This is a genomic window from Proteus sp. CA142267 (assembly GCF_003336825.1).
GTDB lineage: Bacteria > Pseudomonadota > Gammaproteobacteria > Enterobacterales > Enterobacteriaceae > Proteus > Proteus terrae.
The window spans coordinates 115,344-172,642 of the sequence record NZ_QPMG01000003.1 but is presented as its reverse complement, the minus strand read 5'-3'; the positions used below and the strand labels follow the sequence as shown (position 1 = coordinate 172,642).

The 57,299-nt window shown below is 40.1% G+C and carries 62 protein-coding genes and 1 other RNA gene (2 of these 63 cut by a window edge); 32 read left to right on the top strand and 31 right to left on the bottom strand.

The annotated features are described in order from the left end of the window. From tldD to C0T34_RS08135, 3 genes are all read left to right on the top strand, one after another. Positions 1–940 carry the 3' portion of a metalloprotease TldD gene (gene tldD / locus C0T34_RS08145; RefSeq protein ID WP_109849991.1) on the top strand. 506 nt of this gene lie to the left of the window's left edge, so the window shows 940 of its 1,446 coding nt (coding positions 507–1,446); its start codon lies beyond the left edge, outside the window; the stop codon is at positions 938–940. Positions 941–1,026: 86 nt separating this feature from the next. Next, positions 1,027–1,527: a ribonuclease domain-containing protein gene (locus tag C0T34_RS08140; RefSeq protein WP_098941214.1), complete on the top strand. Its 501-nt coding sequence runs from the start codon at positions 1,027–1,029 to the stop codon at positions 1,525–1,527. Next, positions 1,527–1,808, top strand: a complete 282-nt coding sequence (locus tag C0T34_RS08135; protein ID WP_098941213.1) for a barstar family protein — start codon at positions 1,527–1,529, stop codon at positions 1,806–1,808. The genes C0T34_RS08140 and C0T34_RS08135 overlap by 1 nt, the downstream gene beginning before the upstream one ends. A 73-nt stretch (positions 1,809–1,881) precedes the next feature. Here the strand turns inward: C0T34_RS08135 and yjgA are convergent, their stop codons facing one another. Further along, positions 1,882–2,442, bottom strand: a complete 561-nt coding sequence (gene yjgA, locus C0T34_RS08130; RefSeq protein WP_088495963.1) for a ribosome biogenesis factor YjgA — start codon at positions 2,440–2,442, stop codon at positions 1,882–1,884. Between the two features lie 187 nt (positions 2,443–2,629). Here yjgA and pmbA point away from each other — a divergent pair, with 187 nt between their 5' ends. Continuing rightward, on the top strand, positions 2,630–3,958 hold the full coding sequence (pmbA, locus tag C0T34_RS08125; RefSeq protein WP_109849990.1) for a metalloprotease PmbA: 1,329 nt from the start codon (positions 2,630–2,632) through the stop codon (positions 3,956–3,958). A gap of 117 nt (positions 3,959–4,075) precedes the next feature. On the opposite strand, the gene rnk is transcribed toward pmbA, so the two are convergent. From rnk to C0T34_RS08065, 12 genes are all read right to left on the bottom strand, one after another. Continuing rightward, positions 4,076–4,486 carry a nucleoside diphosphate kinase regulator gene (rnk, locus tag C0T34_RS08120; RefSeq protein ID WP_075671465.1) on the bottom strand — a complete coding sequence of 137 codons (411 nt, stop codon included), beginning with the start codon at positions 4,484–4,486 and terminating at the stop codon, positions 4,076–4,078. Positions 4,487–4,661: 175 nt separating this feature from the next. Beyond that, positions 4,662–4,934 (bottom strand): PTS phosphocarrier protein NPr, encoded by a 273-nt coding sequence (gene npr / locus C0T34_RS08115; RefSeq protein ID WP_075671463.1) that lies wholly within the window; start codon positions 4,932–4,934, stop codon positions 4,662–4,664. Continuing rightward, positions 4,931–5,785 carry an RNase adapter RapZ gene (gene rapZ, locus C0T34_RS08110; protein ID WP_023582880.1) on the bottom strand — a complete coding sequence of 285 codons (855 nt, stop codon included), beginning with the start codon at positions 5,783–5,785 and terminating at the stop codon, positions 4,931–4,933. The genes npr and rapZ overlap by 4 nt, the downstream gene beginning before the upstream one ends. A gap of 79 nt (positions 5,786–5,864) precedes the next feature. Next, positions 5,865–6,332 carry a PTS IIA-like nitrogen regulatory protein PtsN gene (ptsN, locus tag C0T34_RS08105; RefSeq protein WP_023582879.1) on the bottom strand — a complete coding sequence of 156 codons (468 nt, stop codon included), beginning with the start codon at positions 6,330–6,332 and terminating at the stop codon, positions 5,865–5,867. A 149-nt stretch (positions 6,333–6,481) separates the two neighbouring features. Then, a complete protein-coding gene (hpf, locus tag C0T34_RS08100) occupies positions 6,482–6,769 on the bottom strand; it encodes a ribosome hibernation promoting factor (RefSeq protein WP_036913954.1) in 288 nt (95 codons plus the stop codon). A gap of 23 nt (positions 6,770–6,792) precedes the next feature. Beyond that, positions 6,793–8,274 carry an RNA polymerase factor sigma-54 gene (gene rpoN, locus C0T34_RS08095; RefSeq protein ID WP_098941211.1) on the bottom strand — a complete coding sequence of 494 codons (1,482 nt, stop codon included), beginning with the start codon at positions 8,272–8,274 and terminating at the stop codon, positions 6,793–6,795. A gap of 59 nt (positions 8,275–8,333) precedes the next feature. Then, complete coding sequence (gene lptB, locus C0T34_RS08090; RefSeq protein WP_006535352.1) at positions 8,334–9,059, bottom strand: LPS export ABC transporter ATP-binding protein; 726 nt, start codon at positions 9,057–9,059, stop codon at positions 8,334–8,336. Positions 9,060–9,065: 6 nt separating this feature from the next. After that, positions 9,066–9,599: a lipopolysaccharide ABC transporter substrate-binding protein LptA gene (lptA, locus tag C0T34_RS08085; protein WP_075671459.1), complete on the bottom strand. Its 534-nt coding sequence runs from the start codon at positions 9,597–9,599 to the stop codon at positions 9,066–9,068. After that, positions 9,580–10,158, bottom strand: a complete 579-nt coding sequence (gene lptC, locus C0T34_RS08080; protein ID WP_075671457.1) for an LPS export ABC transporter periplasmic protein LptC — start codon at positions 10,156–10,158, stop codon at positions 9,580–9,582. Before lptC ends, lptA begins: the two co-directional genes overlap by 20 nt. A gap of 16 nt (positions 10,159–10,174) precedes the next feature. Next, on the bottom strand, positions 10,175–10,732 hold the full coding sequence (kdsC, locus tag C0T34_RS08075) for a 3-deoxy-manno-octulosonate-8-phosphatase KdsC (protein WP_098941210.1): 558 nt from the start codon (positions 10,730–10,732) through the stop codon (positions 10,175–10,177). Between the two features lie 27 nt (positions 10,733–10,759). Then, entirely contained in the window at positions 10,760–11,734 is a 975-nt protein-coding gene (kdsD, locus tag C0T34_RS08070; protein ID WP_075671453.1) for an arabinose-5-phosphate isomerase KdsD, read from the bottom strand. Positions 11,735–11,752: 18 nt separating this feature from the next. After that, a complete protein-coding gene (locus C0T34_RS08065) occupies positions 11,753–12,733 on the bottom strand; it encodes a calcium/sodium antiporter (protein ID WP_098941209.1) in 981 nt (326 codons plus the stop codon). A 239-nt stretch (positions 12,734–12,972) separates the two neighbouring features. On the opposite strand from C0T34_RS08065, the gene mlaF reads away from it, so the two are divergent. The 9 genes from mlaF (at position 12,973) to C0T34_RS08020 (ending at position 19,361) form a co-directional block, all read left to right on the top strand. Next, positions 12,973–13,785 carry a phospholipid ABC transporter ATP-binding protein MlaF gene (gene mlaF, locus C0T34_RS08060; protein ID WP_098941208.1) on the top strand — a complete coding sequence of 271 codons (813 nt, stop codon included), beginning with the start codon at positions 12,973–12,975 and terminating at the stop codon, positions 13,783–13,785. Between the two features lie 3 nt (positions 13,786–13,788). Continuing rightward, complete coding sequence (mlaE, locus tag C0T34_RS08055) at positions 13,789–14,568, top strand: lipid asymmetry maintenance ABC transporter permease subunit MlaE (RefSeq protein ID WP_075671447.1); 780 nt, start codon at positions 13,789–13,791, stop codon at positions 14,566–14,568. A 3-nt stretch (positions 14,569–14,571) separates the two neighbouring features. Beyond that, on the top strand, positions 14,572–15,108 hold the full coding sequence (mlaD, locus tag C0T34_RS08050; protein WP_098941207.1) for an outer membrane lipid asymmetry maintenance protein MlaD: 537 nt from the start codon (positions 14,572–14,574) through the stop codon (positions 15,106–15,108). A gap of 86 nt (positions 15,109–15,194) precedes the next feature. Beyond that, positions 15,195–15,824 (top strand): phospholipid-binding protein MlaC, encoded by a 630-nt coding sequence (mlaC, locus tag C0T34_RS08045; RefSeq protein ID WP_098941206.1) that lies wholly within the window; start codon positions 15,195–15,197, stop codon positions 15,822–15,824. Between the two features lies 1 nt (position 15,825). Then, a complete protein-coding gene (gene mlaB, locus C0T34_RS08040) occupies positions 15,826–16,119 on the top strand; it encodes a lipid asymmetry maintenance protein MlaB (RefSeq protein WP_098941205.1) in 294 nt (97 codons plus the stop codon). A 140-nt stretch (positions 16,120–16,259) separates the two neighbouring features. Next, positions 16,260–16,514: a BolA family iron metabolism protein IbaG gene (gene ibaG, locus C0T34_RS08035; protein WP_006535338.1), complete on the top strand. Its 255-nt coding sequence runs from the start codon at positions 16,260–16,262 to the stop codon at positions 16,512–16,514. Positions 16,515–16,562: 48 nt separating this feature from the next. Continuing rightward, positions 16,563–17,825 (top strand): UDP-N-acetylglucosamine 1-carboxyvinyltransferase, encoded by a 1,263-nt coding sequence (gene murA / locus C0T34_RS08030; protein WP_098941204.1) that lies wholly within the window; start codon positions 16,563–16,565, stop codon positions 17,823–17,825. 195 nt (positions 17,826–18,020) lie between these two features. Continuing rightward, the gene (locus C0T34_RS08025; RefSeq protein WP_109849989.1) at positions 18,021–19,082 is read left to right on the top strand and encodes a DUF2157 domain-containing protein; all 1,062 of its coding nucleotides are present in this window, start codon (positions 18,021–18,023) and stop codon (positions 19,080–19,082) included. A 33-nt stretch (positions 19,083–19,115) separates the two neighbouring features. After that, positions 19,116–19,361 carry a CPCC family cysteine-rich protein gene (locus C0T34_RS08020; RefSeq protein ID WP_098941202.1) on the top strand — a complete coding sequence of 82 codons (246 nt, stop codon included), beginning with the start codon at positions 19,116–19,118 and terminating at the stop codon, positions 19,359–19,361. Positions 19,362–19,387: 26 nt separating this feature from the next. Here the strand turns inward: C0T34_RS08020 and degS are convergent, their stop codons facing one another. From degS to zapG, 3 genes are all read right to left on the bottom strand, one after another. Then, positions 19,388–20,458 (bottom strand): outer membrane-stress sensor serine endopeptidase DegS, encoded by a 1,071-nt coding sequence (gene degS / locus C0T34_RS08015; protein ID WP_098941201.1) that lies wholly within the window; start codon positions 20,456–20,458, stop codon positions 19,388–19,390. Between the two features lie 208 nt (positions 20,459–20,666). After that, the gene (gene degQ, locus C0T34_RS08010; RefSeq protein WP_098941200.1) at positions 20,667–22,058 is read right to left on the bottom strand and encodes a serine endoprotease DegQ; all 1,392 of its coding nucleotides are present in this window, start codon (positions 22,056–22,058) and stop codon (positions 20,667–20,669) included. Between the two features lie 230 nt (positions 22,059–22,288). Further along, positions 22,289–22,693: a Z-ring associated protein ZapG gene (gene zapG, locus C0T34_RS08005; protein WP_075671429.1), complete on the bottom strand. Its 405-nt coding sequence runs from the start codon at positions 22,691–22,693 to the stop codon at positions 22,289–22,291. Between the two features lie 203 nt (positions 22,694–22,896). Between zapG and zapE the strand changes: the two genes are divergently transcribed. The 5 genes from zapE (at position 22,897) to sspB (ending at position 27,099) form a co-directional block, all read left to right on the top strand. Then, a complete protein-coding gene (gene zapE, locus C0T34_RS08000) occupies positions 22,897–24,012 on the top strand; it encodes a cell division protein ZapE (protein ID WP_109849988.1) in 1,116 nt (371 codons plus the stop codon). Positions 24,013–24,447: 435 nt separating this feature from the next. Further along, positions 24,448–24,876 carry a 50S ribosomal protein L13 gene (gene rplM / locus C0T34_RS07995; RefSeq protein WP_006535327.1) on the top strand — a complete coding sequence of 143 codons (429 nt, stop codon included), beginning with the start codon at positions 24,448–24,450 and terminating at the stop codon, positions 24,874–24,876. A 15-nt stretch (positions 24,877–24,891) separates the two neighbouring features. Then, on the top strand, positions 24,892–25,284 hold the full coding sequence (gene rpsI / locus C0T34_RS07990; protein ID WP_004245284.1) for a 30S ribosomal protein S9: 393 nt from the start codon (positions 24,892–24,894) through the stop codon (positions 25,282–25,284). A 657-nt stretch (positions 25,285–25,941) separates the two neighbouring features. Beyond that, complete coding sequence (gene sspA, locus C0T34_RS07985; protein ID WP_023582862.1) at positions 25,942–26,583, top strand: stringent starvation protein SspA; 642 nt, start codon at positions 25,942–25,944, stop codon at positions 26,581–26,583. Between the two features lie 6 nt (positions 26,584–26,589). Then, positions 26,590–27,099 (top strand): ClpXP protease specificity-enhancing factor, encoded by a 510-nt coding sequence (sspB, locus tag C0T34_RS07980; RefSeq protein ID WP_098941198.1) that lies wholly within the window; start codon positions 26,590–26,592, stop codon positions 27,097–27,099. A gap of 119 nt (positions 27,100–27,218) precedes the next feature. Here sspB and C0T34_RS07975 read toward each other — a convergent pair whose 3' ends face one another. From C0T34_RS07975 to gltB, 4 genes are all read right to left on the bottom strand, one after another. Next, positions 27,219–28,487: an amidohydrolase gene (locus C0T34_RS07975; RefSeq protein ID WP_098941197.1), complete on the bottom strand. Its 1,269-nt coding sequence runs from the start codon at positions 28,485–28,487 to the stop codon at positions 27,219–27,221. A 14-nt stretch (positions 28,488–28,501) separates the two neighbouring features. After that, positions 28,502–29,776, bottom strand: a complete 1,275-nt coding sequence (dcuC, locus tag C0T34_RS07970; RefSeq protein ID WP_098941196.1) for a C4-dicarboxylate transporter DcuC — start codon at positions 29,774–29,776, stop codon at positions 28,502–28,504. Positions 29,777–30,298: 522 nt separating this feature from the next. Beyond that, positions 30,299–31,696 carry an FAD-dependent oxidoreductase gene (locus C0T34_RS07965; protein WP_109849987.1) on the bottom strand — a complete coding sequence of 466 codons (1,398 nt, stop codon included), beginning with the start codon at positions 31,694–31,696 and terminating at the stop codon, positions 30,299–30,301. 9 nt (positions 31,697–31,705) lie between these two features. Further along, the gene (gene gltB, locus C0T34_RS07960; RefSeq protein ID WP_109849986.1) at positions 31,706–36,166 is read right to left on the bottom strand and encodes a glutamate synthase large subunit; all 4,461 of its coding nucleotides are present in this window, start codon (positions 36,164–36,166) and stop codon (positions 31,706–31,708) included. A 673-nt stretch (positions 36,167–36,839) separates the two neighbouring features. On the opposite strand from gltB, the gene arcB reads away from it, so the two are divergent. From arcB to mtgA, 3 genes are all read left to right on the top strand, one after another. Continuing rightward, entirely contained in the window at positions 36,840–39,176 is a 2,337-nt protein-coding gene (gene arcB, locus C0T34_RS07955) for an aerobic respiration two-component sensor histidine kinase ArcB (RefSeq protein ID WP_098941193.1), read from the top strand. Positions 39,177–39,413: 237 nt separating this feature from the next. Next, positions 39,414–40,064, top strand: a complete 651-nt coding sequence (gene elbB / locus C0T34_RS07950; RefSeq protein WP_109849985.1) for an isoprenoid biosynthesis glyoxalase ElbB — start codon at positions 39,414–39,416, stop codon at positions 40,062–40,064. A gap of 20 nt (positions 40,065–40,084) precedes the next feature. Further along, positions 40,085–40,786 carry a monofunctional biosynthetic peptidoglycan transglycosylase gene (mtgA, locus tag C0T34_RS07945; RefSeq protein ID WP_109849984.1) on the top strand — a complete coding sequence of 234 codons (702 nt, stop codon included), beginning with the start codon at positions 40,085–40,087 and terminating at the stop codon, positions 40,784–40,786. An 11-nt stretch (positions 40,787–40,797) separates the two neighbouring features. Here the strand turns inward: mtgA and C0T34_RS07940 are convergent, their stop codons facing one another. Then, positions 40,798–41,679: an AraC family transcriptional regulator gene (locus C0T34_RS07940; RefSeq protein WP_098941190.1), complete on the bottom strand. Its 882-nt coding sequence runs from the start codon at positions 41,677–41,679 to the stop codon at positions 40,798–40,800. A gap of 494 nt (positions 41,680–42,173) precedes the next feature. Between C0T34_RS07940 and C0T34_RS07935 the strand changes: the two genes are divergently transcribed. The 7 genes from C0T34_RS07935 to ureG are packed head-to-tail and all read left to right on the top strand — an operon-like array spanning position 42,174 to position 47,206. After that, positions 42,174–43,010, top strand: coding sequence for an urease accessory protein UreD (locus tag C0T34_RS07935; RefSeq protein ID WP_098941189.1), 837 nt, complete (start codon positions 42,174–42,176; stop codon positions 43,008–43,010). 21 nt (positions 43,011–43,031) lie between these two features. Next, complete coding sequence (locus C0T34_RS07930; RefSeq protein ID WP_023582851.1) at positions 43,032–43,334, top strand: urease subunit gamma; 303 nt, start codon at positions 43,032–43,034, stop codon at positions 43,332–43,334. An 8-nt stretch (positions 43,335–43,342) separates the two neighbouring features. Continuing rightward, positions 43,343–43,669, top strand: a complete 327-nt coding sequence (locus C0T34_RS07925; RefSeq protein ID WP_088493790.1) for an urease subunit beta — start codon at positions 43,343–43,345, stop codon at positions 43,667–43,669. Further along, entirely contained in the window at positions 43,666–45,369 is a 1,704-nt protein-coding gene (ureC, locus tag C0T34_RS07920; RefSeq protein WP_098941188.1) for an urease subunit alpha, read from the top strand. The genes C0T34_RS07925 and ureC overlap by 4 nt, the downstream gene beginning before the upstream one ends. Before the next feature lie 25 nt (positions 45,370–45,394). Continuing rightward, entirely contained in the window at positions 45,395–45,889 is a 495-nt protein-coding gene (gene ureE, locus C0T34_RS07915; protein ID WP_109849983.1) for an urease accessory protein UreE, read from the top strand. A gap of 24 nt (positions 45,890–45,913) precedes the next feature. Beyond that, the gene (locus tag C0T34_RS07910; protein ID WP_162556819.1) at positions 45,914–46,579 is read left to right on the top strand and encodes an urease accessory protein UreF; all 666 of its coding nucleotides are present in this window, start codon (positions 45,914–45,916) and stop codon (positions 46,577–46,579) included. 9 nt (positions 46,580–46,588) lie between these two features. Beyond that, positions 46,589–47,206 (top strand): urease accessory protein UreG, encoded by a 618-nt coding sequence (gene ureG / locus C0T34_RS07905; protein WP_006535303.1) that lies wholly within the window; start codon positions 46,589–46,591, stop codon positions 47,204–47,206. A 112-nt stretch (positions 47,207–47,318) separates the two neighbouring features. On the opposite strand, the gene dolP is transcribed toward ureG, so the two are convergent. The 4 genes from dolP to C0T34_RS07885 form a co-directional block, all read right to left on the bottom strand. Then, positions 47,319–47,897: a division/outer membrane stress-associated lipid-binding lipoprotein gene (gene dolP / locus C0T34_RS07900; RefSeq protein WP_036933029.1), complete on the bottom strand. Its 579-nt coding sequence runs from the start codon at positions 47,895–47,897 to the stop codon at positions 47,319–47,321. A 9-nt stretch (positions 47,898–47,906) separates the two neighbouring features. After that, entirely contained in the window at positions 47,907–48,497 is a 591-nt protein-coding gene (diaA, locus tag C0T34_RS07895) for a DnaA initiator-associating protein DiaA (protein ID WP_004245257.1), read from the bottom strand. A 22-nt stretch (positions 48,498–48,519) separates the two neighbouring features. Beyond that, positions 48,520–48,897 (bottom strand): YraN family protein, encoded by a 378-nt coding sequence (locus tag C0T34_RS07890; RefSeq protein ID WP_098941185.1) that lies wholly within the window; start codon positions 48,895–48,897, stop codon positions 48,520–48,522. Positions 48,898–48,977: 80 nt separating this feature from the next. Continuing rightward, on the bottom strand, positions 48,978–50,732 hold the full coding sequence (locus C0T34_RS07885) for a penicillin-binding protein activator (RefSeq protein ID WP_098941184.1): 1,755 nt from the start codon (positions 50,730–50,732) through the stop codon (positions 48,978–48,980). A gap of 61 nt (positions 50,733–50,793) precedes the next feature. On the opposite strand from C0T34_RS07885, the gene rsmI reads away from it, so the two are divergent. Together rsmI and rnpB are read left to right on the top strand one after the other, a co-directional pair. After that, the gene (rsmI, locus tag C0T34_RS07880) at positions 50,794–51,672 is read left to right on the top strand and encodes a 16S rRNA (cytidine(1402)-2'-O)-methyltransferase (RefSeq protein ID WP_109849982.1); all 879 of its coding nucleotides are present in this window, start codon (positions 50,794–50,796) and stop codon (positions 51,670–51,672) included. A gap of 60 nt (positions 51,673–51,732) precedes the next feature. Next, an RNA gene (rnpB, locus tag C0T34_RS07875) (RNase P RNA component class A) lies at positions 51,733–52,108 on the top strand. A 67-nt stretch (positions 52,109–52,175) separates the two neighbouring features. Here rnpB and C0T34_RS07870 read toward each other — a convergent pair. Continuing rightward, positions 52,176–52,880, bottom strand: coding sequence for a pirin family protein (locus tag C0T34_RS07870; protein WP_109849981.1), 705 nt, complete (start codon positions 52,878–52,880; stop codon positions 52,176–52,178). 113 nt (positions 52,881–52,993) lie between these two features. Between C0T34_RS07870 and C0T34_RS07865 the strand changes: the two genes are divergently transcribed. Further along, positions 52,994–53,896 (top strand): LysR family transcriptional regulator, encoded by a 903-nt coding sequence (locus C0T34_RS07865; RefSeq protein WP_036933024.1) that lies wholly within the window; start codon positions 52,994–52,996, stop codon positions 53,894–53,896. 88 nt (positions 53,897–53,984) lie between these two features. Here the strand turns inward: C0T34_RS07865 and C0T34_RS07860 are convergent, their stop codons facing one another. The 5 genes from C0T34_RS07860 to C0T34_RS07840 form a co-directional block, all read right to left on the bottom strand. Then, entirely contained in the window at positions 53,985–54,377 is a 393-nt protein-coding gene (locus tag C0T34_RS07860; protein ID WP_075671385.1) for a DoxX family protein, read from the bottom strand. A 184-nt stretch (positions 54,378–54,561) separates the two neighbouring features. Continuing rightward, the gene (locus C0T34_RS07855; RefSeq protein WP_226892333.1) at positions 54,562–54,867 is read right to left on the bottom strand and encodes a YqjK-like family protein; all 306 of its coding nucleotides are present in this window, start codon (positions 54,865–54,867) and stop codon (positions 54,562–54,564) included. Next, positions 54,848–55,258: a phage holin family protein gene (locus C0T34_RS07850; protein WP_098941182.1), complete on the bottom strand. Its 411-nt coding sequence runs from the start codon at positions 55,256–55,258 to the stop codon at positions 54,848–54,850. Before C0T34_RS07850 ends, C0T34_RS07855 begins: the two co-directional genes overlap by 20 nt. A 6-nt stretch (positions 55,259–55,264) precedes the next feature. Continuing rightward, the gene (locus tag C0T34_RS07845; RefSeq protein ID WP_098941181.1) at positions 55,265–55,570 is read right to left on the bottom strand and encodes a YqjD family protein; all 306 of its coding nucleotides are present in this window, start codon (positions 55,568–55,570) and stop codon (positions 55,265–55,267) included. 263 nt (positions 55,571–55,833) lie between these two features. Then, positions 55,834–56,493: a DedA family protein gene (locus C0T34_RS07840; RefSeq protein ID WP_098941180.1), complete on the bottom strand. Its 660-nt coding sequence runs from the start codon at positions 56,491–56,493 to the stop codon at positions 55,834–55,836. A 735-nt stretch (positions 56,494–57,228) separates the two neighbouring features. Between C0T34_RS07840 and sstT the strand changes: the two genes are divergently transcribed. After that, positions 57,229–57,299: the beginning of a serine/threonine transporter SstT gene (gene sstT / locus C0T34_RS07835; protein ID WP_098941179.1), read on the top strand. The gene runs 1,183 nt beyond the window's last position; only the first 71 of its 1,254 coding nucleotides appear in the window; the start codon lies at positions 57,229–57,231; the stop codon falls past the right edge of the window.

The following is a 57,299-nucleotide window of genomic DNA, read 5'->3' as shown; positions in this document are numbered from 1 at the left end:
AGCAACCGATGGTACGTTAGCCGCTGATGTGCGTCCTTTAGTTCGCCTTTCTGTCAGCGTGCTGGTGGAAGAAGATGGCAAACGTGAGCGTGGCGCAAGTGGTGGCGGTGGTCGTTTTGGTTATGACTATTTTTTAACTAAAGTGGATGGTGAAAGCCATGCAGTCACTTATGCTCGTGAAGCAGTACGTATGGCATTAGTGAATTTATCAGCGATTGCAGCACCAGCAGGAACAATGCCTGTGGTATTAGGTGCAGGATGGCCAGGTGTATTATTGCATGAAGCTGTGGGTCATGGTTTAGAAGGTGATTTCAACCGCCGTGAAACCTCTGTATTTTCTGGTCGCCTTGGTGAGAAAGTCACTTCCGAGCTTTGTACGATTGTTGATGATGGCACTCTTGAAGGCCGTCGAGGCTCTGTTGCTATCGACGATGAAGGTGTTCCGGGTCAATACAATGTCTTAATCGAAAACGGCATCTTAAAAGGCTATATGCAAGATAAGATGAATGCACGTTTAATGGGTGTTTCACCAACAGGAAATGGTCGTCGTGAGTCTTATGCACATCTTCCTATGCCTCGTATGACAAACACTTATATGTTAGCAGGCAAATCTTCGCCTGAAGAAATTATTACTAGCGTTGATCGCGGTATTTACGCACCAAACTTTGGTGGCGGTCAGGTTGATATCACATCAGGTAAATTTGTTTTCTCAACCTCAGAAGCTTATTTAATCGAGAATGGAAAAATAACAAAACCAATTAAAGGGGCAACTCTGATTGGTTCAGGTATTGAAGCCATGCAACAGGTCTCTATGGTGGGAAATGATCTCGCTTTAGATAAAGGAGTGGGCGTTTGTGGTAAAGAAGGACAAAGCCTCCCTGTTGGTGTCGGTCAACCTACGTTGAAGCTTGATAAGATCACCGTAGGCGGTACTGCTTAATCTTTGTTATAGTTATTTATACGTATTAATTAAACTCCATCTTTTGATGGAGTTTTTTATCCTAGCGACAGTGAAGGTGCTAATTTATGGGTAAACGTTTATTACCAGTTATTATTGTTATTGCTGTTTTATTTGGTGTTCTCTATAAAGGTTTGCTTCCTGAAGCGAAAATATCATCCTCTTCATCGCCAGTTTCTGTTCCAACATCATCAAGCAATAGCAGCAATAAACCAGCACAACTCCCTCTTTCTATTGATGAAAAAACACAAGCCAATGCAGTGGCTAACTATTTACAACGTCATCAACAGCTACCGAGTTTTTATCTCACTAAAAAACAGGCAAGAGAACAAGGCTGGAATGCGAAAGAAGGTAACTTATGTGAAGTTTTGCCGGGAAGAGCAATTGGTGGCGATCGTTTTATGAACCGTGAAAAACAGCTACCAGAAGAAGCAGGACGCCAGTGGTATGAAGCTGATGTGAATTATCACTGTGGTCATCGTGGTAGCGACAGATTGCTCTATTCGAATGATGGATTGATTTATGTCACCACCGATCATTACCGTACAATGACAAAGGTTGCTCCTTAATGAAACAGGTTATCTTCGATTTTAAGATACTAGTAGATAGAGATGCTTTTTATCAGGATTTTGCACTGCAATTTCAGTTAGATGATAATTTTGGCGATAACCTAGATGCATTATGGGATGCATTGGTGGGAGGAATAGAATTGCCTGTCAGTATCGTTTTCAAGCATCTACCTCATCATTCCCGTGATTTTCAGCCTTTAGTGGAAGTGATGCAAGAAGCACAAAATGAGCTTGGTAAAGACGTATTGAGCTTTCATTGTGAGCATAAAGCACAAAAGTAATTAAGAGCAAAAAGTACGCCCTGAAAATCGCAGTGATACTGAGTTTACACTGCGTTTTCAGGATGATCAGGTTTTATGCTGATTCTGATAAATCTTTTAGATATTGAAATAGTAAGCGGAATGATTTTGGTGGCTTATTCGCTTCTTTTTCTTTTTTCGCATTACGGATAAGTGTGCGTAATTGTTGACGATCGGCCATTGGATAAAGCGCCACGACTTCTTCAATCACTTCATTGCCACCTTCGACAAGGCGAATTCGCAGATCTTCTAGTTTATGTAACACTAATATCTGTTGGTTGTGACGGTTTTTCAGTTTATCGAGCGCTTGGCGGATCGGATCTTCGTCCACATTGCGTAGTAGTTTTCCAATATATTGAATTTGGCGACGGCGTGCTTCACGCTGTACTTTTTGTGCTAATTGAATAGAGGCTAATAATTTCTCATCTAATGGCACACGTTCTAATTCTTGCGCACTTAATTCAACTAATTCAGTACCCAGTTTTTTGAGTGCTTCAGCATCACGTTTAATTTCGCTTTTGCTGACCCAGATGATTTCGTCCTCTTCTTCCTCTTCTGACGACGTATCGTCAAATTCAGGATTGAGGTAATGCCACTCTTCAGGCTGCTTTGCCATAATAAAAATTCCTGTTGCAGAGTAAGCCGGGAGTGTGATTTGGTGAATGACCAAAAGCCCGACGGGTGATAACATTCATATATCTTCTATTGTAACTGGGAAAATCGCTTGTTGACCACCTGCCAATTGATTTACTTTGCTAAAAATAAGTAAAAAGTGATGTTCTCCTTAGGAAAAATGGTTCTCAATGAATAATTCAGATCAGGTAAAACAGCTTGAAGACGCCGTCTCACTCGCATTAGAGCTAGCTGCAAAACAGTGTGATAGTGCCGAAGTCGCTATTAATAAATCGACGGGCATAAGTGTGAGTACGCGTTATGGTGAAGTTGAAAATGTTGAATTTAACAGTGATGGTGCTTTAGGCATTACGGTTTACCAACAACAACGTAAAGGTAGTGCATCTTCAACAGATTTAAGTCCTGATGCAATTAAGCGTGCTGTACAGGCCGCTGTGGATATTGCGCGCTACACTTCTGTTGATCCATATGCAGGACCTGCTGATCAAGAGCTATTAGCTTTTGATGCGCCTTTCCTTGATCTTTACCATCCTACCGAGGTAACGGCAGATAAAGCGATTGAATTAGCATCAAGAGCAGAAAAATCCGCTTTAGATAGCGATAGCCGTATTATTAATACCGAAGGAGGCAGCTTTAATAGCCACAGTGGAACCCGTGTATTTGGTAATAGCCTTGGCTTATTAAAAAGCTATTCATCTTCACGCTATTCTATGTCGAGTTGTGTTATTGCTCGTGATGGTGAAGATATGGAGCGTGATTATGCCTACACCATTAGTCGTCGTTTTGATGATCTAGAATCACCAGAATGGGTAGGTCAAGAATGTGCTCGCCGTACTTTATCTCGCCTTGCACCTCGTAAGCTCCCAACTATGAAAGCCCCCGTTATTTTTGCAGCCGATGTTGCGACAGGTATTTTTGGTCATTTGGTTGCGGCAATCAGTGGTAGCATGATTTATCGTGAGTCTTCTTGTTTGCTCGATAGCTTAGGTAAGCAAATTTTCCCTCAATGGCTAAATATTCAAGAGCGTCCTCACTTAATGAGAGGCTTGGCATCAACACCGTTTGATAGCGAAGGTGTGCGCACAACAGATGCCGAAATCATTAAAGATGGCATATTACAAGAGTGGCTATTAACCACTTATTCAGCAAGAAAACTGGGTTTAAAAAGTAATGGTCATGCTGGTGGGATACATAACTGGTATATCCCAGGGCAAGGTTTATCGTTTGATGCGTTGTTAAAAGAGATGGGAACAGGTCTTGTTGTCACTGAATTGATGGGACAAGGCGTCAGCACAGTAACGGGTGATTATTCTCGTGGCGCGAGCGGTTTTTGGGTTGAAAACGGTGAAATCCAGTACCCTGTAAGCGAAGTGACTATTGCGGGTAACTTAAAAGATATGTGGGCAAATATTGCCGCTATGGGTGATGATATCGAGATGCGCAGTAATGTTCAGTGTGGATCGCTGTTATTACCAGAAATGAGTATTGCAGGTGAGTAAATTTTAGAGAGTTATCGCGACCTTTAATCTCAGCCCGCAATGGGCTGAGATATCGCGTTTATCAGTGAGCTTTTCAATTTGAGAAGATAAAAATAAGACGCGAACCTTCAGCTCTGCTTAACGGTGTAATTCACCCGCAGCTTCAGGTTGGTATAGAATTTCTAATACTTTAACCTTGGTTTCAAGGCCATTTGGTAGCTTCCAACTGATCTCATCATCAATCGCTAAACCTAGTAGCGCAGCACCCATTGGTGCCATAACGGAAAGTTCAGTAGTGCTGTCTTTTAATGAAGCAGGATACACTAACGTACGAGTACGCTCTTCATTATTTTTTAAGTCCATAAAACGGACTTTGCTGTTCATTGTGACAATATTAGCAGGGATATCAGCTGGTGTAACAATGTCAGCACGATCTAACTCTTCATTCAATGCTTCAGCAATCGGGCTATCTGCAAATGCCGGTTGTTCAAGTAATGAATCTAAACGTTCTGCATCAAGTTCGTTGATGATAATTGTTGGCTTTGTCATACCACACTCCAATTTATTCCAATGCAAAACAACACCCCCACGGGTGAGGTGGGGGTGTTGTTAAACTCATATAAGAGATAATAGGCGGTTCTGTATAAAAAAGAAAGAGACAGTGATCACAGTCTCTTTCGGGTTATTTAGTTAAGAAATGCTAATCTATTGTTTTCTATTACGATTATTCTTCATCAAACCCCGATTCAAATAATGCGATAATAGCATTAATAGCTTCATTTTCATCACTACCAGTAACTTCTATATCAATTTGACTGCCTTGCTCTGAATCTAACATCAGCATAGCAATCACACTATCCGCTTGTGCTTCAACCCCTTCGTTGTTGCGTAAAATGACGGTTGATTGAAATGTTTTTACTAAATCAAACAATTTCATCGCAGGTCTTGCATGCATACCGAGTCGATTTTTAATCGCAACTTGTCGATATTGGGTCATTTGCGTTTTTCTAGTGTTCTGTGGCGTGATTGTACGTTTTTCCCTCTAGAACGGAAATAATCTGCGAGTTGCTCTGCAACATAAACAGAACGGTGTTTACCTCCCGTACAACCAATCGCAACCGTCAAATAACTACGGTTATTGGTTTCTAACATCGGCAACCAAAGTTCAAGGTAGCTTCTAGTTTGATAAATAAAGTTATGAACTTCGGTGTGTCTATCTAAGAATGCCGCGACAGGGCGATCAAGACCTGTCATTGGACGCAGTTTAGGATCCCAATGTGGATTTGGTAAGAAGCGCACATCAAAAACATAGTCTGCATCAATAGGAATACCATGCTTAAAGCCAAATGATTCAAAGACCATCGTCAGCTCACGTTCACGCTTACCTAATAAGCGAGTACGCAACATTTCTGCGAGCTCATGAACTGACATCTCAGAAGTATCAATGATGAGATCAGCGCGCGATCGCAATGGCTCAAGTAGATCACTTTCGGTATCAATTGCCATTTCTAATGAAAGGTTCTTGGTAGAAAGAGGGTGAAGACGTCGAGTATCACTATAACGACGAATTAAGGTATTTCTATCTGCATCTAAAAATAAGAGTTGTGGAGAATATTCAGCGGGTAAACTTTCCAGCGCTTTTTCGAAGATCTCCGGCGACTCTGGCATATTTCGGACATCAATACTGACTGCGGCAGCAGAAGCATCACGTTCAGCCAGTGTTTTTGCTAGCTCAGGTAAAAGATCAACAGGTAAGTTATCAACACAATAAAATCCCATGTCTTCAAGCGCACGCAAAGCGACTGACTTACCTGAACCAGAGCGTCCGCTGACTATCATCAGCACCATGAGGTAGCTCCCCTATAATTTCCCAGTGATGAATATCATTCCACTGTATGCTATTCGCGTCCTACTAAACCCGTAGGGGTTATTCTGTGATAATCTGATAAAGCTCTTCATCACTTTGTGCGGAGCGTAGTCGGCGACATAAGTTTTTGTCTGCCAACTGTTTTGCAATCAAAGACAGTGTGTGTAAATGTTCCTTACATTGTGTCGCAGGAACGAGTAATGCGAACAACAAGTCGACAGGTTGATTATCAATAGCGTCGAAGGCAATAGGTTCGCTTAGGTGAAGAAACACACCAACTACTTTTTCTGTTTCATCACTTTCAATACGTCCATGAGGGATAGCTAAACCACCCCCAATCCCTGTTGTACCGACTTTTTCGCGCGTCAATAAAGCTTCAAATATCAGTGTTTCCGGTAAATTAAGTGCTTTTGCTGCATTTTCACTGATAATTTCTAACGCGCGCTTTTTACTCGTGCAATGTACATCATTATGCGTACATGCCAGAGAAAGTACGTCGCTAATATTCATCTTTGTATCGTTGTTCATTGTCTTATTCACTTAGACCAGCAAACCAGATGCCACAAGGTGACATCTGGTTTTTTGTTACTGATATTGATTAGGCGTTGGCTTAAACCGAGTCATAAACAACGCAGTAACTTCGCCGATTGTATCCCCATTTTACAATGGGAAATGAATTAATGTTGTCTCAGTTTATCTTTGTGTTTGGTTAATTGACGAGCCAGTTTATCCATTAATCCATCAATTGCTGCGTACATATCTTCTGCTTCCGCAGAGGCATGCAATTCACCGCCATTAACTTGAATGGTCGCTTCCGCGATTTTATTAACTTTCTCGACTTTCAGGATCACCTGAACGTTATTAATTTTGTCAAAGAACTGAGGTAATTTCGCGCTTTTTGCTTTGACTGTATCACGCAGAGCATCGGTTAATTCAATATTATGACCAGTGATTTGAAGTTCCATAGTGTCTTCCTTCTCAATTATGCTCAAACCAACTCTTTGCGTTGATTTGAAGGCGGGATGGATAATGACTCTCTATACTTCGCAACAGTGCGTCGAGCAACTTGTATTCCAAGTTCTCCAAGCATATCAGCCAGTTTACTATCACTAAGTGGTTTCGCTGGATTTTCTGCTGCGATTAGTTTCTTCACTAAAGCCCTGATTGCTGTTGAAGAGGCTTCGCCTCCGCTATCAGTATTCACATGGCTAGAGAAAAAATACTTCAATTCGAAAATTCCTCTTGGGCAATGCAAAAATTTTTGCGTTGTCACTCGAGAAATGGTGGATTCGTGCATTTCAACCTGTTCAGCAATATCTGCTAACACAAGAGGTTTCATATGCTCTTCACCCAATTCGAAAAATGCCTGCTGTGTGTCAACAATGCAATGAGCGACTTTTAATAATGTCTCATTACGGCTTTCTAAACTTTTTATCAGCCATTTGGCTTCTTGTAAATTGTCACGAATAAATTTTCCATCGCTCTCATTTTGAGTCGATTGACTCAATGCCGCATAGGTCTCATTTATTCGTAGGCGAGGAATGCTATCTGTATTTAACTCAACTTGCCAGCGTTCACCTGATTTTTTTACCAGTATATCTGGAATAACATACTCTGACTCGCCTGTATCAATACTTAATCCGGGCTTAGGATCAAGAGACTGGATCATCTCAATAACAGATTTAAGGGTCTCTTCTCGCAACTTCGTTTGACGCATCAATTGGCGAAAGTCACGGTTACCTAGCAATTCTAAATATTGGCTAATCACTAACTGCGTTTCTTTAAGATAAGGTGTTTCTGTTGAAAAAGCGGATAGCTGAATCAAAAGACACTCTTTTAAATCACGCGCAGCAACACCTATAGGATCAAAGCGTTGGATACGTTTTAATACAGCCTCGACTTCATCAAGCTCTAACTCATCATCGCCCATTCCAGCAAGGATGTCATCTGTTGTGACAGTTAAATATCCTGTTTCATCAATAGCATCGATAATACTTATTGCAATAGCTCTGTCTGTTTCTGAAAATGGAGTGAGATCAGCCTGCCATGTTAGGTAATCTTGCAATGAAGCAGTTGTTTCGCCTTGATACAGTGGAAGTTCATCATCAGTATAGTCATTACTGGTGCCAGAAGGTGTGCCTGCGGTGTAGATCTCTTCCCATTGAGTATCTAAAGGGAGATCATCAGGCATCTCTTTTTGCTCTAAAGCATCCAGCGTATCGAACTCTTCAACTTCGTTTTCAGTTGTTGTTTCTGTTGTGGAGTCTGACTGATTTTCTGTATGAGAGGTATCATCTGAAACGGGATCTTGTTGATCATCGTCTTGTTCTAGAAGTGGATTAGACTCAAGCGCTTGCTGAATTTCTTGTTGTAATTCAAGCGTCGAAAGTTGCAACAAACGAATAGCCTGTTGTAGCTGTGGCGTCATGGCCAGTTGCTGACTAAGACGAAGTTGCAGACTTTGTTTCATAATAATGCGATGAGTCCTTTGCTGTTGTCATCCATGACAGAGTAAAAGTGAATCAAAGATTACAGGCGGAAGCCTTCACCTAAGTAAACACGTTTAACTTGCTCATTTTCAAGAATTTCTTCTGGTGAACCATGAGCAATAAGGTGACCTTGGCTGACGATATAAGCACGTTCACACACATCTAATGTTTCACGAACGTTATGGTCAGTAATTAGCACACCTAATCCATAATCACGTAGATGCTGGATAATTTTTTTAATATCTAATACTGAAATAGGGTCAACACCCGCAAAAGGTTCATCTAATAAAATGAATTTAGGGTTCGCTGCCAATGCCCGCGCGATTTCAACACGGCGACGTTCACCCCCTGATAATGATTGCCCTAAGCTGTTACGTAAGTGGCTGACATTAAACTCTTCTAGCAGCTCTTCTGCACGGTCTTTCCGTTCTTCAGGTGTTAGATCATGGCGGATTTCTAAGATCCCCATAATGTTGTCATAAACGCTTAAGCGTCTAAAAATAGACGCTTCTTGAGGAAGATAGCCAATGCCTTTACGTGCTCGTTCATGTAACGGTAACAGCGTAATGTCTTCATCATCAATTGTAATACTACCTGCATCACGAGCTACAATGCCAACAACCATATAAAATGTGGTTGTTTTACCTGCACCATTAGGTCCAAGTAAGCCGACAATCTCACCTGAATTAACGTTCAGGCTCACATCACCGACAACGGTGCGCCCTTTGTATGCTTTCGCTAAATTTTCAGCTTTTAACAGCGCCATAAAGTGTTACTTACCTTTGTTGTTAACACCAGGGCCTTTCTCTTGCAACTGGGAAGGCAGTAAAACAGTAGTTACTTGTTTACCTTTACCGCTAAAAGCTTCCATTTGCTGAGTTGGGACGAGATAAGTGATCTTATCACCGGTGATATTACTGTCTAATTGTTCAAGATAGGCTTTACCCGTTAAGGTCATTAGCTCTTTATCCATTTCATAGGTCATTTTCTCACCACGACCTTTGATAGGTTTGCCATCATCTTGTAACTGATAAAAAGTCACAGGGTTACCAAACGCTTCTATTACGATCCTTTTGGAGTCACCGCCTGGGCGTGTGACAACAACTTTATCAGCACGAATATCGATAGAACCTTGTTTGATCACAACATTTTGCGTAAAGGTTGTGACGTTTTTTTCTAGATCAAGCGACTGTTTCTCTGAGTTCACAACAATAGGTTGTTGTGTGTCATCTTTAAGCGCCATCGCAGGTACACTTATCGCTAAAAGTGTACCGATAATCAGTGTATTACGGATTTTTTGATTCATTAGGGATCTCATAATAGGTGTTTACCTTTTCAATCAGCTCTGCACGTTTCTCGCGCAGATTGCCTCGCATTTTTAAGCCGACTGATTTCAGTCCGACGCCGATAATAGTCACTTCATCATCAGAGGAAACATCCTGTGTATCCAAATTTGCAATAGCATTGTCTGTGCTTATTCTCTGTAGCTGAGAATCATCTGTTAAGCTATCAATTTGAACATCGCCATAAAGATAGAGCATTTTACTGTTTGTTAGCTTGGCTTTATTTGCGCGTACTGTCCATGTTGCATCCCCTGTCGGTGAATAGGTAGTTAAGACAGGGTTAGTAAACCATGTAAACTTTTGCTGAGCATAGTTTTTGACATCATCAGCAACAAGTTTATATCCGAGTATACCTGTTGGCTCGTAAACAAAAGATATCGATGATTTGGATTGATAGGTTGGCTGACCATCATCAACAATCTCACCATCACCGAATTCAGTGTTATTAGTATAGTTCCAGCCAATCAGCCCAAGGGCGATAATGGCAAGAATTAAGGTAAACCAGGATTTTAATTTATTCATTCTGTATCGTTATACGTTAAATCGAAAGACCTTTAGCTTCTTCAAGCCGACCTTGCGCTAAAAGGATTAAATCACACAATTCTCGTACTGCACCACGACCACCCGCAATGCGTGTCACGTAATTTGCACGAGGTGTAAGTAATGGATGTGCATCAGCTACGGCGACAGAAAGCCCCACTTTTTCCATTACAGGTAAATCAATCAGGTCGTCACCAATATAGGCTGTTTGTTCAGGTTTAAGGTTTAGTGTATCTAACAGTTGTTGATACGCCAAAAGCTTATTATGCTGACCTTGGTAAAGATATGTAATGCCAAGAGTTTTAGCACGATCTTCTAACAGTTTAGACTGACGACCTGTAATGATAGCAACCTCAATGCCGGATGTAAGCAAACAACGGATGCCATACCCATCACGGACATTAAAGGCTTTTAATTCTTCGCCATTATTGCCCATGTAAATGAGTCCGTCCGACATCACACCATCAACATCACAAATCAGCAATTGGATTTTTTCTGCTTTTTTGATGATTTGCTCACTTACTGCACCATAACAAGTTTCTATCATTGTATTCATTTTTATCCTTTGAACGTTATGAATAGCTTATACAACACCAGCCTGTAATAAATCATGCATATGTAAAACACCTAACAGGATATCACTATCTTGTTCTGTTACTAATAGTGAGGTGATATGTTTTGCTTGCATTAAATTTAGTGCTTCAACCGCCAAGCAATCGGGGCGAATACGAATACCGCCTCTTGTCATAACATCTGATATTTTGGCATTGTTAAGATCTATCCCTAAATCAAATATTCTTCGTAAATCACCGTCAGTAAAGATACCGTTGATCAGCATACTATCATCACAAATAACGGTCATACCTAATTTTTTACGGGTTATCTCGACAAGGGCTTCACGTAAAGTGGCGTCTTTAGTGACGCGTGGAATATCCGCCTCTTTATTCATTAAATCACTGACATGAAGGAGTAATTTACGGCCTAATGCACCACCTGGATGAGAAAGCGCAAAATCTTCAGCCGTAAAACCTCGGGCACGTAACAGTGCGATCGCGAGTGCATCTCCCATTACTAAGGTTGCCGTTGTACTGGTTGTTGGTGCAAGGCCTAAAGGACAGGCTTCTTTAGGTACTTTGATACAAAGATGAATATCAGACGCTTTCCCCATTGTACTTTGAGGAGTGCGTGTCATACAAATCAGTGTTATCTGTTTACGTTTAAGTACTGGGATCAGCGCGAGGATCTCGCTGGCTTCACCTGAGTTTGAAATTGCCAGAACGATATCTTTTTCTGTTACCATGCCTAAGTCACCATGGCTTGCTTCACCGGGATGAACAAAGAAAGAAGGTGTTCCTGTGCTGGCGAATGTAGCCGCAATTTTATGTCCAATATGGCCAGATTTACCCATACCCATAACAATGACTCTACCTTGGCAGTGGAAAATTTTTTCACAGGCAAGAGTGAAGTCATCATTGATGTATTGTTCTAGTTCAGCTAACCCATCACGCTCAATATGAAGGACTTTTTTACCCGCTTGCTGAAAATCAAACTCGGTCATTTTTTTGTACCATTTATTTTAGGTTAAGAGAGAATGTGCGACGCACAACACCGTAATATAAACAATAAAGCAAACTAACAAGAATATCCCTTTTCCTCGATTAAGGCGTCGTTTACGCCCTAATGAAAAGAGAGAAAACAGTAAACTGGCGACACCAAGCACTGCAAAGCTAAAATAAAATGTGTTGATATTAAATGTGCTTGGTGAAAGTAATGCTGGCATTCCTAACACAAAAGTTAGATTGAAAATATTAGCACCTATAATATTCCCTAATGCTAATTCATTCTCGCGTCTTAGTGCTGCCACAATAGTTGTGGCTAATTCAGGTAGGCTGGTTCCAATAGATAGCAAGGTTAAACCAACAAAAAAGCCACTAAGATGATACTGTTGCATTAAAATAAAGACATTATCCAATATCATTTGAGTAGCAACTGGAATAATAAGTAAAGCAATCACAACCCAAAAAAGTGCAACAGAATTACGGGGATTTGTCTGTAATTCGAAACGCGTTAAGGTTTCTAAAGGTAATACGTGACGCTCTTGTGTTAGTGTTTTATGCATCGTTTTTATCATTAGAAAGATGGATGCAAAACCAATAAAAAAGAGTAGCGTACCTTCTCTAAGCCCTAAGTTTCCGCTAGAAACGATAATGCCAACGAGCATGATGACTATAATCATCAAAGGAAGCTCTTTTTTGAGCACTGCGGATTGAATATTCATGGGATAAATCATCGCGCCAATACCTGCGATGAGAAGAAGATTGGTGAGTGTAGAGCCAATGGCTGTCCCGATAGCAATATCAGGTAAATTATGCACAGCGGCATCGGTTGAAACAAAAAGCTCAGGCAGTGAAGTACCTGTGCCTACAATTAAGATACCGATAACGGCTGGTGGGATTTTTAACGATTGCGCAAAAACGCTCGCACCATAAACTAATCGGTCTGATGCATAAACGAGTAGCATCAACCCAAAAATTAAAAGAGACAAAGTAATCAACATGCCATCAGTTTTCCAACAATGAGCGAATAAAGAAAAAACCAATAAGACAGGGCTGATAAAAAAACATATTGTCAAAAGGTTTTGCTAATTAACCATATTTTGACTAGCCAAGCACGAAAAGTAAAATTAACCGTGCAATAAATTGCTAAATAGTGGTGATTTCTTTGTAACATAGTGAATGACCTGCCAAAATAGCGTAAAAATTCGTTTATGCAGACAGGCTTGAGGATGTTTTATTCATGAACGCACAATCTGACAATCTAATTGAAGTGCGCAATATGAACTTCACTCGCGGTAGCAGAAAGATCTTCTCTGAGATTAATCTTGTTGTACCAAGAGGAAAAGTGACTGCGATTATGGGCCCTTCAGGGATTGGTAAAACAACCTTGTTACGCCTAATGGGAGGACAAATTCTCCCAGACAGTGGTGAAATTTGGTTTGATGGCGAAAATATTCCTGCGCTATCACGCTCTGCGTTGTATCAGGCAAGAAAGAAAATGAGTATGCTTTTTCAATCAGGTGCACTGTTTACAGACATGAATGTGTTTGAAAATGTGGCATTTCCACTAAGAGAGCATACAAATTTACCTGAAGCATTGATCCGTACAACGGTGATGATGAAACTTGAAGCTGTAGGTTTACGTGGTGCGGCAAGTTTAATGCCTTCTGAATTATCAGGAGGAATGGCGAGAAGGGCGGCATTAGCAAGGGCTATTGCGCTTGATCCTGAACTGATTATGTTTGATGAGCCATTTGTTGGGCAAGATCCAATCACCATGGGTGTGCTTGTTAAGTTAATTGATGAGTTAAATCATGCGCTTGGTGTGACTTGTGTTGTGGTTTCCCATGATGTACCTGAAGTGTTAAGTATCGCAGATTACGCTTATATTGTTGCAGAGCAGAAAGTCATTGCTCAAGGTAGCGCACAAGAATTACAGGACAATCCAAATAGGCAAGTAAGACAGTTTTTAGATGGTATTGCTGATGGCCCTGTACCATTCCGTTTTCCTGCGGGAGATTATCAGGACGACCTATTAGGACGAGGAAATTAGTACGTGGTAAATTTATTATCTCGCATTGGCGTTAGAGCGTTAGCGATTTTTGCAACCTTCGGTAGAGCTGGCATCATGCTCTTTCGAGCATTAGTCGGTAAGCCTGAATTTCGTAAACAGTGGCCTCTGTTACTGAAGCAGCTGTATAACGTAGGCGTTCAATCCTTATTAATTATCATGGTGTCTGGCTTATTTATTGGCATGGTGTTGGGATTACAAGGCTATCTTGTTTTAACAACCTTTAGTGCTGAAGCTAGTCTTGGCATGATGGTCGCACTTTCATTGTTAAGAGAATTAGGCCCAGTTGTTACGGCATTATTATTTGCGGGTCGTGCGGGCTCGGCTTTAACAGCTGAAATCGGCTTAATGAAAGCCACAGAACAAATTTCCAGTTTAGAAATGATGGCTGTCGATCCTTTAAGACGTGTCGTTGCGCCCCGTTTTTGGGCGGGTCTTATTAGTATGCCATTGCTTTCACTTATTTTTGTTGCCATCGGTATCTGGGGGGGAGCAATTGTAGGTGTGGATTGGAAAGGGATCGATGAAGGCTTTTTCTGGGCATCTATGCAAGGTGCCGTTGAATGGCGACTCGATTTAGTAAACTGCTTTATTAAAAGTGTCGTTTTTGCTATTACCGTCACTTGGATAGCGCTCTTTAACGGGTATGACGCAATCCCAACATCAGAAGGGATTAGCAGAGCAACAACACGTACCGTTGTTCATTCATCGTTAGCCGTATTGGGTTTAGATTTTGTGCTAACAGCACTGATGTTTGGGAACTAAGTCATGCAAAGTAAAAAAATTGAAGTTTGGGTTGGTCTATTTGTTTTGATTGCGTTAGCTGCCGTGATTTTCTTATGCCTTAAAGTGGCTGATATTAAAGAAATGGGTAATCAACCGACTTATCGCGTTTATGCCAGCTTCGGTAATATTGGTGGGTTAAAAGAACGTTCCCCAGTTAAGATTGGTGGTGTGGTGATTGGCCGTGTTTCTTCTATCACTTTAAAAGAAGAAGATGAAGGGAATTATCGCCCTGAAGTCGCGCTCGATATTCTGAGCATTTATGACCACATTCCAGAAAGTAGCTCACTGTCTATTCGTACATCGGGTTTATTAGGTGAACAATTCCTTGCATTGAATTTAGGCTTTTATGATGAAGCATTAGATTCTACTCTGCTCAAAGACGGAGGACGGATCACAAACACCAATTCAGCAATGGTATTAGAAGATCTGATTGGTCAATTCCTTTATAAAACGGGTGATGGTGATGGTTCAGCAAAATCTGAATCTGAACCGACTGAAGAACATCCAGCATTACCTTAATCATTAATTCCTATACGATGCACTTATACATTTAGCGTCATAAATGCATCGTATTATCGAAACCCTATTTGAGGAGAAGCGAACGTATGTTTAAACGCTTATTGATGGTCGCACTATTAGTGATAACACCTTTTGCAATGGCAGTCGATAAAACCAATCCTTACGCATTGATGGAAGATGCGGCGCAAAAGACTTTTAGTAAATTAAAAAATGAACAGCCTGAAATTCGTAAAAACCCTGAAGTTTTACGTCAAATTGTTCAGCAAGAATTATTGCCTTATGTACATATTAAATATGCGGGCGCATTAGTGTTAGGACCGCATTATCGTAATGCAACACCTGCACAACGTGAGGCTTATTTCACGGCATTTGAAGCGTATCTTGCTCAAGTATATGGTCAAGCATTAGCGATGTATGAAGGCCAAGAGTACCGTATTGAGCCTGCAAAACCTTTCGCAGATAAATCAACTTTAACTATTCGTGTCACTATCATTGATACAAATGGTCGCCCACCTGTTCGTCTTGATTTCCAATGGCGTAAAAATAGCAAAACAGGCGAATGGCAGGCGTATGATATGATTGCTGAAGGTGTCAGCATGATCACAACAAAACAGAATGAGTGGTCAGATATTTTAAATTCTAAAGGTGTTGATGGTTTAACAAAACAGTTAGAAATCAGTGCTAAAACACCAATTACACTGGATGAGAAAAAATAACATGTCAGCTTCGTTAAATTGGGAAAAAAAGGAGGGTGTCCTCTATTTCCAAGGAACGCTAGATCGTGAAACGTTATTGCCTGCTTGGCAGCAACGTAAAGCATTATTAGCTGATATTAATATCATCGATATTTCTGCCTTAGGACATATTGATTCAACAGGATTGGCGCTTTTTGTTCACTTAAAAGCAGAAATGGAAGAGCAAAATCGTCAATTTATTATTCAAGGCGTAAGTGAGCGTTTTCAGACCTTAATTACACTCTATGATCTTGATGAAATTATGAATATTGCCTAATACAGATTTTGAGTAAAGGTATTAAAAAGCCCCCTTCGTGATACTTTTATCATTAAGGGGGTTTTTGATGGTTTAAGAGTAGAGCGGATTCCATTAGGATAGACGACTGATTATTATTTTAACGTTGAGATTGAGCAATTATGGATACAAATGAAATCAAACAAGTATTAATGGACAGCCTGTCTTTAGATGAAGTCATCGTCAATGGTGATGGTAGTCACTTTCAAGTTGTCGTTGTTGGCGCAATGTTTGAGGGAATGAGCAGAGTAAAACAACAACAAACCATTTATGCCCCTTTGATGGAATATATCGCAGATAACCGTATTCACGCTTTGTCTATTAAAGCCTACACACCTGAAGAGTGGAAGAGAGATCGTAAACTTAACGGGCTTTGATTCAGTAGGTATACAGCGTACAGCAAAATAAAAAAGAGAGTTCTACAGATGGATAAATTTAGAGTACAAGGGCCAACCTGTTTATCAGGTGAGGTCACTATTTCAGGCGCAAAAAATGCCGCACTACCAATCCTGTTCGCTGCGATCCTTGCCGAAGAGCCAGTAGAATTAACGAATGTTCCTAAATTAAAAGATATCGATACCACGATTAAGTTACTTAATCGCTTAGGAACTAATGTTGAACGCAATGGCTCTGTTTTCGTTGATGCTCGTAACATTAATGAATTTTGCGCTCCTTACGAATTAGTAAAAACCATGCGTGCTTCTATCTGGGCTTTAGGCCCGCTGGTGGCGCGTTTTGGTCAAGGTCAGGTTTCTTTACCGGGTGGTTGTGCCATTGGTGCTCGTCCTGTTGATCTGCATATTACAGGTTTAGAGCAATTAGGTGCTGAGATCACACTGGATGAAGGTTATGTGAAAGCACGTGTTGATGGACGTTTAAAAGGCGCGCATATCGTCATGGATAAAGTGAGCGTGGGTGCCACTATCACTATTATGACTGCTGCAGTATTAGCTGAAGGCAAAACCATCATTGAGAATGCTGCAAGAGAGCCTGAAATTGAAGATACTGCAAACTTCCTCAATACATTGGGTGCCAAAATCAGCGGTGCAGGCACAGATAGCATTACTATTGAAGGCGTAGAGCGTCTTGGTGGTGGTACTTATCAAATCCTACCTGATCGTATTGAAACAGGTACTTTCTTAGTTGCTGCTGCGATTTCTCGTGGTCGTGTTGTTTGCCGTAATGCGAAACCTGACACATTAGATGCTGTGTTGGCTAAATTACGTGAAGCAGGCGCCGATATTGAAGTTGGTGAAGATTGGATAAGCCTTGATATGCATGGTAAACGCCCTAAAGCAGTGACATTGCGTACTGCGCCACATCCGGGTTTCCCAACTGATATGCAAGCACAATTTAGCCTTTTAAACTTAGTGGCTGAAGGTGCAGGAATGATCACTGAAACTATTTTTGAAAATCGTTTTATGCACATTCCTGAGTTAATCCGTATGGGTGCTCACGCTGAAATCGAAAGTAATACTGTGTTATGCCACGGTGTTGAAAAACTTTCAGGCGCGCAAGTAATGGCAACGGATTTACGAGCTTCTGCAAGTTTAGTACTTGCAGGTTGTATTGCTCAAGGCACAACCATTGTTGATCGTATTTATCATATCGATCGTGGTTATGAAAATATTGAAGCTAAATTACAAGGGTTAGGGGCAAAAATAGAACGTTTGCACTCTAATGACTAATTTATTTTAGTTATCCTTTTTTAGTCATTTAAAACCATAGCGCATTGTTGTGCTATGGTTTTTTTTGCGCATTATTTTAATAAGACTCTCAATAGAATAGGATAATTCATAAGGCATTTCTTTCGTAGCAAGATACAGTAAGAAAAACAGACCTGTGTTATAAAAATCATTATGTGCTAAAAGGAAGGAATATATATGCAGGTAACAAGGAAACAAGAGCGCCTAGTTCGTCAAGCACTGGATGAATGGCAACAATCTGGTGAGATTTCAGAACAAGAATATCAGCAATTAGGAAGTACATTGCACCGAATTCCCTTTGATTGGAAACGGTTGAGTCGCTATGCATTTTGGATAGCAATGGTGTGCTTGATTATTGCTGCTGGCAGTATCTTTAGTGATAGTGAATTAATTTATTATCTCGTTGAGATTTTTAGTGTTTCTGAAATTATGCGAGTAATATCTCCTGCACTGATTGCTTCAGCGCTCTATTTTTGGGGATTTAAACGTCAGCAAAAAGAAATACAGTGGCATTACAGTACCGAATTTATTCTCTTTTTAGGTGTGATGTTTACGGCTATTTTTCTTTGGCAACTGGGAGAATTACTGGATACAGGAAGTGGCCATATTGCGCCTCTCTTTTTAATTGGCTGTGCCATTTATGGTGCAATTGGATTTATTAGTCGCTCCTCATTGGTGTGGTTATTCTTCTTATTGATGTTAGGAAATTGGTTTGGTGCTGAAACGGGCTATGTCTCTGGTTGGGGCGCTTATTGGTTAGGGATGAATTATCCTATCCGTTTCGTCTTCTTTGGCGCGATATTATTAGCAGGCTGTTATTTCCTACAAAGTGTGTTGGTACACCGTCGTTTATTTACCATGACAAAAATAATGGGGCTGACCTATCTGTTTATTGCGTTATGGATAATGTCTATTTTTGGTAATTACGATCCTGATACTTGGTATCGTACTTCAAGTGTGAATTTGTTACCTTGGGCACTGTTATTTGCAGTCGTTTCAGTTATCTGTATTTATATTAGTCTTAAAACAGATGACGGTATGTTAAGAGGTTTTGGCCTAACATTCCTTGGTATAAACCTTTATACCCGCTTTTTTGAATATTTCTGGAATAGTTTACACAGTGCGATTTTCTTCTTTATTTTGGCAGTTTCACTGATTTTTATTGGAAGAAAAGCCGAAAAGATTTGGCATGCTGTTGAAAATAATTCAATGGCCAATAAAGAGAGTAAGAGCGAATAGTATACTTAATAATGTGATAGGAGAGCCCATCCTATGGAAAAGCGAAGTTGTCATCTTCCTTTAGAAGTGAGTTGTGTTGCGTGCCATTATTTTGTTTTCAAAGATAAAGATGAGGCATTTTTTGAGATCTGCCCCGTATGTGGTTGGCAAAATGATGGTACTAAAGAAGGGCAATATAGCGGTTGTAATCACAGCACATTAGAGGATTATCGCAATACTGAAAGCTTTAAAGAAAATTGCTTACAAAGTGCGACGTTTTATATGAAATCTCCCTACTAGCCAAGCATAGGGAGATTTTTTGTTAGTTATGATTCTGGTTGGTATTCAGAAATAGTGACATCAACATTAATCTCATTACCTTCCCGTAATAACGTGACAGGTAATGCCGTACCAGGGCGTGTTTCTGCAATGTAATCCATCATTTCCATCGCGGAGGTTGCTGGCGCATGATTAATACTAAGGATGATATCACCTGTTTTTATTCCGGCTTTATCTGCTGGGCCATTTGGGGTGATCCTAAAAATGCGTAACCCTTGAATTTGCTTAATATCGGTATTTGATGAGCGAATTCTTGGTAATTCTTTTGCTGTAATACCAATAAAGCCACGGATAACACGACCATCACGAATTAGCTTATTCATAATTTTAACTGCAAGTTCGGTCGGAATAGCGAAACCTAACCCTTCGGCTGTAGGGCGGTATCCATTATAGCTTCCTGAATCAAACGTCATGGTATTAATGCCTACAAGTTCACCTTCAGTATTAATTAGCGCACCACCAGAGTTACCTTCATTAATTGAGGCATCTGTTTGTAGGAAATTTTGGTAACGTGTTGGACTTAATCCAACACGCCCCGTAGCACTGATGATCCCTTGTGTAATAGTTTGCCCAATATTAAATGGGTTACCAATAGCCAGCACAACATCACCTACATGAGAAATTCGTTTAGTATTAATGGGAATTGTAGGGAGTTTATCGGCATCTATTTTTAATACCGCAAGATCAGTTAAAGGATCGGAACCGACAAGTAAGCCTTCATAAAGATCACCATTTTGGAGTGCGATAAGGATCTGATCAGCGTTATTGATAACATGTTGATTTGTCAGAATATAACCACGACCATCCATAATAACGCCAGCGCCTAGAGATGTTAGTTCACGGCCTTCTTGAGAAAAACTTCCCATCGTACTGCTATAAACATTAACAACCGCAGGGGCAGCTCGTCGTACCGCGGTGTTATAGCTAAAAGGCGCATTGAGAAAATCACCATTAAGTAGGCGTTCAATAAAAATAGGGCGAATTGAAGGGACTGCAATCAAAAGAATTGCTGCTGTGAGAAGACCAATTAGTGTTGATCGCAGTAACTTAGTTAACATAAAAATCCTGTATTTATGTCTGACTGTGAAATTATTCGCGTAGGAGCGGTGAGAATAGCATAGTTTAACTTATGAAAGCATCGCTCAGCGCATAAAATCCCCATTTTAAGCCAATGACTCTTATCAAAAATAGGTATAAAAAAAGCCCTATAATGGAAGTTATAGGGCCAAAGAAATCAATAAATTAGATAGGTGAAAAGCTTACTTCTTAGCGCGGTGTATTACGTAACAGCAGGTAAATTTCTTCATTACCACGCTGAATATTCAATGCAAGAACAGGCGGTTTAGCGTCAATTGCTTTGCGTAAATCGCCTAGTGAGGTGATTGGCGTATTATTGATACCAATAATAAGGTCGCCTTTTTGCAAACCTGATGCCGCAGCCGCGGAATCTTTCTCAACAGAATCAACAGCAACTGCTTTAATTTGTTTGTTTAAGTAGTTACTTAATGTGGCACCTTGTAGTGCAGGAGAGAAGTTATCTGCGCGAGTTGCATCTGCCGATTGTTTCTCTAATGTCACTTTAACATCCATTGGTTTACCTTGACGGATCAAGCCAATTAGGATCTCTTTACCCGGAGGTGTAGTCCCCACTTTAGCTCTTAATTCAGCAAAGCTATTGATACGTTTGCCATCAACTGAAATTAAAACGTCACCCGGTTTAATGCCTGCTTTTGCAGCGGATGAATCTGGCATGACTTCGCTAACAAAAGCACCGCGTTGTGCATCAATATTAAAGGATTTCGCCAGATCAGAATTCATTTCTGTACCACGAATACCTAAGATGCCACGTTTAACTTCACCATGAGAAATCAGTTGTTGGCTAAGATCTCGCGCCATATTACTTGGGATGGCGAAGCCGATACCGATGTTGCCACCACCCGGTGCTAAAATAGCAGTGTTAATTCCGATTAACTCACCATTTAAGTTAACGAGTGCACCACCAGAGTTACCACGGTTGATTGAAGCATCAGTCTGGATAAAGTTCTCTAAACCTTCAAGATTTAAACCGCTACGACCTAATGCAGAAATAATACCGGATGTTGCCGTTTGGCCTAAACCAAATGGGTTACCTACTGCAACAGCAAAGTCACCAACACGTAATTGGTCAGAGTCTGCCATTTTAATTGCGGTTAAGTTAGTTGGTTTTTCAATTTGCAGTAATGCGATATCTGTTTGTGGATCGCTACCAATTAATTTTGCACTAAATTCACGACCATCATTAATTTGTAGTTGAATTTTATCTGCACCATCAACAACGTGATTGTTTGTTAATACATAGCCTTTTTGTGCATCAATAATGACACCTGAGCCTAAGCCTTCAAAAGGGCGAATACTTTGTTGTTGTGATGGGAAGTTTGGACCAAAGAAGAATTTGAATTCTTCAGGCACTTGCTGGCTTTGTACTCGTGTTCCTGAAACGTGCACACTGACAACAGCAGGTAACACTTTTTCTAACATCGGTGCAAGGCTTGGCAGTTGTTCGCCTGATGGCATAACTGCAGGCAGTGCCGCCATACTGGTTGCTGGAATAGTAGAGAGTGAAAGTCCGACACTCATTGCTAACGCACTAAGTAATAATTTTCTTTTTTTAGTCAACATGAATTAGAGTCTCTTGATACAGTTATCAAAATAAAAGTTATTGCTCAAAATGAGCTCGATGTCACTAAGACCTGTACTGACAAAGGAAAGTTCATTAAGACATGATGTGCTCTGCTTCCTTTTACATGGATTTACAAGACAAAAGCTATCTTTAAAACCATAGCAAATAATTGTCATTTTATGATATTTAGTAGAAAGAAAAACGCCACAATAAATGTGGCGTTTTAATATTAACTGTCTTTTTTCTCTGTGGGTCTGAACAATCCAGATGCCCCTTCGGAGTAATCACGAGGTGGCATTTTTATTGGAGATTGATCATTAGCCGCTTCTGACTCACTTAATCGGTAATTAAATGGATTTTCTTGAGCAGGCATATCAGGCATGAGCTCATTAGAGCTTTTTGCCATATGTTGATAAAGCTGACGGTAATCTCTCGCCATGTTATCTAATAGTTCAGCACTTCTAGCAAAGTGGCTGACAAGTTCATTGCGATAAGTATCAAGTTCTTCTTTTTTCGTGTCTAACTCTGCTTTGATAGCATCTTGTTGGCGAAGGGTGCTGTTACCGTAACGCATTGCAAGTGCGCCGATAATAAGACCGACAACTAATCCAATCAGTGCATAAACCCAAACCATGGCAACTCCTTTTCATCTAATAGTGAGGACGATGGATTCTTATAACATCATAACCGCTAAAAGGCATGGGTGGAATAATATCCTTAAGCTTAATATAAAATTCGTGTGTTACGTTGATGTTAAAACAATTCTTAATGCTTATAATAGAGGCATTCGACAGACACAAATCAGTATGTCAGAAAATTAAGGATAAGAGGGCATTCATGACTGTTAGTACGCCGTTATCACTTTATGAAGCCGCATTGAAGCAAGGTGATTATCAACCTGATGATGTTCAGAGAAAAACTGTTCTCCACCTTCAACAGATATACCATGCATTATTAAAAGAGACTCCACCAGAAAAAAATTCGCTAACACAGCGATTATTCGGGCGAATTCGCACAAAAAAACAGATTGTTGCACCAGAACGTGGTTTATATATGTGGGGTGGTGTTGGACGAGGTAAAACATGGTTGATGGATATGTTTTATCAAAGCTTGCCGACAGAGCGAAAACTTCGCTTACACTTCCATCGCTTTATGTTACGTGTTCAAGAAGAACTGAGAAACTTACAAGGGCATGAAAATCCGTTAGATATTATTGCTGATGGGTTTAAAGCACAAACCGATGTGCTCTGTTTTGATGAGTTTTTTGTTTCTGATATTACTGATGCAATGATTTTAGGTACCTTGCTTGAAGCGTTATTTGCCAGAGGTATCACGCTGGTGGCAACCTCAAATATTCCACCTGATGAGCTTTATCGTAATGGATTACAACGTTCTCGTTTTTTACCTGCAATAGAACAAATCAAACATCATTGTGACATTTTAAATGTTGATGCAGGTATTGATTATCGTCTTAGAACATTAACGCAAGCGCATCTTTTTTTATCTCCGCTTAACGATGAAAATCGTCAGGAGATGGATAGAATTTTCATGCATTTGGCAACCAGTGAACCACAAGTTGATTGTACCTTAACCATTAATCATCGCCCTATGAAAGTAAGAAAAGCGTCTAATGGTGTACTCGCTGTTAATTTTTCAACCTTGTGTATGGAGCCGCGTAGTCAGCTTGATTACATTGAACTTTCTAAGCATTACCACTCTGTTTTGTTATATGACATGAAACAAATGGGAACATTAAATGAAGACGCCGCACGTCGGTTTCTAGCGCTTGTTGATGAATTTTATGAGCGTAAGGTGAAACTTATTATTAATGCAAATGTAGAAATGAATGAGATTTACCAAGGTGATTTTTTACGTTTTGAATATCAACGTTGCCTATCTCGTTTACAAGAGATGCAAAGTGAAGAATATTTAGTTCAACCACATCTCGCTTAATTTTTAATTCTTGAAGAAAGTCATCTTTCATTATGGTAGGATGACGCAGGTTAAGTTGCTTGATGTTTTTTTTCTATGAAAATAGAAAGCATTAGGCAGCTTACAAGCGCTCTGGAAAGGAACAATTCTTCTCTTCAGGTAGCAAGAATTTATCAGTCAAATCAGAAAAAAGTGCCAGATTCGTTTTTTTCGCTGAAATATTGAAAAAGAATTCAATTGTTTTTCAATTATGACTCGATTTTTTTTTCTGACTTCTCTATAATCTTGCGACCCCACGTTGCAGCAAGTTTTTTATTTCCCAAAAAACTCGCATTTTAGAGTCAGCAGTGCTACTCGAAGGGGTAGGTTTGCTGGACACAAGAGTCGTGTGAACCTCAATAGTATTTGAACCGAGCGTTCACCAACGTGTAACTAAACATTGGGTAATTTTCAATAATGAAAACTTTTACAGCTAAACCAGAAACCGTAAAACGCGACTGGTACGTTGTTGATGCAGACGGCAAAACTTTAGGCCGTTTAGCAACTGAAATTGCTAGCCGTTTACGCGGTAAGCACAAAGCGGAATATACTCCGCACGTTGATACTGGTGATTACATCATCGTTTTAAACGCTGAGAAAGTAGCGGTAACTGGTCATAAACGTACTGACAAAGTTTACTACCGTCATACTGGTCACGTAGGTGGTATCAAACAAGCGACTTTCGAAGAGATGATCGCCCGTAGTCCTGAGCGTGTAATCGAAATCGCGGTAAAAGGCATGCTGCCAAAAGGGCCTCTGGGTCGTGCGATGTACCGTAAACTGAAAGTTTACGCAGGATCTGAGCACAACCACGCGGCACAACAACCGCAAGTTCTGGACATTTAATCGGGATAATAGGCAATGGCTGATAATCAATACTACGGCACAGGTCGCCGCAAAAGTTCTTCCGCACGTGTCTTCATTAAGCCAGGTAGCGGTAATATCGTAATCAACAAACGTAGCCTAGAAGTTTACTTCGGCCGCGAAACAGCACGTATGGTTGTTCGTCAACCGCTGGAATTAGTTGATATGCTGGGTAAATTAGATTTATACATCACTGTTAAAGGTGGTGGTATTTCTGGTCAAGCTGGCGCGATCCGTCACGGTATCACTCGTGCACTGATGGAATATGATGAGACTCTACGTTCTGATCTGCGTAAAGCTGGTTTCGTAACCCGTGATGCGCGTTCTGTTGAACGTAAGAAAGTGGGTCTGCGTAAAGCACGTCGTCGTCCACAGTTCTCTAAACGTTAATTTGTTATCTTTTAGATATCAATTTGATGTTGAAAACCCGTCTTCACAGGCGGGTTTTTTATTTTTGACTTATTTGTGTTTATTAATAATAAAAACATAATGTTGCTAAAGCATGATGCTATCACTCATACAATAGGCTTTATGTAAGATAGCAGTAGGTATTAAAAAGTGTATTTTTTAGATGTTATCTCTAAATAATTTCATTTTTTGATATTATAATCTTAGTTTTAAGGTAGTATGGCATATTATGTTGAATTATTTGCATTAGCCCCCCTAAGTAACATGAATTCTGATAGAATAGCAGGCTTTGGTGTCTTTCTTTCTATGACTTCACAATGTTGCCAATGGGTATATCGATAGTAATACCTGTAATGAGTTTGAAAGTCATACCAAAATTATTATGACAATAATGATTATTGAATGATTATTTTGGTATTACTTGATAATGATATGTGCCGCAAAGACAGGTGAGTTTTTAACCCTGTAAAATATGATTATCCCACGATAACACTGTTATACAGGTAGTTACCCAATGCAGTTAGTAACTTAAATATTTATTTAGGTCTACTGCGTTTGTGTGCTTGTCTTTTAGGAATGGGGAAATGGAAGGAGCATTGTGCTAATTCATTTCTTTAATTGATTAACTTGGAGGTTTTCATGGCTGTCGCTGCCAACAAACGTTCGGTAATGACTTTGTTTTCCGGTCCGACTGATATTTTCAGCCATCAGGTCAGAATTGTCCTAGCGGAGAAAGGTGTCAGTGTTGAAATTGAACAGGTTGAAGCTGGTAATCTTCCACAGGATCTTATCGATCTAAACCCTTACCAAAGTGTACCGACTTTGGTTGATCGTGAGCTGACCCTGTATGATTCACGCATCATCATGGAATATCTTGATGAACGCTTCCCTCATCCTCCTTTAATGCCAGTTTATCCTGTTGCTCGTGGTAGCAGCCGTTTAATGATGCATCGCATCGAGCATGATTGGTATTCTTTAATGAACACCATCGAGAAAGGAACAGAACAGCAAGCAAATGCTGCTCGTAAACAGTTAGCAGAAGAGCTACTGGCTGTATCTCCTGTGTTTAAAGAGTATCCTTACTTTATGAGTGAAGAGTTCAGCTTAGTAGATTGCTACCTAGCTCCTCTGCTATGGCGTTTACCAGTCCTCGGTGTAGATTTAAGTGGCGCTGGCGCTAAAGATGTACAAATTTATATGCAACGTGTTTTTGAGCGTGATTCATTCCTCGCGTCATTAACCGAAGCAGAGCGTGAGATGCGCTTACCTTCAAGAGGGTAATAAAGTATGGAGATTATGGATATGTCTCCGCGCCGCCCGCATTTATTACGTGCGCATTATGACTGGATCATCGAAAACGATTTAACTCCACACTTAGTTGTTGATGTGAATATCGTTGGTGTCCAAGTCCCAATGGAATATGCGCACGATGGTCAAATTGTACTAAATATTTCATCTCGTGCAGTAGATAACTTAGAGTTAACGCCGTATCAGGTTTTATTTAGTGCAAGCTTTGGCGGCATACCTCGTAAAGTACGAGTGCCTATGGCTGCTGTTATGGCTATTTATGCGAGAGAAAACGGTGCGGGAATGATGTTTGAGCCAGAGCCTGCTTATGAATCTGGTGCATCATTACAGTTTGCTGAAGATGATAGTGAAGAGAACGATATAGCTCCGGCTAGCGAAGGTTTATCTCTCGTTACTGATAAAGCTGTTGAAGCTGATACCTCTTCACCAGATGATGATCCAGAACCACCTCGCCCAACAGGTCGTCCAGCACTGCGCGTTGTGAAATAAGAGATTATCTTATTAGTATGAATAAAAAGCCCAGTTCACTTGAACTGGGCTTTTTTTATGTACAAAAAAAGCGCTCTATATTGCTATAGAGCGCTTTATTGGATTGTATTACTGATAAATTATTTCAGTAATTCTTCTAAACAACCGGTGTAAAGATTAACCGCAGTCATTAATTGTTTTTCATCGAAATCAAAGCCTGCTTGGTGGTGACCTGCTGTTCTATCCGCACCAACAACGAAGTACAGTGATTTACCACCACAACGTTGTACACGTTTTGCTAATACTGTCGCATCTTCACTACCACCGAATGGGCGAGTAGCAACCGCCGTTAGCTCAGAATGTTTACCAACAACTTTGGTCATAACATCAATGAGTTCTTGGTCATTTGTCAGGTCAACGGCTTCACCCATGATCTCGCTTTCCATTTCTAACTGGAAGCTATGTGCTGCGCCTTCAGCCATACGTACTGCATTTGCAGCCATAAAGCTGTTGATCTCTTCGTTTTCACCGCGAACTTCAATTTGCATCTCAGCATTAGCTGGGGTGACGTTACGGCCTTCACCGGCTTTTAATACACCGATGTTGATACGTGACATCCCTTTACCATGACGAGAAATACCTAGCATTTGTGTTGCTGCGTGGCAAGCACCTGCTAACGCATTACGGCCTAATTCAGGCTCGGCACCTGCGTGAGATGGCGCACCTTTAAAACGGAAGTCATATTTAGTGGTACATAAGAAATGTGTTGGGTTGATAACAATTTCACCACTGTTTGCGATAAAGCCTAAGTGCGCACCTAAGAAGTAATCTGCATCATCGGCAATACCACTTTCAGCCATCGCACGAGCGCCACGAACACCTTCTTCTGCTGGTTGGAATAAGATTTTAACTTTACCAACGACTTTATCTTTATTCTCAACTAACCAGTGAGCAACACCTAAACCGATAGAAATGTGCCCATCGTGACCACAAGCGTGCATTTCGCCAGCGTGACAAGAAGCAAAGTTCTCAGCATGAGGGCGATGTTTAGTTTCGGTTGCTTCGTTAACACCCACACAGTCGATATCAAAACGCAGTGCTACTGTTGGACCTGCTTTACCACTGTCAAAGATGGCCACACAGCCTGTAAGTTCTTTCATCTCATCAAGCAGTGCTTCATCAACGTTGTGTTTTCTTGCAATAGCCAGCCCTTTCTCAACGACTTGGCGACGACGACCAAAAGCGAACTCTTGGTTGATAACTTCAGGACCAACTTTAACTTCTAAACCTAAGCTACGTAATTCTTTAACGATTTTTGCTGTTGTAAGAAATTCAGACCAACCAATTTCTGGATATTGGTGAAATTCGCGACGCCATTTAATTAATTTTTCGAGAGTAAGAGCTGACATATTCATTTCTCCACTTATAGCATGAATAACGCAACCGCGATGACGCCGATAATCATACCTGGTGCAGTACGTTTTGCGATTTCCATAGGGTTAATGTTTGCAAGGCCAGCACAAACAATCGCTGCACCTGCCAGTGGTGACATAGTACGACCTAACGCGCCAGATAATGCCGCTGCCATACCCATATCAGGGATTTCATAACCGAATTGTGCAGCATGAGGTGTGACTGTTTCGTTGAATGCGAATGCTGCTGCGTCACCAGAGCCTGTGATAATACCCATTAAGAATGGCCCTAAAGTACCACCCCAGCGAGCAAATTCAGGAGAATGAGTTAAGAAGTTGATGAACGCGTCGATTAAACCAGATGCTTTCAGACCAGCTGCGAATACTGCAGCTGCAATGATGATACCTAATACATCACCATAAGCATTACCCATACCTTTAAAGAACTCTTTCGTAATTTGAGCCGGGTTAGTTAATGTGATGAACAGGGCATAGATAGAACCGATTAACATTGCTGCAGGTACTGACAATTTGAAAGTGCTAAATGTTTCAAAGAATGGCAGAACTAACAGGATTAATGGAATAAAAGGTGCTGTTGCATATAAGTAGTTAGGACGAACAGCTTCTGGCGTTGCTTGTGCTGATGAAGAAGATGCATCACCAGTAACAGAAGCCATTTTGAACTCTTTTTTCACTAAAGCGACAACAGCAAGTGAAACTGCAGCAATACCACCAGCCATTAAGCTGTATGGGCTATGGCGAGCGATTAAATCAACCACTTCCATATTTGCCATGTTAGCAACGAAGGCATTATGCGACATACCTGGGCTTAACATTGAACCGATAGTACCACATAATACTGCACCACCGGCGATAGCTGGGTGAATACGTGCTGCGATTAATAATGGAATGAGTGTTGCACCTACCGCAGCTGCACAACCTGCCGCTGATGGGATTGCGATATTAATAAAGTATGTTACGACAACAGTGGCTGGAATAAGGAAGAAGCCCAGACGAGTCATTACTTTTGATAAAACATGGACCAGATGCATATCGCATTTGGTATATTTCATAACATAAGCAAAACCCATACTCGAACAGATTGCTTGAATTAATGATGAAGACACCATGCGCTCGCTAAATGCGGTAAGCGCATCTAATGGGCTCAGACTTAAGATACAGAGTAATAAGCCGGCACCAATTAGCACCATTCGGGTTTCATATTTTTTTATTAGCAAATAGACAGTTACGATAATAACTGCTACTGCGATAAGTTGCATCACCATAGTGATCCCCTAGTTAATTATGACAATTTTATGAAAACGAACCTAACATCAATAAATTATATTTTTCTGTAAAGTTATTAGGTGACTCCATTATGAAGTTGGTAGATTGACAATATTTGATTGTTATCAAATTTAATAGCCGAAATAAAATCTATTTTTTTAGACTGTGATGTTATTAACAAATGCCGTAAAACAATTATCATTAAAAGATGACGGAAAGGTTAAATAAAAAGAGATAAAGTAAAAAATACGAAAATAAATTATATTTACTATAGATCAAGAGTGTTATTTTGATACAAAAAAGAATATCGCTTTTTATCAGGCTATTATTCTAGAAATTACATTAAATGGTAATGAGAATGATTAAATGGTAATGAGAATGATTAAATGGTCAGATATCTTGATAATCCTTAAATACTATTTATTAATTTCACCAATAATATTGAAAAATTATCCCACTTAAATTAAATGGGATAATAAACAAGAGAAATTGTTATTTTAAATAACGAAAATAAAAAATATTTAGCATGATAAATATCGTAATATGCCTTCAGCTGCCTCTCTTCCTTCTGCTATTGCAGTAACAACAAGATCAGAGCCTCGTACAATATCCCCCCCTGCAAACACTTTAGGGTTTGTTGTTTGATTTGGTATTTCTTGATTATCTGAAATAATAATTCTGCCTGAAGATGCATATTCAATATTATTTTCATTTAACCATGGGTAATGTGCAGGTTTAAAACCAAATGCCAGAATAACCGCATCAGCAGATAACACATGTTCACTTCCTTCAATAGGAGTTAATGTTTTATCGCCTTGAGTTTTAATAACGCGGATACCAACTACATTATTTTGGTTATCGACTTCAATATCGATAGGTTGAAGATTAAATAAAAATTCGCCACCTTCTTCTTTGGCATTTTTTACTTCACGTTTTGAACCTGGCATATTGCTTTCATCACGACGATAAACACAAGTAACTTTATTTGCACCTTGTCGAATGGCAGTACGGACACAATCCATTGCGGTATCACCTCCTCCTAATATCACCACATTTTTATTTTTAAGGTCGATATAAGGTGTTTGAGGATCTTCATCATAACCCATTAAATAACATGTATTCCCAATTAAATAAGGTAGTGCGCTATAAACACCATTAGCATTTTCATTAGGAAAATGACCGCTTAAACTGTGATAAGTGCCCAATCCAAGAAATACAGCGTCATATTGTGTTATTAGGGTATTTAGGGAGACATCTTTGCCTATTTCCGTATTGAGGCAAAATTCGATACCCATTTCACTAAATAATTCGCGGCGTCGGATCATCAGTGATTTTTCGAGTTTAAAAGAAGGGATCCCAAAAGTAAGTAGCCCTCCAATTTCTGGATGCTTATCATAAACAACGGGTTTCACACCTTGTCGAATAAGAACATCTGCACAAGCAAGACCTGCGGGGCCTGCACCGATAATTGCGACCTTTTTATCGGTCATTGTGACGTGAGAAAGATCAGGCCGCCATCCTTGTGCTAAGGCGGTGTCATTGATGTAACGTTCAATATTGCCAATTGTGACTGCACCAAAATCATCATTCAGAGTACAAGCGCCTTCGCACAACCTATCTTGAGGACAAACACGCCCACAAATTTCAGGCAAACTGTTTGTTTGATGAGAAAGCTCAGCAGCCTCAATAATACGTCCTTCGTTTGCCAGTTTTAGCCAGTTAGGAATGTAATTATGAACAGGGCATTTCCATTCACAATAAGGATTACCACAGCCTAAACAACGATCGGCTTGTGCGGAGGCTTGTTGCAGTGAAAAAGCTTCATAGATTTCAACAAATTCAATTTTTCGAATTGCTAATGGCTTTTTGGTCGGCTCAACACGATTTAAGTCGATAAACTGATACACATTCTGACTCATAATATTCTCCTATTGTGCCTGAACGCGTAATTCAGCAGATGAACGACGAGGATGGCCAAGCAACGCATTAACATCACTGGATTTTGGTTTCACCAATTTGAAATGTTGTGACCAATATTCCCATTGTGAAAGTAATTTTTCACCTTGTTGTGAGCCAGTTAGTCTGACATGTTCTGCAATCATGCCACGTAGATGTTCAGCAAGAATGGCAAAGGATGCTACAGGAAGCAACTCAATCGATGAAGTGTTGATCCGTTGTGATAATGTGAGATCTTCATCTAATAGATAGGCAAATCCACCAGTCATTCCCGCACCAAAATTAATCCCTGTTTTACCCAGAACACAGACAATACCACCCGTCATATATTCACAACCGTTATCGCCAACACCTTCAACGACAGAAATTGCGCCAGAGTTTCTAACAGCAAAACGCTCCCCAGCCAAGCCTGAAGCATAAAGTTTTCCACCTGTTGCGCCATAAAGGCAAGTATTTCCCATAATGGTAGCGTGATGACTTTTAAATGCAGAGCCAACAGGAGGCAAAATGACAATACGGCCTCCTGCCATACCTTTACCAACATAATCATTAGCATCACCCACTAAGGTTAATTCAACGCCTTGTGCATTCCATACACCAAAGCTTTGACCTGCAGTTCCGGTAAAATAAAGTTTAATTGGTGTGGCAGATAAGCCACTTTCACCATATTTCTTGGCGATAATGCCTGATAATGTTGCTCCCACGGAGCGATCTGTATTACGAATATCAAAATAGTGTGTTTGGCTTTTTTGTTGTTCAATAGCATCGTAGGTTTGAGCAACAATCCGCTGATTTAACTCGCCTTTATCATAAGTATGATTATTTTCTTGGCAATAAAGCGCATTGCCTGATGGTGAAGTTGCTGTTTCTAACAATCCACTTAAAGAGAGTTTTTGCTGTTTACTGCTAACACCTTCTAGGCATGAAAGCAGATCAGTTCGACCGATTAAATCGGTGATTTTTCTCACGCCAAGTAGCGCCATTAACTCACGAGTTTCTTGCGCAATAAAACGGAAATAATTGATAACACGTTCAGGTAATCCATGATAATGGTTACGACGGAGTGTTTCATCTTGGGTAGCAACACCCATTGCGCAATTATTTAAATGGCAGATGCGCAGATATTTGCAGCCTAATGCCACCATTGGCCCAGTACCAAATCCAAAACTTTCTGCGCCTAAAATTGCCGCTTTAATAATATCTAGACCTGTTTTTAATCCACCATCAACTTGCAAACGAATTTTATGGCGTAAATTATTTGCCACCAGCGCTTGTTGAGTTTCAACTAAGCCTAATTCCCAAGGGCTACCGGCATATTTTACGGAAGTTAAAGGGCTCGCACCTGTACCGCCGTCATAACCCGCAATGGTGATCAAATCTGCGTAAGCTTTAGCAACCCCTGTAGCAATAGTACCTACACCTGGCTCTGACACTAGTTTTACAGAAATCAGTGCAGTTGGATTGATCTGTTTTAAGTCGAAAATAAGTTGTGCTAAATCTTCAATAGAGTAGATATCGTGATGAGGAGGCGGTGATATTAGGGTAACACCAGGTACGGCATAACGCAGTTGCGCAATATAAGGTGTCACTTTATCACCGGGAAGTTGTCCGCCTTCACCGGGCTTTGCCCCTTGTGCGACTTTAATTTGTAAAACATCCGCACTCATTAAGTAAGAGGGTGTTACGCCAAAACGACCAGAGGCAATTTGTTTAATACGAGAGACTTTATCGGTACCGTAACGTGCTGGATCTTCGCCACCTTCTCCTGAATTTGAAAAACCGCCCAATGTATTCATCGCTTGCGCAAGAGCTTCATGAGCTTCTCGGCTTAATGCCCCAATTGACATAGCGGCAGTATCAAAGCGTTTAAATAACTCAGTTTCAGGTTCGACTTCTTCAATCGAAATAGGCGTTGTCTTGTTATTGAGAACTAACATATCGCGCAAGGTTGTGATTGGGCGCTGTTGCACTAGATTTGCGTAATGCTGATAGTCAGTATATTCCCCGCTATTTACCGCTTTTTGTAGTGCTTGAACGACATCAGGGTTATAAGCGTGGTATTCCCCTTTATGGGCGTATTTTAATAAACCGCCCGCTTCTAAAGGATAACGGGCTAACCAAGCTCGCTTAGATAGATTAAATAAGTCGTGCTCAAAATCGCTAAAATCAGCGCCATTAATCCGATTATCAACGCCTGCAAAACAGAGCTCAACAACCCTATCATTTAATCCGACTGCTTCAAAAAGTTGAGAGCAACGGTAAGACGCCACGGTTGAAATACCCATTTTAGACATGATCTTGTACAACCCTTTGTTTATGCCGTTGCGGTAATTAAGCATCACTTTGGCATAGCTTGCTTGCAGGATTTTTTTATCAACTCGTTGAGCTAAAGATTCATAAGCAAGGTAAGGATAAATAGCGGTAGCACCAAATCCAAGTAGTACGGCGAAATGGTGAGGATCACGGGCACTGGCAGTTTCAACAATGATATTGGCATCACAACGTAAATTATTGTCTACCAACGCTTTTTGTACTGCACCAACTGCCATAAGAGCAGGAATAGGTAGTCGCTCTTTAGTGATATTTTTATCGGATAAAACCAATAACACCGCACCACTATGAACTTCCTGTTGCGCTTTTGCACATAATTGGCGTAATGCAGTTTCTAGGTTGCATTCTGTTGGTTGATAAGTGATATCAAGATGAACGGAGCGGTAATAAGAACTTTCTTGATTAATAAGCTGTTGAAAGTCGCTATAAAGCAAAATAGGCGATTTAAAGCTCAGTCTATGTGCTTGACCTTCCGCTTCGCAAAACACATTCATCTCGCGTCCAATGCAGGTCGCTAAAGACATGACATGGGCTTCTCTTAATGGATCTATAGGAGGATTTGTGACTTGCGCAAATTTCTGTCTGAAATAGTCATAAATAAGGCGAGGGCGTTGAGAAAGTACAGCAAATGGGGTGTCATCGCCCATTGAACCTGTCGCTTCTTGCCCATTTTCTGCAAGTACATGCAAAATGCTTTCAAGCTCTTCTTGGCTATATGCAAACTGTTTTTGATAAGTGGCTAATAAGGTGTCATCAAAAGCGCGTTGTCCGGTGGCCTGTTGTTCCGGTAACTCTTCAAACGGCGTTAAGCGTTTGACATTGCGCTCTAGCCACAGTTTATAAGGATGGCGTCTTTTTAAATCCTCATCGGTTTCGGCAGAGTGAAGAATACGTCCATGATGAGTATCGATAACCATTAGCTCGCCGGGACCGACGCGTCCTTTTTCTTGCACTTCATCAGGCTGATAATCCCAAATACCAATTTCAGAAGCACAAGTAATGATATTATCTGCGGTAATAACATAGCGAGCAGGGCGTAAACCGTTTCTATCTAGCGTACACGCAGCATAACGACCATCTGATAACACAATGCCCGCGGGGCCATCCCAAGGCTCCATATGCATTGAGTTAAAATCAAAAAATGCCCGTAAATCATCATCCATCTGTGGATTATTTTGCCATGCAGGTGGCACTAACAACCGCATTGCACGAACAATATCCATACCGCCATTGAGAAAAAGCTCTAGCATATTGTCGAGTGAACTTGAGTCTGAGCCACTCTCATTCACAAAAGGGGCGGCACTTTGTAGATCAGGAATAAGAGGTGTATGGAATTTATAGGCACGTGCTCTAGCCCACTGGCGATTGCCTGTAATGGTATTAATTTCACCGTTATGCGCTAAATAACGAAAAGGTTGTGCAAGTGGCCATCTGGGAGTGGTGTTAGTTGAAAAACGCTGATGGAACAAGCAGATTGAAGATTCCATCCGTAGATCTGCGAGATCGGTAAAAAAGCGTGGTAGATCGATAGCCATACAGAGGCCTTTATAAATCGTCACCAAATTAGAAAGACTACAAATATAAAAATCATTATCAGTAATGCGTTTTTCAATGCGTCTGCGAGCAATAAAGAGCCGTCTTTCAATATCACTTATCCGCCAGCCTGCGGGGGCATTAACAAAGACTTGTTCAATTAAAGGAAGAGATGAAAGAGCGATACTACCTAGAATATCCGTGTTGATAGGGACTTTACGCCAGCCCACAATAGAGAGTGTTTCACGTTGAAGCTCTTCTTCAATAATAAGGCGACATTGTGTCGCGATATTAGGATCTTGGCTTAAAAATAGCATTCCAACAGCGTAGTTTTTGGCTAAATGCCAGCCTTTTTCTTCAGCGACTAATTGAAAGAAGCGATCGGGCTTTTGTAAAAGTAATCCACAACCATCGCCCGTTTTACCATCAGAAAGAATGGCTCCTCGATGTTGCATTCTGGCGAGACCGTGGATTGCATTTCTGACAATTTTATGACTGGCTTGCCCTTTAATATGCGCGATCAACCCAAATCCACAATTGTCTTTTTCCTGTGTCTTTTGATAGAGCATTTTTTTGCTTCCTACTTAGTTTACTGGGCACCTCAAAACAGAGCGCAAAAGGAACGTTTTGGCTCAAAGTATGTAGGTAAATTTATGGGTGCTCATCGGGTGATGTTGTGTTTGCTTAGCTTGGAGTGTTTTTTATATTGCTACGCAATGCCTTTTCAACTTATCGATAAATAAAAATGAGGTCAATGTGTGAGGAGATTTGACTAGAATAAGATAAATAAGAGTTTTTTTATTTTAATATATTGATAAATAAATAAAATGTTCATTTTTTGAAGGAGGTGAACACCTATTTTTAGTGTGAGTTATATCACTTTATTTAAGCCATTTCGCTTTATCACATCCTTTAATGATAAAAGTGAGTAGGTAGTTATTCTAATGATTATAATAAATTTAGTTTTTTATTGTTTTTATACAATTTGTATAAAAAAAGACAAATTGAATTTTTTCTAATAAGGTCTATTTATCGTTGATATCGATATCGTTTATGCAATTAGGTTTTGCATTATTTTTATGAATACATATATCGGAGAGGTTCTTGTTAAGAGAAAATAGAGGGTTAAATCAAACAAAGTAATGAGAAATAACCACTCTTAGCAAGATTTCTGAATGTTCGCCACTGCGCCAATTCATTTTTGGGTTATCATTCCATAGATTCAATATATTGGAGTTTTCAATGAAATTGCTCAAAGGGCTTGCCCAATACTACGTTGACTTAATGATGAGGCTGGGGCTAATTCGCTTCTCATTATTGTTGGCTTCTGCATTAGTTGTTTTAGCGATGGTTGTTCAAATGGCGGTGACATTCTTGCTTGCAGGTGATGTTACCAGTATTGACCTTGTTCGCTCTATTTTCTTTGGGCTGATTATTACGCCTTGGGCTGTCTATTTTCTCTCTGTTGTGGTTGAACAACTTGAGGAGTCACGACGCCGTTTATCTCGTATGGTGGATAAACTGGGGGTAATGCGCCAGCGCGACTTAGAGCTTAACTCTCAATTAAAAGAGAATATTGAGCAATTAAACTTGGAAATTCAAGAGCGTGAAAAAGTTGAAAAAGCGCACCTTGAACTACTCGAAAAACTAAAAAGTGAAATGAAGCGTCGTGAATTGACGCAAATCGAGCTTGAACAGCAATCCTCACTTTTACGCTCATTCCTTGATGCCTCTCCTGACTTAGTTTATTACCGCAATGAAGATAATGAATTTTCAGGATGTAACCGCGCGACGGAATTACTGACAGGCAAAAGCGAGAAGCAACTTATCGGTTTAACACCACTTGATGTTTATGACGAAGATATTGCAATAAAAGTGATGGAAACAGATGAGAAAGTCTTCCGTCATAATGTGTCACTCACTTATGAGCAATGGTTAGTTTATCCGGATGGGCGCAAGGCTTGTTTTGAGCTACGCAAAGTGCCGTTTTATGATCGTATTGGTAAACGTCATGGCTTAATGGGCTTTGGACGTGACATTACAGAGCGTAAGCGCTATCAAGACGCGTTAGAGAACGCGAGCCGTGATAAAACCACCTTTATCTCAACAATCAGCCACGAATTGCGTACACCGCTAAATGGTATTGTTGGGTTAAGCCGTATCTTATTGGATACCGAGCTTTCGCCAGAACAACTCAATTACTTAAAAACCATCCATGTGAGTGCGATTACGTTAGGAAATATTTTTAATGACGTGATTGAAATGGACAAAATTGAGCGTAGAAAAATTCAGTTAGATAATCAGCCAATTGACTTTACTGAATTTATTTCTGATTTAGAAAACCTGTCTGGACTGTTAGTACAGCCAAAAGGATTGAAATTCACACTGGAAGCAGAAGAAACGCTACCACATAAAATAACTTCTGATGGAACTCGATTACGCCAGATCTTATGGAACCTCATCGGTAATGCCGTGAAGTTTACCCAAGAAGGCGAAATCAAAGTGCGCATTTGGCAAGAAGCGCCAAATAAGTTGTTCTTTGAAGTAAAAGATAGCGGAATTGGTATTCCAAAAAGTGAGCTGGAAAAGATCTTTGCCATGTACTATCAAGTCAATGATAGTCAAGGTGGTCGTTCTGCAACGGGAACGGGTATCGGACTTGCCGTCTCAAAACGCCTAGCACAGCATATGGGCGGTGATATTCGTGTTGAAAGTGAGTTAGGTGAGGGTTCTACCTTTACCCTCTCTATCGTCGCTCCTGCGGTTGAAGAGCATCACGATATCGAAAGTGATGATGAGCTCTTATTACCAGCTTTAAATATTCTGCTTGTAGAGGATATTGAACTCAACGTAATTGTTGCCTGCTCTGTTTTAGAAAAATTGGGTAATACCGTTGATGTAGCAATGACAGGGCAAGAAGCATTATCGATGTTTAAGCCTGATGAATATGACTTAGTGCTATTAGACATTCAATTACCGGATATGACAGGGTTCGATATTTCAAGAAAATTACGTCAAGAATTCGACAGTAATGAACTTCCTCCTCTTATTGCTTTAACTGCAAATGTTTTGAAAGACAAAAAAGAGTATTTGGATGCGGGAATGAATGATGTGCTAAGTAAACCACTTTCTGTGGATGCGCTTACCGCGATTATCAATAAATTCTGGGGGGATGGTGCGGTTTCTGTGCCATGTAATGAGTCATCGGAATTGTTGAATAAAAATGAAGAATTATTAGATATAGACATGCTGAATCAATACATCGAACTTGTCGGACCTCAATTAATCACTGATGGTCTAGATGTTTTTGAGAAGATGATGCCAAGTTATATGTCTGTCCTTGAATCTAACCTAACGGCTCGTGATGAGAAGGGGATTTCTGAGGAAGGGCATAAAATTAAAGGTGCAGCGGGTTCTATAGGTTTAAAACATTTACAGCAACTCGCTAAACAGATCCAATCATCGGAATTACCTGCTTGGTGGGACAATGTACAAGAGTGGGTAGATGAGCTAGAAAGAGATTGGAGAAAGGATGTGGAAAGTTTAAGAAACTGGTTATCAGACACTAGAAAAAAATAACCCCAACCGAAGGTTGGGGTGCGCGAATACTGCGCCAACACCAGGGAAACTTTTCTATCCACTTTTTTTGATTCTCATTACATAGGCGAATAGGATGAAACTATTCCATACATCATACAAGCAACAAAATAGCAAAGATAAGTTTTTTTGTTACAAGAAACATTTAAATATGTGATGCCGATTGGTGTTTACACCTATAAATGGGTAACTAGTAATCTACTACAAACGGAGAAAGATATGAAATCAATTGCGGTAATTTTAAGTGGCTGTGGTGTGTTCGATGGGAGTGAAATTCATGAATCAGTGCTCACAATGCTTGCTTTAAGCCAAAATAATGCTGAAGTTCATTATTTTTCACCTAATGATTTGCAACCAACTGTAATTAATCATATTACAGGTGAGGAAAAATCAGAAAAAAGGAATATGATGGAAGAATCTTCTCGTATTTCTCGTGGAAAAATCTCCCCTTTATCAGAGGCAAAGGCTGAAAACTTTGATGCTGTCATTATTCCTGGTGGTTTTGGTGCGGTGAAGAATTTATGCAATTTCGCAACAAAAGGGAGTGACTGTGAAATTAACAAAGATCTCTTAAGATTTGTACAAGCGATGCATCAGAAAAATAAACCATTAGGGCTAATGTGTATTGCACCTGTAATGTTACCAAAAATGTTAAATTCTCCAGTAAAATTAACAATTGGAAATGACGCAGAAACAGCACATGCAATCGAAAAAATGGGTGGCATCCATATAGATTGCCCTGTTGATGATATTGTTGTTGATGAAAAATATCGTGTTGTCACAACACCTGCGTATATGCTTGCACAATCTATTGCACAAGCACAGGTAGGTATTGAGAAACTGGTTAAGAAAGTCCTTGAAATGGCATAAAGAGTAGGTAAAAACAGCAGATGGTACTGGTGAGAAAGTTAAAGAAACTATTAATTATTTTAATTGCTTTATGGCTGTTAACAGTTGTGCTGTTTTCTTTTTTACCTGTGCCTTTTTCTGCTGTTATGGTTCAAAGACAAATTTCTGCTTGGAGTGAGTTTGATTTCTCTTATGTATCACATTCCACTTGGGTGGGTGAAAAAGAGATAGCATCAGTGATGTATTTAGCCGTGATTGCTTCTGAGGATCAAAATTTTCCTAAACATTGGGGCTTTGATTTTGATGCTATTGAGAAAGTTTTCAAAAAAAATTATAACAACGGGAAAACATTACGTGGTGCATCGACTATTTCTCAGCAAACTGTCAAAAATCTTTTTTTATGGGATGGTCGTAGTTGGATAAGAAAAGGGCTTGAGGCGGGAATGACGCCCGTTGTTGAGCTTATTTGGTCAAAAAAACGTATTTTAACCGTATACCTGAATATTGTTGAGTTTGGTGATGGGATCTTCGGTGTAGAGCAGGCTTCCCAACACTATTTTAGAAAGCCAGCGAAACAACTCACAAGTCATGAAGCCGCATTACTAGCGGCAGTATTACCTAATCCGCATATTTACCATGTAAATAAACCTTCTGCTTATACTCTAAAGCGGCAACAGTGGATCTTAAATCAGATGCGGCTAATGGGGGGAATTAGCTTTTTAAAGAAAAATAATTTGTCATAACTCTATAAGGTTTAAAATATCTTTCTATTAGGCTCAGCAATCTTCTCTGATAGCTTTGTTATCGTAGAGGGATCGTTAGATTGGCGAGACTGAATACGAAATTGTGAAGGCGTCATGCCGTATTTACGTTTAAAAGCATCGCAAAAATAGGCATTACTGCCAAAACCACAGCGATGGCTTATTTGAAAAACAGAGTAATTAGAAAATGTCAGGTAATTTAAAGCAATTCCCATTCTGACATCCAGTAATAGCTGGCAGAACGAGACACCTTCTTTACTTAAATGCCGACGTAACGTTGATGGCGTTGTGAAAAGCGTTTTTGCCACATCTTCTAAATGCCATTTTCTTTGCGGATCTTGCGTAATTAAATGCGTAATTGCCTGATTTTTCGGCTCATCATAGTTAAATCGGAAGATATTTAAAATATCGATACCTTCTTGATATACCGCCATCAAAATAAAAAACAAACATTGCTGCATAAACATGGTTTCTTGAGATGGAGAGCCATGTGGAAGTGGTAAGCACTGTTTTAAAATTCCAAAATTACTTTTTATCACTTCAGGCGTTGATAAATGGTAAGCAGGTAGGTGGCTTGTTAGTGGTGAACTAGATTTAATTAAAGGCTTTAGTAAAGAGAAAACAGATTGAAGCTCTGTTTCACATAACACAAGCGTGTGTAGTTCAATCGATTTATGCGTAAATTGGCTGACTATATCGCAAGAGACTTGACTGTATTTTGGAATAATAAGCGTTAAATGGCTGGATACATCAATAGTTTGTCCATTGATGCAAATCGTACCTTTTGCGCCACTAACCATCGCTATCATCGGGTTTTCGATGTAAAACGTTTTTAAAGACATTTGGTTAGAGGACAGGATGTGTTTGTATTCCATGATCTCCAATATACCGTAGGCAAGTTAAGCATTAATCTTGCTTAAATGAACAATACTCAAAATTAGCTCATTTGTTGTATAAACTGATAAGCCACGTCTAGAATAATAAATAGAGAGATTATTCTAATTTAAATTAGTGTTGTCATGCAAAGCAGAATGAGAGTGAAGCAGAATATAATCTTGTTGATAAAACATGACAATATAGATATCTGCTCATTTTTTACATTTATTTTAAACAGTGTCATTTTTTCTAAATAAATTGCTATTTATTCAAAACGCATTTTTCGTAATAAGGTGTAGAATCGCGCGTCACAGACGAAGGAGATTATCCTGTTCTTAGGATATCACTGTTTGTCTTTTATCCACACCCTATCCAACATTCATTAGCTTATTTTCTATTTGATTTTGAATGACTCAATCTTATGGATAGCGCTGTATGTATTCACGTATTTTCCTGATTTATTGATAATTTTGCCGAGTTGGCAGGAGTGAGTATGTCTGACTTTTCAGGGAAGGGTTGGCTTGCTGAAATTGTTTTACGTTATGAAGTAAAACGCGAAATAACACGTCTTACAGAAAAGCGCCATATCGGCCCATTAATGGTTCAGCGTCCTTTTTATCCTGAGCAAGGTATTGCACACACTTATTTGCTTCATCCCCCAGGCGGTGTGGTCGGTGGTGATAAACTATTGATTAATATTGATGTGCAACCCCAAGCACATGCATTGCTCACAACACCCGGAGCCACTAAGTTTTACCGTAGTGCTGGCGGTGTTGCTCGGCAAGTTCAAACCTTAAAAGTGGCAGCTAATGGTTTTTTAGAGTGGTTACCTCAAGAAAACATCTTTTTTCCTGAATCCCAAGTTCGTCTAGAAACACATATTCATATTGCATCTACCGCCAGATTTATTGGCTGGGAAATTCAATGTTTTGGTCGTCCAGTTTTAAATGAGTGGTTTGAAGATGGCAATGTAAAAGGGCGTTTAAATTTCTATATCGATGAAAGACTGACATTAACTGAGTCGCTTTTTGTCGATGGTTTACAAAAAAGATCGGCTGCCATGCGTGAGTTTCCGATGCTAGGATCACTTTATATCTATCCCGCAACGGACGAATTAAAAAACCTTATTCAACAAAGTATCGAGGCTTCCTCTGCTTCTTACGATCATGTTATCGAATATGGTTTAACGGATGTAGACGGTATTTTAGTTTTACGGTTATTAGGCTCGCAAACAGAGCCGATGATGGCGTGTTTTGCTCAAGTTTGGCAAACCGTCAGACAACACTGGTTAGGGTATTGCCCTGAGCCGCCTCGTATATGGGCGACATAATCGTTAATTTTAGGAGCAGAAATGGAATTAACACCAAGAGAAAAAGATAAATTACTGCTTTTTACAGCGGGTCTTGTTGCTGAAAGACGTTTAGCGAAAGGGCTCAAGCTTAATTATCCTGAAGCGGTTGCACTTATTAGTTGCGCCATTATGGAAGGGGCAAGAGAGGGTAAAACTGTTGCCCAATTGATGAGTGAAGGACGCACTGTTTTGACGGCGGAACAAGTCATGGAAGGCGTGCCAGAAATGATCAAAGACATCCAAGTGGAATGTACATTCCCAGATGGTACAAAACTTGTTTCTATTCATGATCCTATTGTGTAGGTAATAACATGATACCCGGTGAAATTAGAGTTAACCAAGCATTAGGCGATATCGAACTTAATGCAGGTCGAGAAACAAAAACAATACAGGTTGCCAATCATGGCGATAGACCCGTGCAAGTCGGCTCTCATTATCATTTTTATGAAGTGAATGAGGCGCTGAAATTTGAACGAGAAGGCACATTAGGTTTTCGTTTAAATATTCCAGCGGGCATGGCGGTTCGTTTTGAACCAGGGCAAAGCCGTACTGTTGAATTAGTGGCTTTTGCTGGAAAGCGTGAAATTTATGGCTTTCATGGCAAGGTGATGGGTAAATTGGAGAGTGAGAAAAAATGAAAACTATCTCACGTCAAGCTTATGCAGATATGTTTGGTCCAACAACTGGCGACCGTCTGCGATTAGCCGATACTGAGCTTTTTCTCGAAATTGAAAAAGACTTCACCACTTATGGCGAAGAGGTCAAATTTGGTGGTGGTAAAGTTATTCGTGATGGCATGGGGCAAAGCCAAGTTGTCAATGCTGAATGTGTCGATGTGCTTATTACAAACGCCATTATTTTAGATCATTGGGGTATTGTAAAAGCGGATATCGGTATTAAAGATGGCCGCATTGTGGGTATCGGTAAAGCGGGTAATCCTGATGTTCAACCTAATGTAGATATTGTTGTAGGGCCTGCCACAGAAGTGGTTGCAGGTGAAGGCAAAATTGTTACCGCTGGTGGCGTTGATACGCATATTCACTTTATCTGCCCTCAACAAGCACAAGAAGGTTTAGTGTCTGGTGTCACCACGTTTATTGGTGGTGGTACAGGGCCTGTTGCCGGAACAAATGCCACCACAGTAACGCCGGGTATTTGGAACATGCATCGCATGTTAGAAGCCGTTGATGAATTGCCTATTAATGTGGGTTTATTCGGTAAAGGCTGTGTGAGTCAACCAGAAGCGGTTCGCGAGCAAATTGAAGCTGGCGCTATTGGTTTAAAAATCCATGAAGACTGGGGGGCAACACCGATGGCAATTCATAACTGCCTTAATGTTGCTGATGAAATGGATGTGCAAGTCGCTATTCACTCTGACACCTTAAATGAAGGCGGTTTCTACGAGGAAACAGTGAAAGCGATAGCTGGCCGAGTGATCCACGTTTTCCACACAGAAGGCGCGGGTGGTGGGCATGCACCCGATGTAATTAAATCAGTCGGTGAGCCGAATATTCTGCCTGCTTCTACTAACCCAACAATGCCTTATACCATTAACACTGTAGATGAGCATCTTGATATGTTGATGGTTTGCCATCACCTTGATCCGTCTATTCCTGAAGATGTGGCTTTTGCTGAATCTCGTATTCGCCGTGAAACTATCGCAGCAGAAGATATCTTACATGATATGGGGGCTATTTCTGTTATGTCGTCAGACTCACAGGCAATGGGACGCGTAGGTGAAGTTATTCTTCGTACTTGGCAATGCGCACATAAAATGAAATTACAGCGCGGTACATTAGAAGGTGATACCGCTGAAAGTGATAACCATCGTATTAAACGTTATGTGGCGAAATACACGATCAATCCTGCTTTAGCACATGGTATTGCACACGAAGTTGGCTCTATTGAGAAAGGTAAATTAGCGGATCTGGTTTTATGGGAGCCGGCTTTCTTTGGAGTAAAACCAGCGTTGATCATGAAAGGTGGCATGGTAGCTTATGCGCCAATGGGTGATATTAATGCGGCTATTCCAACACCTCAGCCTGTGCATTATCGCCCAATGTATGCTTGCTTAGGTAAAGCGAAATATCAGACGTCGATGATCTTTATGTCGAAAGCGGGGATCGACGCGGGTGTACCTGAAAAACTAGGCTTAAAGAGCTTAATTGGTCGTGTTAAAGGCTGTCGTAACATCACTAAAGCTTCGATGATCCACAATAGTTATGTGCCTCATATCGAGCTTGATCCTCAAACCTATATTGTAAAAGCTGATGGTGTGCCATTAGTGTGTGAACCTGCAACGCAATTACCAATGGCACAACGCTATTTCCTCTTTTAATTAGCGTTTACCGAGAATGTAGAGAATGAAAAGATTTACTCAACTTATTGATAAACAAAAAGCGCTTGAATTAGTAACGCCAGAAACACAGGCTCTTACTTTATGCTTAACGATGGATGAAAGAACCAAAAGTCGTTTAAAAGTGACGTTAAGTGATGGGCAAGAAGCAGGGCTATTTTTGCCTCGCGGTACGGTGTTAAAAGAGGGTGATATCTTACTGTCAGAAGATAATACGCTAGTTACAATTGAAGCGGCAAAAGAGCAAGTTTCAACGGTATATAGTGACGATCCACTGTTATTGGCTCGTGTTTGTTACCACTTAGGTAATCGTCATGTTCCATTACAAATCGAAGCGGGTTGGTGTCGCTATTTTCACGATCATGTTTTAGATGATATGGCGAGAGGTTTAGGTGCCAATGTGGTTGTGGAGTTAGAGAAATACCAACCTGAGCCGGGCGCTTATGGTGGATCGTCTGGTGGTCATCATCACTCTCATGATGACCATCACCATCATCACTAATTATTTGAATAAGGGAGCTTATTGATGCTTGCAGATCTGCGCTTATATCAATTAGTCAGTCCTTCTTTACCAGTGGGATCGTTTACTTATTCTCAAGGGTTAGAGTGGGCGATTGAAAAGGGGTGGGTTTGTTGTCCTCAAACATTAGCAGACTGGCTAAGTGCCCAAATGACCGGTACTTTAGCAACGTTAGAGCTTCCTATCTTACGGCGATTACAAGAAAATTTAGCTCAAGCTAAAATGAGCGAAGTGAAGTATTGGTGTGATTTTATTGTCGCAAGTCGCGAAACTAAAGAGTTGCGACAAGAAGAGCGCCAACGAGGTATCGCTTTTGCTCGTTTACTTCCTCAATTAGATATTGAGTTAGATGAAACCTTACAAGCTTGTGTAAAACAGACACAACTCATGGCATTTGCGTTAGCGGCTGTGAAATGGAATATTTCTGCTGAAAAGTTATGTTGTGCTTACGCTTGGGGTTGGCTTGAAAATACGGTGATGTCAGGAGTGAAACTGATCCCTTTAGGGCAAAGTGCGGGGCAGAAGATATTGTTTACATTAGCAGAGCAGATCCCTGCGATTGTAGAGCAATCTGCACATTGGCCCACTGAAGATATTGGGAGTTTTACACCGGCACAAATTATTGCCAGTAGTCGTCATGAAACACAATACACTCGACTTTTTCGTTCATGAGAAACCTATATGCAAGAATATAATCAACCACTGCGTATCGGTGTTGGCGGCCCTGTTGGATCAGGCAAGACAGCACTGTTAGAAGTTCTTTGTAAAGCAATGCGCGATACTTATGAAATCGCAGTAGTCACTAACGATATTTATACTCAAGAAGATGCTAAGATCTTAACGCGAGCTGAAGCATTAGATGCCGATCGTATTATTGGTGTGGAAACAGGGGGATGTCCTCATACTGCTATTCGTGAGGATGCCTCAATGAACCTTGCGGCAGTTGAAGAATTAGCGATGCGCCACAAAAATCTTGATATCGTTTTTGTGGAAAGTGGTGGTGATAACTTAAGTGCTACCTTTAGCCCAGAGCTTGCTGATTTAACCATTTATGTGATTGATGTGGCGGAAGGGGAAAAAATTCCACGTAAAGGTGGCCCAGGTATTACTCATTCTGATCTGCTGGTGATCAATAAGATCGATCTGGCACCTTATGTTGGCGCCTCATTAGAAGTGATGGAAGCTGATACTGCTAGAATGCGTCCAGTGAAGCCTTATGTTTTCACAAATCTAAAAGAAAAAGTGGGCTTGGAAACTATTATCGATTTTATTATTGATAAAGGCATGCTAAGACGCTAACAGTTTGTTGAGAAAAGGCGAGTTTTAGTCGAGAAAGAAACTGTCAGTATCGGTCATTTATTATAAATACCGATACTGACAGGATAATACAAAAACGATGTTAGTAATGGGATCAGTTAAGGTAAGTAAATGCCGTGGTTACTTTTACTACGCCTTTGGTTTCGCTGGCAATTTTTGCAACCGCAGCCCCTTCTTGACGAGTCAAAATACCAAATAAGAATACTTCACCATTTTCAGTGATCACTTTTACAGAAGAAGATTTTACTGAATCACTGCCTAAAATCTGAGAGCGAACTTTGGTTGTTAACCATGTATCTGAAGACGCAGTGCCTAATGTCACAGGCTCGCCTTGGCGGACTTCGTTATAGACGTTATTCACGCCTTCAACTTTACTCGCAACTTGTTTTGCTGTATTCGCAACAGACATATCAGGGCTTTGGCCTGTTAACAGAATATTGCCTTGATAAGCCGTCGCTACGATACGTGAATTGCTTTTTTTGATCTGTTCGTTTTTGTTTAGAGCACCAGAAACACGTGCTTCCAATGTACCATCGTCAACTTGTTGCCCTAATGAGCGAGGATCGGTTGCAGTTTTACCCGCAACTGCGGCAGTGCCGACAACCGCTGCGCCGATACAACCTTGCAGTAAAAGTGCAGAACATAGCACTGCAGTGATAGGAAGCAATTTCATAGTAACTCCTTAGTCATCCTGATGTGGGAATAATGTATTATCAATTAAATCACAGAGACAATTGACTGTTAGCATCTGAACTTCCTGTATTCTGACGGTGCGTTGAGAAGGAATACGAATTTCAACGTCTTGAGGGCCTAATAATCCGGCAAGCTCTCCGCCATCATAACCTGTTAATGCAACAATGGTCATATCTCGTGTAACAGCGGCTTCAACGGCTTTAATAATACTTCTGCTGTTACCGTGAGTTGAGATAGCAAGTAGCACATCTCCAGCTTGCCCTAATGCACGCACTTGTTTTGCATAGATTTCATCGTGCTGCTGATTCCCCATAATTGCAGTCATCACAACGCTATCTGTGTTTAACGATAATGCGGGCAAGCTTGGGCGTTCTGTTTCAAAACGATGGATCATGCTTGCGGCAAATCGCTGTGCTGTTGCTGCTGAGCTACCGTTTCCACAGCTTAATATTTTATGGCCGTTTAACAAAGATTGAACCATCATCATGGCGGCTCTGGAAATGGCATCTGGTAATGCTTCTGCTGCTGCAATTTGAGTTTGAATACTCTCTGTAAAGCAGACTTTGATTCTATCAAGCACGTTAAGACCTATATAATCTAATTTAACGAATAAATTCCGTATAATCGAGAATGTTTTTTAGCCATATTAGCTGGCGTTGATTAAATGCACAAATATCAAAACGACAGTCTGAAGTCTCGATACTTTCTTGGCGTTGTGCTAGCCAACATTTTGCTGTACGCCATAAGCGACGCCGTTTTGAGGTAGTAATAGAGCTTATAGCATCACCAAATAAGATATTACGTCTAAAACGAACCTCAACAAATACCCATGTCTTCTTTTCCTGCATAATAAGATCAATTTCTCCACAGGGATATCGGACATTACGCTCAATCAATATTAATCCTTGTTGGCGTAAATATTTTAGCGCTTTTTGCTCATAGTATAGCCCTAAAAAATAAGGGTTTTTAGAAAAAATCATCCATGATTTCCTTCTTTATATCACTCATAAAATAAACCGCCATTATGGCGGTTTATTTTAATGATAATTAAATGCGCGCATTACTGTGCAACAGGTTCAATCTTACCTTGTTTAAATTGCATCCAAGGAAGTTGTCTATAAACAGTACAGTTGTTTTCAACACGTAATGAGCCTGAAATACCATTAAAACGCAATGTACCTTTTGTCAGATCATTGTAATTGTTTGCTAATGACCATGCATCAATTCCCATGGCATAAAGACGCATTAATGAGTAATCGTTCGCAAATTTGCTTGATGCTTTTTGCATTAACGGCAAATTAGCACCAGTCATCAATGGAATATCACTAAATTGAATGCCATCCATCTCCATACGGAAATCAGGGCCTGTTCCACCTTGGTTACTACGTGAGCTAACATAAATTGGTGGACGCTTTTTGGTACTGATCGCCATATCAATCATTGGTTTAATTAAGGTTAATTCATCGCTAGTCGCAATGATATAAACAGAATCAATGGCACCACCTGCTGATGGAATAGATTGAGTCTCTAATGGTAAAGGTGCATTAGCCGTTGGGAGAACAGGCGTACCTGTCATGCGAATACCCACACCACGGTTGATAGAGGCTTTTAAGCTTTCAACAGAGCTAAAAGTTTGTTGTAAAACGGTACCGCCGCCGGTGCGTTGCCACTCATCAGCAAATGTTTGTGCCATTCTTTGGCCAAATTTATTATCAGGAACAATAATTAATGGGTTTGATTTTTGTTGCTGACGTAAATGTTGTGCCGCATTACGGGTTTCATCTTCTGGTGAAAGAGAGAAGAAACAAACGGTTGTTGCTGAAGGAACACTGTCTAATTCATTTAATGCCAATACAGGTAAGCCACTTTGAAGCTCAATAGTCTTCATGACTTCAGGTTTTAGCAGAGGGCCGACAATTAAGTTAGCACCATCTTGCTGTACTTTTTTCAGTAAAACATCGATAGATTGGCTATTGGTATCATAAACAATCACTTGGCGAGAGTTTTGTGCAACAGGATCTAAGCGTAATGTTGTATCACCAGAAAATGTAGAGCTCTCTTTTTCTTGATCTTGAGTCGCTTGCGTATTTTCAGTTGTTTCTTTTGCCGTATCTGTTGTTGGTGTTTCAGTATTTTTGATACCTAATTCTTCTAAAATTGAATTAAGGCTATCGTCATTTTTAGGCGCTTGTGGCGCAGGCATTGCTTGAGGTTGTGGTAAACCACTTTGCGCATCAAGGAAGCCTTGACGAATAGCTTCACCAAAAACTTTCGCTTGCCCCGTTAAAGGTAACAATAATGCGATTTGGCTACTTGCACTCACTGAAGGCTGTGAAAGACGTAATAATGATGCTGGTAGTGTTAATGCGGCTGGGTTGCGAGGATAGCGAGTCTGCCACTCTCTGACCGCTGTTGATAACTTATCAGCATCATCTTTGTTGTATTCATAAGTATTCAGTAAGTCTAACCAACCTTGCAGTGTATTTTCATCTGCTTTGATAACAACACTACGGCGTTGCTCTGGTGTGAGTTTGGTTAGCGTGAGCCATGTATCATCAATATTTTTCTGATGTAGTTGAGGATCGGTAATTAATGTTTCTAACCCAATATAGGCCCTAATAACATCTAAAGATGCCAGCCCTTGAGCGTCATCAATCACTTTTTGAAATTGTTTCATCTCCATTTCTGCTTTTGCAGCGGGAGTGAGAGGTTGTTCTTGTTGCCCCGTCAGGGTACAACCTGACATAATCAGCGCAGAGAGTATCGCAGTATAGGATAAACCTGTTTTAAAACGCACAAAAATTGAGGAAAGCATACTGTACCCAGTGATGTTTTATAATTATGCTCAATTTTAAATCGGTCATTCGGAATAAACAATGAATCAACCTAATCGAGCAGCGGTAACGACATCCACACTGTACATAGTACCCACACCTATTGGTAATCTGGGCGATATCACCCAGCGGGCACTTGATGTGCTGTCTCATGTCGATTTAATTGCTGCAGAAGATACCCGCCATACAGGGCTTCTATTACAGCACTTTGCCATTAACGCACGTTTGTATGCGTTACATGATCATAATGAACAGCAAAAAGCAGATCAATTAATTAGCAAATTACAGCAGGGGCTAAGTATCGCATTAGTCTCTGATGCAGGTACACCATTAATTAACGATCCTGGCTATCATTTAGTCAATCAATGTCGTAAGAATGGCATAAATGTCGTGCCATTACCCGGCGCTTGTGCTGCTATTACGGCACTGTCTGCGGCAGGGCTTCCATCAGATCGTTTCTGTTACGAAGGTTTTTTACCTGCAAAAACAAAAAGTCGTCAAGACTGTTTACGGTCATTATCAGAAGAGCCTCGTACATTGATTTTTTATGAATCAACACATCGGCTGTTAGATAGTTTAGCTGATATGGTGACAGTTTGGGGTGAAGATCGCTACGTAGTATTAGCGAGAGAGCTCACAAAAACGTGGGAAGCTATTCAAGGTATGCCTGTTGGTGAATTACTTAAATGGGTTCTTGAAGATGAAAATCGTCGTAAAGGTGAAATGGTATTAATTGTTGAGGGTTATGAAAAACCCGTTGATGACGATTTTTCTCCTGAAGTATTACGGACATTGGCGATTTTACAAAAAGAGTTACCACTGAAAAAAGCAGCCGCAGTCACTGCAGAAATTTATAGCGTGAAGAAAAATGCACTCTATAAGCATGTCATTGAGCAAAATGGTGAAGCTCAAGACGAGTAAAGTGATTTTTTAGCTTCTTTTGCTATACATTTTCTACCAAAATCCCTATAATCCGCACCCTGAGTTGACTAGACAACCGCTGCTTTATCGTTGTCCCTTCGGGGGAGACGGATAGAGGGGAGGAAAGTCCGGGCTCCACAGGGCAGGGTGCCAGATAACGTCTGGGAGGCGCGAGCCTACGACAAGTGCAGCAGAGAGTAAACCGCCGATGGCCTGTTTACAGGATCAGGTAAGGGTGAAAGGGTGCGGTAAGAGCGCACCGCGCAACTGGTAACAGTTTGTGGCATGGTAAACTCCACCCGGAGCAAGACCAAATAGGGGTTCTTATGGTGCGGCCCGCATTGAACCCGGGTAGGTTGCTGGAGCCAGCGCGCAAGTTCTGGCCTAGATGAATGGTTGTCCACGACAGAACCCGGCTTAACGGTCAACTCACCTCATAAAAAACCCTCGATTCACATTGTGTGTCGAGGGTTTTCTGTTTTTAAGCCCATCGAAATTGATTATCACGAGATAATATCAATAAATAAGCCACGAAACTCAGCCGAGCTTTTCAATGTAATACTATGGCTATCTTGAATAAAAGCCCCATCACCACACTGAATTTGCCCATTTTCTTGTGTTGATGTTTGCAAATAGGTGCCACCTTTTATGGATTGCAAAAAGCCTTTCTGTCCTTTTATTGGCAGTGTAATTTCATCACCTGCTTGCAAATGAATATGATAAAGCCAGATAGTTTGCCTTAACATTAACGAGCCATCATCACCGGTAGGTGAGGCTAATAATTGATATTTTAAATTTTCATCTAATACCAATTTTTGTGAAGCTACACTTTCTTGTTGTGGACACGCATTTAACCACAATTGAATACGAGTTAATGGCGTATCAGGACTACTGTTTTTCTCTATATACGTATCAGTATTATGCGGTGAAATAAGTAAGCACTCATTTTCTTTTGCCGTCACTGTACGCCCCATATTATCAAGGTATGTTACTTCTCCTTGAAGAATAAGATTAACCACATCCACATGAGGATAGGTCTTTGCTTTAAATTCAGAATTTGGGGCAAGCACTTCTTGGTTGAGAACTCTTAGTGTGCCATAGTCTAAAAAATGAGGGTCAAAATAGTGGCCAAAGGAAAATGTGTAGCGAGCTTGTAGCCAGCCATAATCCGCTTTACCACACTGTTGTGCTGTTCTGTATTTTATCATAGCGGTATTTTTCGAGTAGATTATCAATATATTTATCATAGAGGTATGGACTGTCTATTGTTAGCAAGTTAATCTGGTGACCATAATCAAATTATTTGATAGAGATAAGTATAATGAGTAAAGACAAAGCAATTACGTTGGAATCTTTACGAGTCATGGATGCCATTGATCGTAGAGGGAGTTTTGCAGCTGCGGCTGATGAACTAAATCGAGTTCCATCGGCACTCAGTTATACCATGCAAAAATTAGAAGAAGATTTAGATGTTGTCCTTTTTGACCGTTCTGGCCATAGAACTAAATTTACTAATGTTGGTCGAATGCTTCTTGATAGAGGGCGTATATTACTTGAAGCAGCTGACAAATTAACGTCAGATGCAGAAGCCTTAGCAAGAGGTTGGGAGCCGCATATTACTATCGTTTGTGAAGCACTTACCCCAGCATCTCGACTTTTTCCTTTGGTCGATAAATTAGCTGAAAAATCCAATACGCAACTCTCTTTAGTAACAGAAGTATTAGCGGGCGCTTGGGAAAGCTTAGAAAGCGGTAAATGTGATATTGTGATTTCACCCGATATGCATTTTCGCACTTCATCTGAAATCAACTTCCGCCCTTTATACAATACCACTAGCGTTTATGTGGCCAGCCCAGATCACCCGATTCATAACGAACCAGAGCCATTAGCAGAAGAAACTCGCTTAAAATATCGGGGTATTGCGATTGCAGATACCGCAAGAGAACGCCCTGTGTTGACAGTATTGTTGTTAGATAAACAGCGCCGTTTAACGGTCAGTTCTATCGAAGATAAACGCCGAGCGTTAATCGCAGGTTTAGGTGTGGCGACAATGCCGATTGATTTAATTGAAGATGATATCAAAGAAGGGCGTTTACGTGTAGTTGGCCCTGAATATCATCATGAAAATAATATTATTATGGCATGGCGCAGAGATAGCATGGGCGAAGCTAAATCGTGGTGTCTACGTGAAATACCTAAACTCTTTGCGAGCGATAAAAAATAATTAAAACAAATATAAATAATGAGTAAGTTTTATTTTAAGCAAACAAAAAAGATCCCCTAGAGGATCTTTTTTATTTCTAAACTTGTTATTACCAGTTTTTATTGAAAATACGATCTAAGCTCCATTTACCCGGGCCTGTTACAACCAGTAATAAATATCCGCCTGCAATTGTCATGTTTTTCATAAACATTAATTGGTTCATGCCTTCAGCAAAATTACTGTGGAACAGTAATGCGGTTAAGAGAGTAAAGACCGCGGTAAAGATTGCTGTAGTGCGAGTTAAGAAACCAAATAAGATTGCTAATCCACCACCTAATTCTAATAAAATAGTCAGTGGCAATAAGAAACCGGGAACACCCATTGCTTGCATATATTGTTGCGTACCTTCGTAGCCACCAATTTTTCCGTAGCCTGCGCTGATAAATAAAATCGGCATTAAAATACGGGCAATTAATAACGCAATGTCTTCAAATTTTTTCATGATATTTATTCCTAATTAAACTCTATTATCTGCAATGTATATCTGTTTATATTTGTATTTTCGTTGGTTAATTTTCTATTTTTAGAATTAATAACCACGGCTACGGTGTGAGGTATACAATAATAGGAAATTGGAAAAGAGGATATTAAGAAGAATTAACATTCTTAGACAAAAAAATTGATGTTCAATCTGAGGTTTTTTTGAAGGACTTCTGTATTGCCCGAATTAAGCCAATTGCACCGATAGCGCGTTGTCCTAATCGTATGATTTTTTTAGGGTGTTTAATACTGTAAAGAGAGATAAAACTAGCGCCTACTAAAAATGCAGGTTTTAAAGAGACTAAAATCCGCCACGCTTTATCGTAAGGCTCTGTCACATCAAGCCAAGTTTGCGTGCTTTGCCCTAAATCGGAGCGCTGTTGCTGAATTTTATTCAACAACAGCTTTTTACGTCTTGCGAGGATTACTTGCTTATTTTGTCTGTTCATCATGATATTGCTCCAAAAGACGTTTATCTAATTCCAATTGCTGGCGAGTGTCGCCTAACAAGGTGGAATTTCGCGCTTTCCTTAATGTCATGATGGCACCAATCAGTGCACAGAAAAGTAAAGTAGCGGTTGTGATAGCTAACGCATAGACTCGGTATTCAGGTGGAATAACCCAAAATAGCAGTATAAGTAAACTCATTAAGCCAAAGGCGGTGAGCAACAAGGTAACACCAGCCATTAAAATAAGCTGGATCAGGGTAGTTTTTTCTTCTTCCAGTTCAATGGCGATTAGTCGTAGGCGAGTTTCGACCATGCCTATCACGATGGCACCAATTTTACTGAGAGAATTCAGAACCCCGGATGCGGGGCCCTGTGGTCTTTGATTATCACTCATTATAAATTAGCGTTTTGCTAGGAGAACACCAAGAACAACACCAACAGCCGCACCAATACCGACACCTGTCCATGGATTTTCACGAACATAGTTATCTGCTTTTCCGGCGATTTCTTTGGTATTATCGACAATTTCTCGACCCGCATCGCTAAGTTTTGCGCGAGAGCCTTTTATCGCCGATTCTGCTTTTGCACGTAGGCTTTGGATTTCTTCTTTGGATTTATCTGCAGAGGAGTTCAGCACTTCTTCTAGAGTATCAGCAAGAGATTTCAATTCACTACGCAGATCTTCATTTGAACGTTGATGAGACATAATTAACTCCTTTAATAGAGATAGACATGATACTTATAACAATAGACTAATTTTACTGCTTAATGAAATTAAATAATGACTTATTGGTAAAAAAAAGAGATAAATCTTAATAGATATCCACAGTTAAAAGAATGAGAGGGTGTTAAGGCGAGTGTATAGCGAAATAAAATAAAGGCCTGTTCAATTGAATGAAACAGGCCTTTGTCATTTTTTCTTACTGCTTTTTATGGCAGTCGGAATATCTTTATATTATTTGATAGATCTTACGCTTTCGCTTTTTTCTTTTTAATAACAACCCAGATACTACCAATTAATCCTATAACTAATAGGAAAACAGGTAATAGCATAAGGATATTCATTAAATGGTGTTCGTACTGACGAAATAGTGGGCTATTACCTAATATATAACCCAATGTGGTCAGTATACCGACCCATAAAAGTCCACTTAACCAATTGAAAATCTGAAAGCGAGTATTATTCAATCCAGCAAGGCCGGCAATTGTAGGCAACAATGTTCTAACGAACGCTAAAAAGCGACCAATAAGTAATGCTGCTAAGCCATGACGATGAAAAAGCCCATGTGCGCGCTGGTGATAATGTTCTGGTAGATGTGATAGCCAACTGCGTACTAATTTCGTATTTCCAAGCCATCGCCCTTGAAGATAGCCCAACCAACAACCTAGGCTTGCTCCTGCAGTCAAAATAAGTAAGGTCAATGGAAAATCCATTGTATCTTTAGCAATTAACACGCCCACTAAAATTAATAAGCTATCTCCTGGTAAGAAAGCTGCGGGCAATACTCCGTTTTCTAGGAATAGTATGGTGAATAATAAAATGTAGATAATCCATATTAATGAAGGATTAGCTAAGGTTTCGTAATCTTGATGCCATAGCGCCAAGAATAGCTCTCTTACGATTTCCATATAAAAGGCTTCCTAAAACTGAGTCATTTGGGGGTAAATATAAAATCAATAGGTGTTGTAATCTATTTACCCGTTTTCTACTTCATAGGGTCTATTTTTCATTGTTTAAAACAGCAACACTCTAACAAAATCAGGAAAAACTAGACAGAAAATTTTTCAACTGGATGACGACTCCACTTACGCATGGATATTGGATCGTGAAAAATAGACATCTAATCTCTTTTTGAGTTCAGAATAGAGAGTTTTTTAAAATAAAACCTTAAGAAAATGAATATTATCAAAAGGCATTCTCTATTTTATAGAGATCATAAAAGATAAATTTTTAATATTAATTGAGAGAAAATAAAACGTTATCTTGTTTATATTGTTTATCTTTTTTTGTTTGTTATTTATTCAAAATCAGGGGGGTAGAGCGGATAATTGTTAGTGATAATGTTAATAAAAAAGGCTATCAGTTGATTGAAAAAAACAAAAAGAAGAGAAATAAAATAAAAAGCAAGTAAGATAACTAAGTATAACTTACTGATAATAATAATTTCTTTCATTTCATGTTGGTATACTAAAAAGAACAAAATCCTATTATGATCACAGTTATGTTATTTTATTGTTAACAAAAACGGTTAGTGCTGTATATTTTGCATAATCAGCTTTTCAGCGCGATTCAATTCCTTATACTGGCATTGCAAACACTCAATAATGCCTTTTTTAAATATTATTTTAAGTAATGGAATAGCTATGGATAAACAACAATCCAGAGTCTTCAGCCTGTTTTTTAAGGGAAGTCTCGTCAAACAAATACTCGTTGG

Coding starts and splice junctions, on each gene's coding strand:
- mlaF (WP_098941208.1), top strand. CDS start 12,973: ATGAACGCACAATCTGACAATCTAATTGAAGTGCGCAATATGAACTTC.
- yjgA (WP_088495963.1), bottom strand. CDS start 2,442: ATGGCAAAGCAGCCTGAAGAGTGGCATTACCTCAATCCTGAATTTGAC.
- C0T34_RS08140 (WP_098941214.1), top strand. CDS start 1,027: ATGGGTAAACGTTTATTACCAGTTATTATTGTTATTGCTGTTTTATTT.
- C0T34_RS07975 (WP_098941197.1), bottom strand. CDS start 28,487: ATGTCAGCTCTTACTCTCGAAAAATTAATTAAATGGCGTCGCGAATTT.
- C0T34_RS08020 (WP_098941202.1), top strand. CDS start 19,116: ATGGAAAAGCGAAGTTGTCATCTTCCTTTAGAAGTGAGTTGTGTTGCG.
- C0T34_RS07860 (WP_075671385.1), bottom strand. CDS start 54,377: ATGAAAAAATTTGAAGACATTGCGTTATTAATTGCCCGTATTTTAATG.
- zapE (WP_109849988.1), top strand. CDS start 22,897: ATGACTGTTAGTACGCCGTTATCACTTTATGAAGCCGCATTGAAGCAA.
- C0T34_RS07935 (WP_098941189.1), top strand. CDS start 42,174: ATGTCTGACTTTTCAGGGAAGGGTTGGCTTGCTGAAATTGTTTTACGT.
- sspB (WP_098941198.1), top strand. CDS start 26,590: ATGGAGATTATGGATATGTCTCCGCGCCGCCCGCATTTATTACGTGCG.
- C0T34_RS07940 (WP_098941190.1), bottom strand. CDS start 41,679: ATGGAATACAAACACATCCTGTCCTCTAACCAAATGTCTTTAAAAACG.
- murA (WP_098941204.1), top strand. CDS start 16,563: ATGGATAAATTTAGAGTACAAGGGCCAACCTGTTTATCAGGTGAGGTC.
- pmbA (WP_109849990.1), top strand. CDS start 2,630: ATGAATAATTCAGATCAGGTAAAACAGCTTGAAGACGCCGTCTCACTC.
- C0T34_RS07855 (WP_226892333.1), bottom strand. CDS start 54,867: ATGATGAACAGACAAAATAAGCAAGTAATCCTCGCAAGACGTAAAAAG.
- C0T34_RS07870 (WP_109849981.1), bottom strand. CDS start 52,880: ATGATAAAATACAGAACAGCACAACAGTGTGGTAAAGCGGATTATGGC.
- zapG (WP_075671429.1), bottom strand. CDS start 22,693: ATGGTTTGGGTTTATGCACTGATTGGATTAGTTGTCGGTCTTATTATC.
- arcB (WP_098941193.1), top strand. CDS start 36,840: ATGAAATTGCTCAAAGGGCTTGCCCAATACTACGTTGACTTAATGATG.
- C0T34_RS08135 (WP_098941213.1), top strand. CDS start 1,527: ATGAAACAGGTTATCTTCGATTTTAAGATACTAGTAGATAGAGATGCT.
- lptC (WP_075671457.1), bottom strand. CDS start 10,158: ATGAATAAATTAAAATCCTGGTTTACCTTAATTCTTGCCATTATCGCC.
- rpoN (WP_098941211.1), bottom strand. CDS start 8,274: ATGAAACAAAGTCTGCAACTTCGTCTTAGTCAGCAACTGGCCATGACG.
- C0T34_RS07840 (WP_098941180.1), bottom strand. CDS start 56,493: ATGGAAATCGTAAGAGAGCTATTCTTGGCGCTATGGCATCAAGATTAC.
- kdsD (WP_075671453.1), bottom strand. CDS start 11,734: ATGACCGAGTTTGATTTTCAGCAAGCGGGTAAAAAAGTCCTTCATATT.
- ptsN (WP_023582879.1), bottom strand. CDS start 6,332: ATGAACAACGATACAAAGATGAATATTAGCGACGTACTTTCTCTGGCA.
- C0T34_RS07890 (WP_098941185.1), bottom strand. CDS start 48,897: ATGATTTTTTCTAAAAACCCTTATTTTTTAGGGCTATACTATGAGCAA.
- ureC (WP_098941188.1), top strand. CDS start 43,666: ATGAAAACTATCTCACGTCAAGCTTATGCAGATATGTTTGGTCCAACA.
- mlaD (WP_098941207.1), top strand. CDS start 14,572: ATGCAAAGTAAAAAAATTGAAGTTTGGGTTGGTCTATTTGTTTTGATT.
- C0T34_RS07925 (WP_088493790.1), top strand. CDS start 43,343: ATGATACCCGGTGAAATTAGAGTTAACCAAGCATTAGGCGATATCGAA.
- elbB (WP_109849985.1), top strand. CDS start 39,414: ATGAAATCAATTGCGGTAATTTTAAGTGGCTGTGGTGTGTTCGATGGG.
- C0T34_RS07965 (WP_109849987.1), bottom strand. CDS start 31,696: ATGAGTCAGAATGTGTATCAGTTTATCGACTTAAATCGTGTTGAGCCG.
- npr (WP_075671463.1), bottom strand. CDS start 4,934: ATGACCCAATATCGACAAGTTGCGATTAAAAATCGACTCGGTATGCAT.
- mtgA (WP_109849984.1), top strand. CDS start 40,085: ATGGTACTGGTGAGAAAGTTAAAGAAACTATTAATTATTTTAATTGCT.
- C0T34_RS07930 (WP_023582851.1), top strand. CDS start 43,032: ATGGAATTAACACCAAGAGAAAAAGATAAATTACTGCTTTTTACAGCG.
- ureG (WP_006535303.1), top strand. CDS start 46,589: ATGCAAGAATATAATCAACCACTGCGTATCGGTGTTGGCGGCCCTGTT.
- rnk (WP_075671465.1), bottom strand. CDS start 4,486: ATGACAAAGCCAACAATTATCATCAACGAACTTGATGCAGAACGTTTA.
- sspA (WP_023582862.1), top strand. CDS start 25,942: ATGGCTGTCGCTGCCAACAAACGTTCGGTAATGACTTTGTTTTCCGGT.
- rsmI (WP_109849982.1), top strand. CDS start 50,794: ATGAATCAACCTAATCGAGCAGCGGTAACGACATCCACACTGTACATA.
- degQ (WP_098941200.1), bottom strand. CDS start 22,058: ATGTTGACTAAAAAAAGAAAATTATTACTTAGTGCGTTAGCAATGAGT.
- hpf (WP_036913954.1), bottom strand. CDS start 6,769: ATGGAACTTCAAATCACTGGTCATAATATTGAATTAACCGATGCTCTG.
- C0T34_RS08025 (WP_109849989.1), top strand. CDS start 18,021: ATGCAGGTAACAAGGAAACAAGAGCGCCTAGTTCGTCAAGCACTGGAT.
- rapZ (WP_023582880.1), bottom strand. CDS start 5,785: ATGGTGCTGATGATAGTCAGCGGACGCTCTGGTTCAGGTAAGTCAGTC.
- lptA (WP_075671459.1), bottom strand. CDS start 9,599: ATGAATCAAAAAATCCGTAATACACTGATTATCGGTACACTTTTAGCG.
- C0T34_RS07910 (WP_162556819.1), top strand. CDS start 45,914: ATGCTTGCAGATCTGCGCTTATATCAATTAGTCAGTCCTTCTTTACCA.
- kdsC (WP_098941210.1), bottom strand. CDS start 10,732: ATGAATACAATGATAGAAACTTGTTATGGTGCAGTAAGTGAGCAAATC.
- rpsI (WP_004245284.1), top strand. CDS start 24,892: ATGGCTGATAATCAATACTACGGCACAGGTCGCCGCAAAAGTTCTTCC.
- C0T34_RS07850 (WP_098941182.1), bottom strand. CDS start 55,258: ATGAGTGATAATCAAAGACCACAGGGCCCCGCATCCGGGGTTCTGAAT.
- mlaC (WP_098941206.1), top strand. CDS start 15,195: ATGTTTAAACGCTTATTGATGGTCGCACTATTAGTGATAACACCTTTT.
- ibaG (WP_006535338.1), top strand. CDS start 16,260: ATGGATACAAATGAAATCAAACAAGTATTAATGGACAGCCTGTCTTTA.
- C0T34_RS08065 (WP_098941209.1), bottom strand. CDS start 12,733: ATGTTGATTACTTTGTCTCTTTTAATTTTTGGGTTGATGCTACTCGTT.
- C0T34_RS07845 (WP_098941181.1), bottom strand. CDS start 55,570: ATGTCTCATCAACGTTCAAATGAAGATCTGCGTAGTGAATTGAAATCT.
- dcuC (WP_098941196.1), bottom strand. CDS start 29,776: ATGGTGATGCAACTTATCGCAGTAGCAGTTATTATCGTAACTGTCTAT.
- rplM (WP_006535327.1), top strand. CDS start 24,448: ATGAAAACTTTTACAGCTAAACCAGAAACCGTAAAACGCGACTGGTAC.
- mlaB (WP_098941205.1), top strand. CDS start 15,826: ATGTCAGCTTCGTTAAATTGGGAAAAAAAGGAGGGTGTCCTCTATTTC.
- degS (WP_098941201.1), bottom strand. CDS start 20,458: ATGTTAACTAAGTTACTGCGATCAACACTAATTGGTCTTCTCACAGCA.
- dolP (WP_036933029.1), bottom strand. CDS start 47,897: ATGAAATTGCTTCCTATCACTGCAGTGCTATGTTCTGCACTTTTACTG.
- lptB (WP_006535352.1), bottom strand. CDS start 9,059: ATGGCGCTGTTAAAAGCTGAAAATTTAGCGAAAGCATACAAAGGGCGC.
- ureE (WP_109849983.1), top strand. CDS start 45,395: ATGAAAAGATTTACTCAACTTATTGATAAACAAAAAGCGCTTGAATTA.
- gltB (WP_109849986.1), bottom strand. CDS start 36,166: ATGCTCTATCAAAAGACACAGGAAAAAGACAATTGTGGATTTGGGTTG.
- C0T34_RS07885 (WP_098941184.1), bottom strand. CDS start 50,732: ATGCTTTCCTCAATTTTTGTGCGTTTTAAAACAGGTTTATCCTATACT.
- C0T34_RS07865 (WP_036933024.1), top strand. CDS start 52,994: ATGAGTAAAGACAAAGCAATTACGTTGGAATCTTTACGAGTCATGGAT.